The 54,564-nt window shown below is 69.3% G+C and carries 62 protein-coding genes and 2 pseudogenes (2 of these 64 cut by a window edge); 37 read left to right on the forward strand and 27 right to left on the reverse strand.

Annotation, left to right across the window (positions count from 1 at the left end):
- From LFM09_RS16270 to LFM09_RS16285, 4 genes and pseudogenes are all read left to right on the forward strand, one after another.
- Positions 1-954, forward strand: partial view of a phosphocholine-specific phospholipase C gene (locus LFM09_RS16270; RefSeq protein WP_414097282.1) — the 3' portion only. 993 nt of this gene lie to the left of the window's left edge; 954 of the gene's 1,947 nt are visible here — the last part of the coding sequence; its start codon lies off the left edge, out of view; the stop codon is at positions 952-954.
- Between the two features lie 10 nt (positions 955-964).
- Positions 965-2,161, forward strand: coding sequence for a hypothetical protein (locus tag LFM09_RS16275; RefSeq protein WP_414097283.1), 1,197 nt, complete (start codon positions 965-967; stop codon positions 2,159-2,161).
- Positions 2,162-2,191: 30 nt separating this feature from the next.
- Positions 2,192-2,536: pseudogene (locus tag LFM09_RS16280) on the forward strand (primosome assembly protein PriA); the annotation flags it as partial.
- A gap of 228 nt (positions 2,537-2,764) precedes the next feature.
- A complete protein-coding gene (locus LFM09_RS16285) occupies positions 2,765-4,783 on the forward strand; it encodes a primosomal protein N' (RefSeq protein WP_414097530.1) in 2,019 nt (672 codons plus the stop codon).
- A gap of 7 nt (positions 4,784-4,790) precedes the next feature.
- Here LFM09_RS16285 and LFM09_RS16290 read toward each other — a convergent pair whose 3' ends face one another.
- A complete protein-coding gene (locus LFM09_RS16290) occupies positions 4,791-5,255 on the reverse strand; it encodes a hypothetical protein (protein ID WP_414097284.1) in 465 nt (154 codons plus the stop codon).
- A gap of 65 nt (positions 5,256-5,320) precedes the next feature.
- On the opposite strand from LFM09_RS16290, the gene ggt reads away from it, so the two are divergent.
- Entirely contained in the window at positions 5,321-7,090 is a 1,770-nt protein-coding gene (gene ggt / locus LFM09_RS16295) for a gamma-glutamyltransferase (protein WP_414097285.1), read from the forward strand.
- Between the two features lies 1 nt (position 7,091).
- Here ggt and LFM09_RS16300 read toward each other — a convergent pair whose 3' ends face one another.
- The 4 genes from LFM09_RS16300 to LFM09_RS16315 all read right to left on the reverse strand — a co-directional run bounded on the left by LFM09_RS16300 (position 7,092) and on the right by LFM09_RS16315 (position 10,261).
- Complete coding sequence (locus LFM09_RS16300) at positions 7,092-7,973, reverse strand: toll/interleukin-1 receptor domain-containing protein (protein WP_414097286.1); 882 nt, start codon at positions 7,971-7,973, stop codon at positions 7,092-7,094.
- Positions 7,974-8,019: 46 nt separating this feature from the next.
- Positions 8,020-8,475: a DinB family protein gene (locus LFM09_RS16305; RefSeq protein ID WP_414097287.1), complete on the reverse strand. Its 456-nt coding sequence runs from the start codon at positions 8,473-8,475 to the stop codon at positions 8,020-8,022.
- 74 nt (positions 8,476-8,549) lie between these two features.
- Positions 8,550-9,668 (reverse strand): hypothetical protein, encoded by a 1,119-nt coding sequence (locus LFM09_RS16310; RefSeq protein ID WP_414097288.1) that lies wholly within the window; start codon positions 9,666-9,668, stop codon positions 8,550-8,552.
- Positions 9,668-10,261, reverse strand: coding sequence for an RNA polymerase sigma factor (locus LFM09_RS16315; protein ID WP_414097531.1), 594 nt, complete (start codon positions 10,259-10,261; stop codon positions 9,668-9,670). Before LFM09_RS16315 ends, LFM09_RS16310 begins: the two co-directional genes overlap by 1 nt.
- A gap of 129 nt (positions 10,262-10,390) precedes the next feature.
- On the opposite strand from LFM09_RS16315, the gene LFM09_RS16320 reads away from it, so the two are divergent.
- From LFM09_RS16320 to LFM09_RS16370, 11 genes are all read left to right on the forward strand, one after another.
- Positions 10,391-10,540 carry a hypothetical protein gene (locus LFM09_RS16320; RefSeq protein WP_414097289.1) on the forward strand — a complete coding sequence of 50 codons (150 nt, stop codon included), beginning with the start codon at positions 10,391-10,393 and terminating at the stop codon, positions 10,538-10,540.
- Positions 10,541-10,586: 46 nt separating this feature from the next.
- Complete coding sequence (gene def, locus LFM09_RS16325) at positions 10,587-11,135, forward strand: peptide deformylase (protein ID WP_414097290.1); 549 nt, start codon at positions 10,587-10,589, stop codon at positions 11,133-11,135.
- A gap of 2 nt (positions 11,136-11,137) precedes the next feature.
- Positions 11,138-12,064 (forward strand): methionyl-tRNA formyltransferase, encoded by a 927-nt coding sequence (gene fmt / locus LFM09_RS16330; protein WP_414097291.1) that lies wholly within the window; start codon positions 11,138-11,140, stop codon positions 12,062-12,064.
- 94 nt (positions 12,065-12,158) lie between these two features.
- Positions 12,159-13,931 carry an RsmB/NOP family class I SAM-dependent RNA methyltransferase gene (locus tag LFM09_RS16335; protein WP_414097292.1) on the forward strand — a complete coding sequence of 591 codons (1,773 nt, stop codon included), beginning with the start codon at positions 12,159-12,161 and terminating at the stop codon, positions 13,929-13,931.
- A gap of 123 nt (positions 13,932-14,054) precedes the next feature.
- A complete protein-coding gene (locus tag LFM09_RS16340; RefSeq protein ID WP_414097293.1) occupies positions 14,055-14,552 on the forward strand; it encodes a flavoprotein in 498 nt (165 codons plus the stop codon).
- A 26-nt stretch (positions 14,553-14,578) separates the two neighbouring features.
- Complete coding sequence (rpe, locus tag LFM09_RS16345) at positions 14,579-15,238, forward strand: ribulose-phosphate 3-epimerase (RefSeq protein WP_414097294.1); 660 nt, start codon at positions 14,579-14,581, stop codon at positions 15,236-15,238.
- A gap of 14 nt (positions 15,239-15,252) precedes the next feature.
- Positions 15,253-16,236, forward strand: a complete 984-nt coding sequence (gene ribD, locus LFM09_RS16350; protein ID WP_414097532.1) for a bifunctional diaminohydroxyphosphoribosylaminopyrimidine deaminase/5-amino-6-(5-phosphoribosylamino)uracil reductase RibD — start codon at positions 15,253-15,255, stop codon at positions 16,234-16,236.
- An 8-nt stretch (positions 16,237-16,244) separates the two neighbouring features.
- Positions 16,245-16,865, forward strand: coding sequence for a riboflavin synthase (locus LFM09_RS16355; RefSeq protein WP_414097295.1), 621 nt, complete (start codon positions 16,245-16,247; stop codon positions 16,863-16,865).
- Complete coding sequence (locus LFM09_RS16360; RefSeq protein WP_414097296.1) at positions 16,862-18,124, forward strand: bifunctional 3,4-dihydroxy-2-butanone-4-phosphate synthase/GTP cyclohydrolase II; 1,263 nt, start codon at positions 16,862-16,864, stop codon at positions 18,122-18,124. Before LFM09_RS16355 ends, LFM09_RS16360 begins: the two co-directional genes overlap by 4 nt.
- Positions 18,121-18,618: a 6,7-dimethyl-8-ribityllumazine synthase gene (gene ribH, locus LFM09_RS16365; protein ID WP_414097297.1), complete on the forward strand. Its 498-nt coding sequence runs from the start codon at positions 18,121-18,123 to the stop codon at positions 18,616-18,618. The genes LFM09_RS16360 and ribH overlap by 4 nt, the downstream gene beginning before the upstream one ends.
- Positions 18,618-19,061 (forward strand): PH domain-containing protein, encoded by a 444-nt coding sequence (locus LFM09_RS16370; protein WP_414097298.1) that lies wholly within the window; start codon positions 18,618-18,620, stop codon positions 19,059-19,061. The genes ribH and LFM09_RS16370 overlap by 1 nt, the downstream gene beginning before the upstream one ends.
- Before the next feature lie 12 nt (positions 19,062-19,073).
- Here the strand turns inward: LFM09_RS16370 and LFM09_RS16375 are convergent, their stop codons facing one another.
- The 3 genes from LFM09_RS16375 to LFM09_RS16385 form a co-directional block, all read right to left on the reverse strand.
- The gene (locus tag LFM09_RS16375) at positions 19,074-19,499 is read right to left on the reverse strand and encodes a DUF1761 domain-containing protein (RefSeq protein WP_414097299.1); all 426 of its coding nucleotides are present in this window, start codon (positions 19,497-19,499) and stop codon (positions 19,074-19,076) included.
- 98 nt (positions 19,500-19,597) lie between these two features.
- The gene (locus LFM09_RS16380) at positions 19,598-20,023 is read right to left on the reverse strand and encodes a DUF1761 domain-containing protein (RefSeq protein ID WP_414097300.1); all 426 of its coding nucleotides are present in this window, start codon (positions 20,021-20,023) and stop codon (positions 19,598-19,600) included.
- Between the two features lie 272 nt (positions 20,024-20,295).
- Positions 20,296-23,115 (reverse strand): aconitate hydratase, encoded by a 2,820-nt coding sequence (locus tag LFM09_RS16385; RefSeq protein ID WP_414097301.1) that lies wholly within the window; start codon positions 23,113-23,115, stop codon positions 20,296-20,298.
- Positions 23,116-23,297: 182 nt separating this feature from the next.
- On the opposite strand from LFM09_RS16385, the gene LFM09_RS16390 reads away from it, so the two are divergent.
- Entirely contained in the window at positions 23,298-23,843 is a 546-nt protein-coding gene (locus LFM09_RS16390; protein WP_414097302.1) for an EF-hand domain-containing protein, read from the forward strand.
- Here the strand turns inward: LFM09_RS16390 and LFM09_RS16395 are convergent.
- A complete protein-coding gene (locus LFM09_RS16395; protein ID WP_414097303.1) occupies positions 23,840-25,174 on the reverse strand; it encodes an aldehyde dehydrogenase family protein in 1,335 nt (444 codons plus the stop codon). The genes LFM09_RS16390 and LFM09_RS16395 overlap by 4 nt on opposite strands.
- A 221-nt stretch (positions 25,175-25,395) precedes the next feature.
- Here LFM09_RS16395 and LFM09_RS16400 point away from each other — a divergent pair, with 221 nt between their 5' ends.
- From LFM09_RS16400 to LFM09_RS16415, 4 genes are read left to right on the forward strand one after another with little or no spacing between them, the layout of a single operon-like run.
- Entirely contained in the window at positions 25,396-26,523 is a 1,128-nt protein-coding gene (locus LFM09_RS16400; protein ID WP_414097304.1) for an ABC transporter substrate-binding protein, read from the forward strand.
- Positions 26,523-27,776, forward strand: a complete 1,254-nt coding sequence (locus LFM09_RS16405) for an ABC transporter substrate-binding protein (protein ID WP_414097305.1) — start codon at positions 26,523-26,525, stop codon at positions 27,774-27,776. The genes LFM09_RS16400 and LFM09_RS16405 overlap by 1 nt, the downstream gene beginning before the upstream one ends.
- Positions 27,773-28,579 carry a carbohydrate ABC transporter permease gene (locus LFM09_RS16410; RefSeq protein ID WP_414097306.1) on the forward strand — a complete coding sequence of 269 codons (807 nt, stop codon included), beginning with the start codon at positions 27,773-27,775 and terminating at the stop codon, positions 28,577-28,579. The genes LFM09_RS16405 and LFM09_RS16410 overlap by 4 nt, the downstream gene beginning before the upstream one ends.
- Positions 28,576-29,310, forward strand: a complete 735-nt coding sequence (locus LFM09_RS16415) for a carbohydrate ABC transporter permease (RefSeq protein WP_414097307.1) — start codon at positions 28,576-28,578, stop codon at positions 29,308-29,310. Before LFM09_RS16410 ends, LFM09_RS16415 begins: the two co-directional genes overlap by 4 nt.
- Here LFM09_RS16415 and LFM09_RS16420 read toward each other — a convergent pair.
- Positions 29,275-30,120, reverse strand: coding sequence for an AraC family transcriptional regulator (locus LFM09_RS16420; protein ID WP_414097308.1), 846 nt, complete (start codon positions 30,118-30,120; stop codon positions 29,275-29,277). The two genes, LFM09_RS16415 and LFM09_RS16420, sit on opposite strands and share 36 nt — an antisense overlap.
- Before the next feature lie 94 nt (positions 30,121-30,214).
- Here LFM09_RS16420 and LFM09_RS16425 point away from each other — a divergent pair, with 94 nt between their 5' ends.
- The gene (locus LFM09_RS16425; protein WP_414097309.1) at positions 30,215-30,877 is read left to right on the forward strand and encodes an alpha/beta fold hydrolase; all 663 of its coding nucleotides are present in this window, start codon (positions 30,215-30,217) and stop codon (positions 30,875-30,877) included.
- Positions 30,878-30,929: 52 nt separating this feature from the next.
- On the opposite strand, the gene LFM09_RS16430 is transcribed toward LFM09_RS16425, so the two are convergent.
- The 4 genes from LFM09_RS16430 to LFM09_RS16445 form a co-directional block, all read right to left on the reverse strand.
- The gene (locus tag LFM09_RS16430; protein WP_414097310.1) at positions 30,930-31,358 is read right to left on the reverse strand and encodes a hypothetical protein; all 429 of its coding nucleotides are present in this window, start codon (positions 31,356-31,358) and stop codon (positions 30,930-30,932) included.
- 13 nt (positions 31,359-31,371) lie between these two features.
- The gene (locus LFM09_RS16435; protein WP_414097311.1) at positions 31,372-31,557 is read right to left on the reverse strand and encodes a hypothetical protein; all 186 of its coding nucleotides are present in this window, start codon (positions 31,555-31,557) and stop codon (positions 31,372-31,374) included.
- The gene (locus tag LFM09_RS16440) at positions 31,554-32,438 is read right to left on the reverse strand and encodes a hypothetical protein (protein WP_414097312.1); all 885 of its coding nucleotides are present in this window, start codon (positions 32,436-32,438) and stop codon (positions 31,554-31,556) included. Before LFM09_RS16440 ends, LFM09_RS16435 begins: the two co-directional genes overlap by 4 nt.
- 137 nt (positions 32,439-32,575) lie before the next feature.
- On the reverse strand, positions 32,576-32,989 hold the full coding sequence (locus LFM09_RS16445; protein ID WP_414097313.1) for a hypothetical protein: 414 nt from the start codon (positions 32,987-32,989) through the stop codon (positions 32,576-32,578).
- Between LFM09_RS16445 and LFM09_RS16450 the strand changes: the two genes are divergently transcribed.
- From LFM09_RS16450 to LFM09_RS16460, 3 genes are all read left to right on the forward strand, one after another.
- Positions 32,988-33,719, forward strand: a complete 732-nt coding sequence (locus LFM09_RS16450) for an ATP-binding cassette domain-containing protein (RefSeq protein WP_414097314.1) — start codon at positions 32,988-32,990, stop codon at positions 33,717-33,719. The two genes, LFM09_RS16445 and LFM09_RS16450, sit on opposite strands and share 2 nt — an antisense overlap.
- The gene (locus LFM09_RS16455) at positions 33,716-34,348 is read left to right on the forward strand and encodes a hypothetical protein (protein ID WP_414097315.1); all 633 of its coding nucleotides are present in this window, start codon (positions 33,716-33,718) and stop codon (positions 34,346-34,348) included. Before LFM09_RS16450 ends, LFM09_RS16455 begins: the two co-directional genes overlap by 4 nt.
- 181 nt (positions 34,349-34,529) lie before the next feature.
- Entirely contained in the window at positions 34,530-34,949 is a 420-nt protein-coding gene (locus LFM09_RS16460; protein WP_414097316.1) for a tetratricopeptide repeat protein, read from the forward strand.
- Between the two features lie 138 nt (positions 34,950-35,087).
- On the opposite strand, the pseudogene LFM09_RS16465 reads toward LFM09_RS16460, so the two are convergent.
- The 3 genes and pseudogenes from LFM09_RS16465 to LFM09_RS16475 all read right to left on the reverse strand — a co-directional run.
- Positions 35,088-35,231: pseudogene (locus tag LFM09_RS16465) on the reverse strand (FAD-dependent monooxygenase); the annotation flags it as partial.
- Between the two features lie 84 nt (positions 35,232-35,315).
- The gene (locus tag LFM09_RS16470; protein WP_414097317.1) at positions 35,316-36,842 is read right to left on the reverse strand and encodes a flagellar basal body protein FliL; all 1,527 of its coding nucleotides are present in this window, start codon (positions 36,840-36,842) and stop codon (positions 35,316-35,318) included.
- Positions 36,839-37,291, reverse strand: coding sequence for a hypothetical protein (locus tag LFM09_RS16475; protein ID WP_414097318.1), 453 nt, complete (start codon positions 37,289-37,291; stop codon positions 36,839-36,841). Before LFM09_RS16475 ends, LFM09_RS16470 begins: the two co-directional genes overlap by 4 nt.
- Positions 37,292-37,308: 17 nt before the next feature.
- Here LFM09_RS16475 and LFM09_RS16480 point away from each other — a divergent pair, with 17 nt between their 5' ends.
- The 3 genes from LFM09_RS16480 to LFM09_RS16490 all read left to right on the forward strand — a co-directional run bounded on the left by LFM09_RS16480 (position 37,309) and on the right by LFM09_RS16490 (position 41,085).
- The gene (locus LFM09_RS16480; protein WP_414097319.1) at positions 37,309-38,118 is read left to right on the forward strand and encodes an SIR2 family NAD-dependent protein deacylase; all 810 of its coding nucleotides are present in this window, start codon (positions 37,309-37,311) and stop codon (positions 38,116-38,118) included.
- 9 nt (positions 38,119-38,127) lie between these two features.
- A complete protein-coding gene (locus LFM09_RS16485; protein ID WP_414097320.1) occupies positions 38,128-39,642 on the forward strand; it encodes a class I adenylate-forming enzyme family protein in 1,515 nt (504 codons plus the stop codon).
- A 144-nt stretch (positions 39,643-39,786) separates the two neighbouring features.
- Positions 39,787-41,085: an NlpC/P60 family protein gene (locus LFM09_RS16490; protein ID WP_414097321.1), complete on the forward strand. Its 1,299-nt coding sequence runs from the start codon at positions 39,787-39,789 to the stop codon at positions 41,083-41,085.
- A 42-nt stretch (positions 41,086-41,127) separates the two neighbouring features.
- On the opposite strand, the gene LFM09_RS16495 is transcribed toward LFM09_RS16490, so the two are convergent.
- The 3 genes from LFM09_RS16495 to LFM09_RS16505 all read right to left on the reverse strand — a co-directional run bounded on the left by LFM09_RS16495 (position 41,128) and on the right by LFM09_RS16505 (position 42,656).
- A complete protein-coding gene (locus tag LFM09_RS16495; protein WP_414097322.1) occupies positions 41,128-41,550 on the reverse strand; it encodes a PLAT/LH2 domain-containing protein in 423 nt (140 codons plus the stop codon).
- 100 nt (positions 41,551-41,650) lie between these two features.
- On the reverse strand, positions 41,651-42,088 hold the full coding sequence (locus tag LFM09_RS16500; RefSeq protein WP_414097323.1) for a PLAT/LH2 domain-containing protein: 438 nt from the start codon (positions 42,086-42,088) through the stop codon (positions 41,651-41,653).
- Positions 42,089-42,179: 91 nt separating this feature from the next.
- Positions 42,180-42,656: a GNAT family N-acetyltransferase gene (locus LFM09_RS16505; protein WP_414097324.1), complete on the reverse strand. Its 477-nt coding sequence runs from the start codon at positions 42,654-42,656 to the stop codon at positions 42,180-42,182.
- A gap of 51 nt (positions 42,657-42,707) precedes the next feature.
- Between LFM09_RS16505 and LFM09_RS16510 the strand changes: the two genes are divergently transcribed.
- Positions 42,708-43,238, forward strand: a complete 531-nt coding sequence (locus LFM09_RS16510) for a TetR/AcrR family transcriptional regulator (protein ID WP_414097325.1) — start codon at positions 42,708-42,710, stop codon at positions 43,236-43,238.
- On the opposite strand, the gene LFM09_RS16515 is transcribed toward LFM09_RS16510, so the two are convergent.
- The gene (locus LFM09_RS16515; protein ID WP_414097326.1) at positions 43,219-43,638 is read right to left on the reverse strand and encodes a barnase inhibitor; all 420 of its coding nucleotides are present in this window, start codon (positions 43,636-43,638) and stop codon (positions 43,219-43,221) included. The genes LFM09_RS16510 and LFM09_RS16515 overlap by 20 nt on opposite strands.
- 17 nt (positions 43,639-43,655) lie before the next feature.
- On the opposite strand from LFM09_RS16515, the gene LFM09_RS16520 reads away from it, so the two are divergent.
- Entirely contained in the window at positions 43,656-44,297 is a 642-nt protein-coding gene (locus tag LFM09_RS16520) for an epimerase (RefSeq protein WP_414097327.1), read from the forward strand.
- Positions 44,298-44,546: 249 nt separating this feature from the next.
- Here LFM09_RS16520 and LFM09_RS16525 read toward each other — a convergent pair whose 3' ends face one another.
- From LFM09_RS16525 to LFM09_RS16535, 3 genes are read right to left on the reverse strand one after another with little or no spacing between them, the layout of a single operon-like run.
- Entirely contained in the window at positions 44,547-45,104 is a 558-nt protein-coding gene (locus LFM09_RS16525) for a cysteine hydrolase family protein (RefSeq protein ID WP_414097328.1), read from the reverse strand.
- 33 nt (positions 45,105-45,137) lie between these two features.
- Complete coding sequence (locus LFM09_RS16530) at positions 45,138-46,040, reverse strand: GlxA family transcriptional regulator (protein ID WP_414097329.1); 903 nt, start codon at positions 46,038-46,040, stop codon at positions 45,138-45,140.
- Positions 46,037-46,585, reverse strand: a complete 549-nt coding sequence (locus LFM09_RS16535; protein ID WP_414097330.1) for a cysteine hydrolase family protein — start codon at positions 46,583-46,585, stop codon at positions 46,037-46,039. The genes LFM09_RS16530 and LFM09_RS16535 overlap by 4 nt, the downstream gene beginning before the upstream one ends.
- Positions 46,586-46,676: 91 nt before the next feature.
- On the opposite strand from LFM09_RS16535, the gene LFM09_RS16540 reads away from it, so the two are divergent.
- Complete coding sequence (locus LFM09_RS16540) at positions 46,677-47,570, forward strand: hypothetical protein (RefSeq protein ID WP_414097331.1); 894 nt, start codon at positions 46,677-46,679, stop codon at positions 47,568-47,570.
- Here LFM09_RS16540 and LFM09_RS16545 read toward each other — a convergent pair.
- Positions 47,567-47,908: a DUF2203 domain-containing protein gene (locus LFM09_RS16545; RefSeq protein WP_414097533.1), complete on the reverse strand. Its 342-nt coding sequence runs from the start codon at positions 47,906-47,908 to the stop codon at positions 47,567-47,569. The genes LFM09_RS16540 and LFM09_RS16545 overlap by 4 nt on opposite strands.
- A 28-nt stretch (positions 47,909-47,936) precedes the next feature.
- On the opposite strand from LFM09_RS16545, the gene LFM09_RS16550 reads away from it, so the two are divergent.
- Entirely contained in the window at positions 47,937-48,809 is an 873-nt protein-coding gene (locus LFM09_RS16550; RefSeq protein ID WP_414097332.1) for an aldo/keto reductase, read from the forward strand.
- Here LFM09_RS16550 and LFM09_RS16555 read toward each other — a convergent pair.
- Positions 48,796-49,539, reverse strand: a complete 744-nt coding sequence (locus LFM09_RS16555) for an ABC transporter permease (RefSeq protein ID WP_414097333.1) — start codon at positions 49,537-49,539, stop codon at positions 48,796-48,798. The genes LFM09_RS16550 and LFM09_RS16555 overlap by 14 nt on opposite strands.
- Positions 49,536-50,438, reverse strand: coding sequence for an ATP-binding cassette domain-containing protein (locus tag LFM09_RS16560; RefSeq protein WP_414097334.1), 903 nt, complete (start codon positions 50,436-50,438; stop codon positions 49,536-49,538). The genes LFM09_RS16555 and LFM09_RS16560 overlap by 4 nt, the downstream gene beginning before the upstream one ends.
- Positions 50,439-50,515: 77 nt before the next feature.
- On the opposite strand from LFM09_RS16560, the gene LFM09_RS16565 reads away from it, so the two are divergent.
- The 5 genes from LFM09_RS16565 to LFM09_RS16585 all read left to right on the forward strand — a co-directional run.
- Positions 50,516-51,199: a TetR/AcrR family transcriptional regulator gene (locus LFM09_RS16565; RefSeq protein ID WP_414097335.1), complete on the forward strand. Its 684-nt coding sequence runs from the start codon at positions 50,516-50,518 to the stop codon at positions 51,197-51,199.
- Positions 51,196-51,726 (forward strand): molybdenum cofactor guanylyltransferase, encoded by a 531-nt coding sequence (locus LFM09_RS16570; RefSeq protein ID WP_414097336.1) that lies wholly within the window; start codon positions 51,196-51,198, stop codon positions 51,724-51,726. Before LFM09_RS16565 ends, LFM09_RS16570 begins: the two co-directional genes overlap by 4 nt.
- Positions 51,727-51,788: 62 nt before the next feature.
- Positions 51,789-52,838: an AAA family ATPase gene (locus tag LFM09_RS16575; RefSeq protein ID WP_414097337.1), complete on the forward strand. Its 1,050-nt coding sequence runs from the start codon at positions 51,789-51,791 to the stop codon at positions 52,836-52,838.
- A gap of 62 nt (positions 52,839-52,900) precedes the next feature.
- The gene (locus LFM09_RS16580) at positions 52,901-53,782 is read left to right on the forward strand and encodes a DUF58 domain-containing protein (RefSeq protein WP_414097534.1); all 882 of its coding nucleotides are present in this window, start codon (positions 52,901-52,903) and stop codon (positions 53,780-53,782) included.
- A protein-coding gene (locus tag LFM09_RS16585; protein WP_414097338.1) for a VWA domain-containing protein crosses the window boundary here: on the forward strand, positions 53,779-54,564 show its 5' portion. It continues 180 nt past the right edge of the window; the window shows 786 of its 966 coding nt (coding positions 1-786); the start codon lies at positions 53,779-53,781; the stop codon falls past the right edge of the window. The genes LFM09_RS16580 and LFM09_RS16585 overlap by 4 nt, the downstream gene beginning before the upstream one ends.

Raw genomic sequence — 54,564 nt, forward strand, 5'->3', positions numbered from 1 at the left:
GTGCTGGACGCGTTGGCGTCCAATCAGGACGTGTGGGAGTCGACGGTCCTGTTCATCACCTACGACGAGAACGACGGCTTCTACGACCACGTGCCGCCGCCGCGCCCGCCGTTGTCGGTGACCGATGAGTACGTGGGCGACCGGCCGTTGGGGCTCGGTGCGCGCGTGCCGATGACCGTCGTCTCGCCGTGGTCCGTCGGCGGTTACGTGTGTTCGCAGGTGTTCGACCACACGTCGATGACGCAGTTCCTGGAGCGGTGGACCGGGGTGCGGTCGGAAGAGATCTCCGCGTGGCGCCGGACGGTGTCGGGTGACTTGACCTCGGCCTTCGACTTCGACCGGCGGCGGACGTGGCCCGAGGTCGGCGAGCCCGCCCCGGTGCCGCCCGCGACGCCGCGCTGGCGACCTGCCCCGCCTTCTGACCAGAAGATGCCCGAGCAGGAGGCTGGACGGCGGCGTGCGCGCGCTCTGCCGTACCAGCCTGACGCGTCGTTGCGCGGCTCTCGGTTGGATCTCACGAACTCCGGGTCTTCCGCTGTGCACTTCGCGTTGTACCCGTACTCGGGGCAGTTCTCCGTGCCGCAGCACTTCGACGTTGCCTCGTCGGAATCGCTTGAGGTGGCCGGTGACCACGACCTGGTGTTGCTCGGGCCCAACGGATTCCGCCGGGAGTTCGCCGGCTCTGCTTCCGACCGTGCGCGCGTCTCGTCGTCGGCGCGTGGGTACAGCCGTGTGCTGACGCTGACGTTCGAGAACTCCGGTTCCGCACGGCTGACGTTCGTGCTGGGGCGGCGGCGGTACGTCGTGCGTCCGGGGCATCGGCACGTGATCCCGTGGCTGACCGTGATGAACTCCGGCTGGTACGACCTGACCGTGACGGTGGAGGAGGAACCGCGGTTCCGTCGTCGTCTGTGTGGTCACATCGAGAACGGCCAGGAGTCGATCTCCGGCTAACGTTTCTCGCGTGGAGATCACTGGCGACGAGATCCGAAGGTTGCTGACGGACGAGGAGGATCCGCGCGGGGTGCGCTTGGTCGGTGCGCACGTCGTCGGGCAGCTCGACCTGTGCGACCTGGTGGTCAAGCGGCCGTTGGTGCTGCGCGACTGCACCACCGACGAGCCCGTGCTGCTCAACCGCGCGCAGTTCTCGGTCCTGGACCTTCAAGGCCTGGTCGCGCCGTCGGTGCGGGCAGGTGGCCTGACCGTGGACCACGACCTGCGGCTGAGCGGCGCACGGCTGAGCGCCGAGGAGTCGTTGGACGCGATGCACATGCGCATCGGTGGCAGCGTCTACCTGGACGAAGGTTTCCACGCGACCGGGTCCGTGAAGCTGAACGGTTCACGGATCTCCAACGTGCTGATGTGCCAGGGCGCCGAGTTCTCGTCGAGCCTGTACCTGGTGGACGTGGAGGTCGGTGACGCGATCTTCCTGTCCCACGGCTGCCGGATTCTCGGCGGCGAGAAGCACGCGGCGGTGCGGATGCGCGGCGCCCGTGTGGACGGGCAGCTCATCTTCCGCGAGGGCCGGTTCAGCTCGCCGGGCGTCGCGCTCGACCTGCGGCACGTCCGGGTGGGCAAGGACCTGCTCATGCCGTTCGACGGCATCGACGGCCAGGTGCAGCTCGAAGGGCTGGTGTACGAGGGTTTACCGCGTGACGCCACTGTGGACGAATGGCTGTCGTTGCTGGCCACGCGCACTCCCTACTACGCGACGCAGCCGTGGACCCAGCTCGCCGCCGCGCATCTGGCGGCCGGCCACGAGCGTGATGTGCGCCGGATCCGCGTTGCCGCACAGCGTGATCTGCGCCGCCGCGGCCAGCTCTCCCGGTGGGGCCGCATCTGGCACCTCGTCCGCGGCGTGACCGTGGGGCACGGCTACCGCCCAGGGCTGGCCCTCGTGTGGCTCGCGGGAGTGCTTGCGGTGTCGGTCGGCGTGGTCCTGGTGTCGGGCGCCGTGCGTTGCTCAGCGGTCGAGCAGGTCGGTTATGCCTTGAACGTGGCAACACCGCTGGTCAAGGTCGACGCTCGCTGCACTGTCGACGCTTCCTCGGGCGCGGGCCAGTTCGTGCTGGCCTCGACCTGGCTGCTGCAGATCCTGGCCTGGGCCTTCGCCACCCTGTTCGTGGCGGGCTTCACCGGTTTGGTGAGGCGCAACGCGTGACTGTCGGGGGTGTCTGATACACCAGGAGGCATGAAGACTGGAGCCAGACGAGGGGAGCGAGTCCCCGCCGACGTGCTGCCGGTCGCCCGCATCGTGGTGGACGTGCCACTCGCCCACCTGGACCGCCCCTTCGACTACTCCGTACCGTCCGAACTGGACTCGACAGCGGTGCCGGGCTGCCGAGTCCGAGTCCGCTTCGCCGGCCAGCTGGTCGACGGCTACCTGCTCGAACGAGTGGCCACCTCCGAGTACGGCAAAAAGCTCGCGTTCCTGGAAAAGGTCGTCTCCGCCGAACCGGTGCTGTCACCGGAGATCGCCGCCCTGGCCCGCACCATCGCCGACCGCTACGCCGGCGGCATGATCGACGTGCTGCGCCTCGCCATCCCGCCACGCCACGCCCGCGCGGAAGCCGCCCCGTCCGGCGACCGCCCGCCGCTGCCCCAGGTCCCGGCCTGGGTGACGTCGCCTGCGCCTGGGGAGTCGGGTGAGGTACCTGCCGCTGCGCCGGCGGCGTCGCCTGGCGGGCCGGCTGCTTTGTCTGATGGCGGGAGTGCGCCGTCGGACGAGCCCGCCTCGCCCTCCGGATCAGCCGGGCCGGCCGCGGTGTCCGAGGGCGGGAGTGTGCCGTCGGACGGGCCCGGCGCGCCTTCCGGATCAGCCGGGCCGGCGGCGGAGACCGTCGAGGGCGTTCCGGTTGCGCCGGAAGGTCCGCCCGCTACGCCATTGGACGATTCGCACGCCGCGCCATCGGATGGTTCGTCTGGTGCTCCCGCTGAGGAGGTCGCCGACTCCACCTCGTCTGCGGGGCTTCCGGCGGATCCGTCGTCTGCGGGACTTGCCGCCGATCCGTCGTTGTCTGCGGAGCTTGCCGCTGGCACAGCTGCGTCTGCGGCGCTTGCCGCTGACCCGTCGTTGGCTGCGGAGCCTGCTGCCGGTCCAGCTGCGTCTGCGGCGCTTGCCGCTGACCCGTCGTTGGCTGCGGAGCCTGCCGCCGGCCCAGCCGCGTCTGCGGCGCTTCCCGGCGACTCGGCAGCGTCTCCGCGCTCCGGGCTCCCGGCCGTCCCCGCCGACGCCTGGTCCCGCTATCCCCGCGGCCCCAAGTACCTCGAAGCCCTGCGCACCGGCCGCCCCGCCCACGCCGTCTGGCAGGCCCTGCCCTCCGAGGACTGGCCCGCTCGCCTGGCCGAAGCCGCCGCCTCCGTCGCCTCGACCGGCCGGGGCGTCGTCATCGTCGTCCCCGATCATCGTGACCTGGCGCGGGTGGCCGAGGCCTGCGGCAGGCTCATCGAAGGCGTCGTCACCCTCTCCGCCGACCTCGGGCCCTCCGAGCGCTACAAACGCTGGCTCGCGGTCCGTCGCGGCATCGCGCGGGTGGTGATCGGCACGCGCGCCACCGCGTTCGCACCGGTAGAAGATCCCGGACTGCTGGTGGTGTGGGACGACGGTGACGACCTGCACGTCGAGCCTCGCTCGCCGTACCCGAACGTTCGCGACGTGCTCGTGCAGCGCGCGCACATGACCGGCGCCGCGCTGTTGATCGGTGGCTTTGCCCGGACGGCCGAGGCTCAGCTGCTGGTCGAGACCGGGTGGGCGCACGAGATCGTGGCATCGCGCGAGACCCTGCGCGCCATCGCCCCGCGGGTGGTGTCGGTCGGCGACAACGAGTGGCAGGAAGTCAAGGACCCCGCCGCCCGGACCGCGCGGTTGCCGTCCATCGCCTTCGACGCGGCCAGGTTCGCCTTGGCCGACTCGCCGGTGCTGATTCAGGTGCCGCGGCGCGGTTACGTGCCGGCGCTGGCGTGCGGGCAGTGCCGGGGGCCTGCCCGGTGCCGGAGGTGTGCCGGGCCGCTGGCGTTGCCGGGTGGGACCGAGGACGGGGTGCCGAAGCCCGCGTACTGCCGGTGGTGTGCGGCGTCGGAGGCCGCGTTCCGGTGTCCTACGTGCGGGTCCAGGCGGCTGCGGGGGCAGATCATCGGGGCGCGGCGCACCGCGGAGGAGCTCGGCAGGGCGTTTCCCGGGCATCCGGTGCGGACCAGCGGCGCGGACGAGGTACTCACCAAAGTGCCGGGCAAGCCCGCGCTCGTGGTGGCGACGCCGGGAGCCGAGCCCGTGGCCGAGGGCGGGTACGGCGCGGTGTTGTTGCTCGACGGGTGGGCGTTGCTGGGGCGGGCCGACCTGAGGGCTTCCGAGGAGGCGCTTCGCAGGTGGATGACGGCCGCGGGGCTGGTGCGGCCGGGCAACGGGCGGGTGGTCGTCATCGCGGACTCGGGGCTCACGCCGGTGCAGGCGTTGGTGCGGTGGGACCCGGTGTGGCACGCGGCCACGGAGTTGGCGGCGCGGACCGAGCTCGGGTTCCCTCCCGCGGTGCGGATGGCGACCGTCGACGGCACGCCGGACGCGGTGAACGCCCTGCTCGACGAGCTGCGGTTGCCGCCGACGGGTGAGGTGCTCGGGCCGGTGCCGGTGAACGACGACGAGACCAAGGAACGCGCGTTGGTGCGGGTCGCGCGCAGCGAGGGACGGCAGCTGGCCGCCGTGCTCGCCGAGGCGCAGGCCGTGCGGACCGCGAGGAAGGAGCAGGAGCTGGTGCGGATCAAGCTCGATCCGCTCGAGGTGCTGTGACCGCGACTCAGCTCTCGTAGTAGGAGCGCAGGTTCGCGATGTGGTTGCGGATGTCCTCGTCGGTGAGCTTCTCGTATTCGAGGTACTCGCTCATGTAGGTCATCAGGTCGTTGCGCTCCGGGTGGTCCTCACCGGCGATGACGTGCGCCGTCGTGCCCGCGATGCCCGCCGGGAACAGCAGGAAGCCGTCCAGGCCCGCCATCGTGTCGAACGAGGCGTTCTTGGCCTCCCACAACGTCCAGACGTCGTCCTCGCGCCCGCACTCGGCCAGCAGCAGCGCGGCGAGGATCATCGCCTCGCTGACGCCCCAGCCCTCGCGGTGTGCGGCGGTCTCCCCGGCCAGCAGGTGGCGCAGCAGGTCGGCGTCCTCGTCACGGCGGTCGCGCAGGAGGAGGTGCAGCGCCTCCTCGCGGTCCGCCTCGTCGAGCGGGGTGTTCGCGAAATCCGTTCGCAACCGGGCAAGATCGATCACCCTGCGCACCTTAGGCGTTCATCCGGGGGTGTTGCGAACCGGTCGGACGGGGTAGATAGATGCGCATGTTGCGAACGGTTGCCGCCCTATCGCTGTCCGTCGTGCTGGCCGCTCCCGCCTCCGCGGGCGCGGCAGAACCACCACCGCGCGTGGCTGAACAGGTCGGCTGGGGCGGTGCCGTCTCCAGCGTCGACCCCGACGCGTCCCAGATCGGCATCGACGTGCTGCGCCGCGGTGGCAACGCCGTCGACGCCGCCGTCGCCACGGCCGCCGCGCTCGGCGTGACCGACCCGTTCTCCGCCGGCATCGGTGGCGGCGGGTTCTTCGTCCACTACGACGCCCGCACCCGTCGTGTGTCCACTCTGGACGGACGGGAGACCGCGCCGCGGTCCGCGACCGAGCAGCTCTTCGTCGAGAACGGCAAGCCGCTGCCGTTCGCCGAGGCGATGACCAGCGGCCTGTCGGTCGGTGTCCCCGGCACGCCCAAGACGTGGCAGCTGGCGTTGCGCAAGTGGGGCACGCTCAACCTGCGCGAGGCCATGGCGCCCGCGGAATCGTTGGCACGGCGTGGTTTCGTCGTCGACCGGACGTTCAACTCGCAGATCGCGAACAACGCGGCCCGCTTCGCCGACTTCACCTCCACGCGCGACCTCTACCTGCCCGGCGGCCAGCCGCCCGCGGTCGGCAGCACGTTCCGCAACCCGCAACTCGCCGACACCTACCGCGAGCTCGCCCGCACCGAGCTGGCGTCGCTGTACGGCGGCGCGGTGGGCCGCGACCTGGTGAAGACCGTGCAGAAGCCGCCGGTCGTGCCCGGCTCGACCCGCAACGTCCGCGCGGGCGCCATGGAGATCTCCGACCTGGCCCGCTACCAGGTCGAACGCCGCGACCCCACGCACACCCGCTACCGCGGCCTCGACGTCTACGGCATGGCCGCGCCGTCTTCCGGTGGCACGACCGTCGGTGAGGCGCTGAACATCCTGGAGTCGACCGACCTGTCGAAGGTCAGCGACGTCGAGTACCTGCACCGCTTCATCGAGTCGACCAAGCTGTCGTTCGCGGACCGGCTGCGCTGGGTGGGCGACCCGGCCTTCTCCCGCGTGCCGACCGAGGGCCTGCTGTCGCAGAAGTTCGCCGACTCCCGCGCGTGCCTGATCAAGCCCAACTCCGTGCTGCCCGCCCCGCAGCCCGCCGCCGACCCCCGCAACCCGCAGCCGTGCGCCGCGACCGCCGGACTCTCGGCGCAGCGCGAGGACGCCGAACGCACCACGCACCTCACCGTCGCCGACCGCTGGGGCAACGTCGTCGCCTACACGCTGACCATTGAGGCGGAGGGCGGCAGCGGCATCGTCGTGCCGGGCCGCGGTTTCCTGCTCAACAACGAGCTCACCGACTTCGAGTTCGTCGCCCCCACCGCCGGCGTCCCGCACCCGAACCTGCCCGGCCCCGGCAAGCGCCCGCGTTCGTCGATGGCACCCACGATCGTCCTCGACCACGGCAAGCCCGTGCTCGCGGTCGGCTCGCCGGGTGGCTCGACCATCATCACCACGGTCACCCAGATCCTGACCGCGCGCCTGGACCGCAACATGTCCCTGCTCCAGGCCGTCGCGGCTCCGCGCGCCTCCCAGCGCAACGCGGCCGTCACCCCGGCCGAGGCGGAGTTCATCGCCGCGGGCACCACCGCCGGGCTGAAGGCCATCGGCCACCAGTTCAGCCAGAACGCGGAGATCGGCGCCGCCACCGCCGTCGAACGCGCCTCGGACGGCCGCTGGCGCGCGGTGGCCGAGCCGAAGCGGCGCGGGGGAGGTGCGGCCCGAGTGGTGAAGGTGGGCTGACCTACTCGGGCAGCAACGCGATCAAGCGCCGGGCGACGTCTGCAGGTGACGCGTCCGGCGCGACGTTGATCGTGATGTCCCACCGCGGGTCGATCCAGTCCCGCGCTGCAGGCAGATCTCCGAAGACGACGGCGACACGGGTCATCCCGTGTCGCCGTTCGCGTTCGTGCTCCTGGCCGGCGTTGTCCCATTCGCGGCGAACCCAGGTCGGTTTGCCGGGGTCGTCGCTCGGCTCCAAGTAGCCGGGGCGCATGAGCGCCACCAGGAACGCCGCCTGGCGAACGGCGTCGCGAAGGATGTCCTCCAGCAGTTTCTCGATCTCCGCGACGACGTCCTGGGGAATGTCCCGGCGGTCCCACCAGCACGACGCGGGGCTCCGGGTGAGGTGATCCGTCAGTTCCGGCAGCCAGTCCGGGTCGTCGTCGAAGTCCCTCCACCGGTAGCTGACGAAGAACCGGCGTCCCTTCCGCACGGCTGTCGCGTAGTCCTCGATGGTTCTGATGCCGTCGGCGGTGAGAACACGATGACGCTGGAAGTACCGGGGAAGCAGGCGGTAGGGACTCTTTCCCTCGCGCAGGCCGGTTGTCGCGACGGCTTCCGGTGGGAGCGTGCTCCGGCGGCTCTGGAACTCCAGCGCGAACAGCGTGCTGAAGGCGTTGTTCAACGGCAGGTGGACGTCGGGGCCCTGCTCGGCCAGTCCGATCCACGGACCGAAGCTGACGACTTCCGGGTGCACGCCCACTTCGCGTGCGACGTCGGCCGGCACGACGTCGGTGAGCCGGAACCGGGCGATGAGGCTGGGTGGCTGGACGTACTTGCCGTACATCGGCGACCGCCGTCGGCCTTGGTCGTGGTCGCCTTCCAGCGGGTGATGGCGTCCCACCGCACGAACTTGATCCAGTGGACCGGCGTGTCCACGGACGCCGTCGTCACCTGCTGGTGCGGCCGTCGATGCGTTCACGGATCAGGTCGGCGTGCCCGTTGTGCTGGGCGTACTCCTCGATCATGTGGATGTGGACCCAACGCACCGACATCTCGCCCCACCGCGCGTGGACGAAGGTGTCGTCGAGGGTTCGCGTGGCGCCGGCCGTGCGGGCCTCGGCGATCTCCGCGACCAGGGTGGCGTACTCGGCCTCGGCGCGGGCCGGGTCCAGGTGCTCGAAGGCGCCGTCCTGGTCGTCCGAGCTGCCGTAGCGGGGTGTGAGGTCCTGGCCCGCCACCCGCACGCGGAACCACATGCGTTCCACGTCGGTCAGGTGGCGGATCAGGCCCAGCAGGGTGAGGTTCGACGGCGGTGTGGTGGCCAGAGCCAGCTGTTCGGCGGTGAGGCCCGCGCACTTGCGCAGGAACGTGGCTCGATGGCGGTCGAGCCACTTCTCCAGCATCACGCGCTCGTCGCCGAGGGAACGGTTCGTCTGGCCGTTCCACTTCCGGTGCGGTCCAGGTCATCCGGCCATGATCAGCCCAGCGGCCCCCGGTAGACGACTTGGTTTCCGGCATCGCGGGCCGTGACCTGGATGGTTCTGGGGTCGGTCAGTCCGTCGACCTGGGGGAGTGTGGCCACGAAGAAGCCGTCGGTGACGTCCGCGGTCACCGGCGAGGCGGAGGCCGTGGTCAGTTCCACGGTCCTCGCGGCCTGACTGGTGCGTCCGGCCAGGAGGAAACCGTTGCTGCCGAAGGATCCGCCGACGATCAACGGCTTGTTCTCCGCGGCGGGGAGGCCGGGATGCGGCTGCAGGGCGTCGGGGCGCGTGGTGAAGGTGCAGGTGGCCCATTCGCGGCGGTCGCGGTGTGCCAGCAGGACACCCTCGTGGCGGTCGACGCCGGTCCACAGCAACGGTTCCCAGCCCCGCAGTTCGTCGGTGCTCCTGCCTTGCGCGTAGGCGTTGTCCGCGCACCTGGCGATGATGTTGGCGGGGGTCCACGGGTCGCTGTTGCCGCTTTCGAAGCTGTCGGAGATGACGGCGGGCGGCAGGCTGGCGCCGGACGGGACGGGCACGGTGCGGTCGTCGAAGACCATCTCGGTGATGTTGAGGGACGACGGCGTGTGGATCACGAAGAAGTCCGGTGTCACCACCGCCTCGGTGGCGCCGCGGCTGGCAGCGGAGGAGACCTCGCGAGCACGGGCGGTGAGGGCACCGAGTGGTGGCACGCCCGCGATGAAGCGGGTCGAGCGGTAGGCGATCGAGCCCGCTTCCAGCTGCACGGGCTGGGCGCCTGGAGCCACGACGCCGGCGGTGGAGCCGGACAGTTCGCAGAAGCTGCCGTTCTCACTGATCAGGACCCTGTACAGGCCGAAGGTCACCATCTCGGTGGACTTCCACGTCTCGTCCTTCATGGCGGCGCGGCAGCGGTTCACGTCCTGCTCGGACGGCACGGTCACGCGGCCTCGGCCGGGTTCGGGGGAGTTGTCGGTGACCGACTGCGTGATGGCGACGCCGCCCGCGATGAGCAGCGCTACTCCGGCGGCCACGGCCAGCGGGATGTGGTTGCGGCTGGGGACCTCGGTGAAGTCCGGGCGCATGCGTTCCTTGATGTCCGCCGGAAGTTCGCGGCGAGGTGGCAGGCCGATGGTCATCACTGCACCTCCAGGGTGTCGTCGGAGAGTTGTTTGCGCAGGCGGGTGCGGGCGCGCGAGAGGCGGGAACGGACGCTGACCTCCGCCACGCCGAGGGCTTCGGCGGCCTCCGCTGTGCTCAGTTCGCCCAGCAGGACGAGTTCGACGGCTGCGCGCTCGGCGCGCGGGAGGCGTTCGACGGCCTGCAGCACCCGGCTCAGGCGGCTCTCGTGGTCCAGGGAGGACACGACCTCGTCGGCGTGGTCGCGTTGCACGTCGTTGCGCGGGACGCGGTGCAGCAGGCGGGTGAACCTCGCCTTGCGGCGGAACTCGGAGCGGGCCAGGTTGCCCGCGACGGTGAACAGCCACGGCAGCGCGCTGTCCCGCACGAGGGTCATCTCGTAGCGGCGGCGCCAGGCCGTCATGAACGTCGCCGACGTCAGGTCCTCCGCGGTCGACCACGACGCGGTCAAGCGGTAGGCGTGGTTCCACACCGCCTCGGCGTAGCGGTCGTAGAGCTCGCCGAACGCGTGCTCGTCACCCCGTGCCCACAGTTCGGCGTCCGACGGGGCGTCGTCGGGCACGGCGGCCGCCCCCTCCCAGCTCGGTCGCATCAGCCTCATGACCTGGAGGTGTCCACCTTCTGGCCGAGTGTTGCACGTGATCTTCCTACCTCGGGCTGATGCTGTCTCGATACTGCGAGCCGATGTGGGCTGACCTGCGCGAACGGCACAGTTTGTGTCATGACGACGACGACCGTTCACCACGCCTCAGCCGCCCACTTCAACTTTCACGCGCTGTTCCGCCCGGTGCTGACGGCGCTGCGCTTCACCGGCCACTTCGTCGTGGCGCTGGTGGGCGTGATCTTCCTCGGCAGCGCGTCCGAGCACTGACCGCGCTCCTCGTAGACTGGCCTCCAGTCCACCCGAGGAGCATTGCGTGACCGTCCAACCCATCCGCCTGTTCGGCGACCCGGTGCTGCGCACCGCCGCTGTCGAGGTCACCGACTTCGACAAGGAACTGCGCACCCTGGTCAAGGACCTGTGGGACTCGATGCAGAACGCCGGCGGAGCGGGACTCGCCGCGCCTCAGCTCGGTGTTGGGCTGCGCGTGTTCACCTACCACTGCGACGGATTCGCCGGGCACCTCGTGAACCCGACGTGGGACGTCGTCGGTGAGGAGATGCAGGACGGCCCCGAGGGCTGCCTGTCCATCCCGGGCATGTCCTGGGACTGCAAGCGCCACCTGCACGTCGTGGCGAAGGGCTGGAACATGCACGGTGAGCCCGTCGAGGTCGAGGGCACCGAGACGCTGGCCCGCTGCATCCAGCACGAGACGGACCACCTCGACGGCGTGCTCTTCCTCGACCGCCTCGACGCCGAGACCCGCAAGCAGGCCATGCGGGAAATCCGGCAGGCCGAGTGGTTCGACGGTACGGTGCCCACCTTGAAGCAGAGCCCTCACCCACTCTTCGGCAGGTCCAGCTGACCATGCGACTCGTGTTCGCCGGTACGCCCGAGGTCGCACTGCCCTCGCTGCGCGCCTTCATCGACTCCCCGCGCCACGACGTTGTCGCCGTGGTCACCCGCCCCGACGCTCCTTCCGGCCGTGGTCGTCGTCTCGAACGCTCACCGGTCGGAGCGCTGGCCGACTCAGCCGGGATCGAGGTGCTGACGCCGGCGAAGGCCGGCGATCCCGAGTTTCTAGAGCGGTTGCGCGCCTTGGAGCCCGACCTGTGCCCGGTCGTCGCCTACGGTGCCCTGCTGCCGCAGCGGGCCTTGGACATCCCGCGGTTCGGCTGGGTCAACCTCCACTTCTCCGTGCTGCCCGCCTGGCGCGGCGCCGCGCCGGTGCAGGCCGCTGTGCGCAACGGCGACGACATCACGGGCGCCTCGACGTTCCGGATCGTTCGCGAGCTCGACGCCGGTCCGGTGTTCGGCGTGGTCACCGAGAAGGTGCGCGAGCGCGACACCTCCGGCGACCTTCTGACCCGGCTGTCCGAGTCCGGTGCTCAGCTGCTGCTGTCCACTGTGGACGGCATTGAGGACGGCACGCTGCGCGCCGTCGAGCAGCCTGCTGACGACGTCACGTACGCCGCGAAGATCACGGTCGAGGACGCGCGCCTCGATTTCTCGACGCCTGCCGTGGCCGTTGACCGCCTGGCGCGTGCGGTGACGCCGGAGCCCGGTGCGTGGGCCGAGTTCCGGGGTGAGCGGCTCAAGCTCGGGCCCGTGACGCCCGTGGACGACGTGACGCTGCCCGCCGGCGAGATCTTGGTGGAACGCAAGCGTGTGCTCGTGGGCACGGCGACCACCGCCGTGGCCCTCGGTGAGGTCCAGGCGCAGGGCAAGAAGCGCATGGCCGCCACCGACTGGGCCCGCGGCGTGCGCATCGAGGCCGGGGAGCGCATCGCATGACCGGCTGCTGTACGCGGCCGGCCGCACCTGCCCGAACGCGGGCAGACACGAACTTGGCGCGCGTTGGCCGCGCCGCAGCAGGAGAGTGCATCGCATGACCGGCTACTCCCGAGGAGCCTCCAAGCCGTCCCGCCCGCGCAGGCCGCACCCGCCGCGCCGCCGCACCGGGCCCACCCGCCCACCTGTGGAGGACCCGGCCCGCCTCGCCGCGCTGGAGACGCTGCGCGCGGTCCGGCAACGCGACGCGTACGCGAACCTGGTGCTCCCGCAGCTGCTGCGCGAACGCCGCATCACCGGCCGTGACGCCGCGCTCGCGACCGAGCTCGCCTACGGCGCCGCGCGAGCACAGGGGTTGCTCGACGCCGTCATCGAGGCGTGCTCGGACCGACCGCTGTCCGAAGTGGACGGTTCAGCGCTGGACGCGTTGCGCCTCGGCACGTACCAGCTGCTGCGCACCCGCATCCCGTCGCACGCGGCGGTCGCCTCGACCGTCGACCTGGTGCGGGCCGAGCTCGGCTCCGGGATCGCGGGCTTCGTCAACGCCGTCCTGCGCCGCGTCGCGGAACAGGACGAGGCCGCGTGGGTCGACGAGCTCGCACCGGACCCGGACACCGACCCGGTCGGCAACCTCGCCTTCACCCACGCCCACCCGCGCTGGATCGCGCAGGCGTTCGCGGAGGCCCTCGGCAGCCGCGAGGAACCGCTGAAGCGCGCCCTGGAGGCCGACGACGCACGCCCGGCCGTGCACCTGGTGGCACGCCCCGGCGAGGTGAGCGCCGACGAGCTCGCCGCCATCACTGGTGGTGAGGTGGCGCCGTACTCGCCTTACGGCGTGCACCTGGAGGCCGGGGCGGGCGACCCGGGCGATCTCGAGCCCGTCCGGGAACGCCTCGCCAACGTCCAGGACGAGGGCAGCCAGCTCTGCGCGCTGGCCCTGACGCGTGCGCCGCTTCTGCGCGACGCCCGTGACGGGGGCAGCGGCAGTGGTGACGCCCATGGCACCGGTGACCAGGGCCGTGGCGACCTGGCCGAGAGCGCCGTGGCCGACGATGGCACGGTCGCCGACGGACTGGACGCTGACGGCCAGGTCACCGATGGCGTGGGCAATGGCGACGTGGCTGGTGGCGACGTGGCCGGAGGCGACGCAACAAGCGGCGCTGGTGCGGACGTCCATGGCGTGGACGCGGGTGGCCTGGGCGACGTGGCCGTTGGCGACGCGGCCGGTGGTGTCGTGGCCAGCGGTGGCAGGGACACCGATGACCGTGGCACCGACCAGGGCGCCAGTGACCAGGGCACCGACGACCGCTGGCTCGACCTCTGCGCGGGGCCCGGCGGCAAGGCCGCGCTGCTTGCCGCGCTGGTCGGCCTCGACGGCGGCGAGCTGATCGCCGTCGAGAAGGCGCCTCACCGCGCCGAGCTCGTGCGCAAGATCACCTCTGGCCTGCCGGTCACCGTGCACGTGGCCGACGGGCGCGAGACCGACTTCGTCGAAGGGGCGTTCGACCGAGTGCTGGTCGACGCGCCCTGCACCGGTCTCGGTGCCTTGCGCAGGCGCCCTGAGGCGCGGTGGAGGCGCCAGCCCGCTGACGTCGGCACGCTCACGAAGTTGCAGCGGGAGCTGCTCACCGAGGCGTTGCGACTGGTGCGTCCTGGCGGCGTCGTGGGTTATGTCGTGTGCTCACCTCATCTCTCGGAGACCGTCGGGATCGTGACGGACGTCGCGCGGCGGACTGGGGCCGAAGTGCTGGACACGCGGGAGTTCTTCCCGGGAGTTCCGGACCTCGGGGAAGGGCCGCACGTTCAGCTCTGGCCCCATCTGCACGGCACCGATGCGATGTTCTGCGCGGTGCTGCGACGGCCGGTTTGAGCGCTCGGAAATGACGCTAGCGGCGGGGTCTGACAGTTCTGGCCCCGTCCGCTCTTCTTGGGGTGGAACGGCATCGCGGTCACCGGTTCGGGTGAACCAAAGCCGAGACCTAAGATCGTCCACATGACACGTGGGCTGCTCGGACTGGTGGCAAGTGGCTGCGGCGGCGTCGAAACCTGGTTCCGCACGGAGCTGGCGGAGCCGGCCAGGGACAGGGGCTGGCGGCTCGCCATCACGCTGACACCGACCGTGGTCCCGTGGTTCGAGGAGGCGGGCGAGCTGGACAAGCTCCAGGCCCTCACCGACCTGGAGATCCGGTGGCACCCGCGGCTGCCCAGCCAGCCCAAGCCGTACCCGACGCCGGACGCCTTCATCTTCGCCCCGGCCAGCGCGAACTCCGTGGCGAAGCTGGCCCTGGGCATCGGCGACAACCAGGCGCTGACCGCGTTGAACGAGGCCATCGGCGTCGAGAGCTGCAAGGTCGTCGTCATGCCCCAGGCCAACGCGGACAAGCGCCGCCATCCGATGTGGGACACGCACATCACCACCCTCACCGGAGCGGGTGTCGTGGTGGTCACTGACGAGGCTCCCGGCAGGCTGCTCGACCTGCTCGACACCTAGACTTCACCCTTGTGGTCCACACGCCGATGATCGCCCCCAGCATCCTGTCCGCCGACTTCGCGCGCCTCGCCGACGAGCTCGCCGCGGTGCCCACGTCGGACTGGATCCACGTCGACGTCATGGACAACCACTTCGTGCCGAACCTGACGCTCGGCCTGCCGGTGGTGAAGTCGCTGCTCAAGGTGACCGACATCCCGATCGACTGCCACCTGATGATCGAGGACCCGGACCGCTGGGCGATCGAGTACGCGGAGGCCGGCGCGTACAACGTGACCGTGCACGTCGAGGCGGCCGGTGACCCGGTCAAGCTCGCCCAGAACCTCAAGGCGGCGGGGGCGAAGGCGGGGCTGAGCATCAAGCCCGGCACGCCGCTGGAGCCGTACGTCGAGGTCCTCAAGCACTACGACACACTGCTCGTGATGTCGGTCGAGCCGGGCTTCGGCGGGCAGAAGTTCATGGCGGACGTGCTGGACAAGGTCAAGAAGGCGCGCCACCTCGTCGACACCGGGCACCTCAAGCTGCTCGTCGAGATCGACGGCGGTATCAACGCCGACACCATCGAACAGGCCGCGCAGGCCGGCGTGGACTGCTTCGTCGCGGGGTCCGCGGTGTACGACGCGGCCGACCCCGGCAAGGCCGTCGAGGCACTGCGGGCTCAGGCCGCCCAGGCAGCCGGCAAGCCGTGACGCCCGAGGACGCGATGGTGCTCGCCATCGCGGAGAGCGAACGGGTGCGGGGCATCACCAGCCCCAACCCGCCGGTCGGGTGCGTCATTCTGGACGAAAGCGGCAAAGCGGTCGGGTTCGGCGGCACGCAACAGGCCGGTGGACCGCACGCCGAGGTGATGGCGCTCAAGGAAGCGGGCGTCAAAGCCCAGGGCGGCACCGCCGTGGTCACTCTTGAGCCGTGTTCGCACTACGGCCGTACGCCGCCGTGCACCGAAGCGCTCGTGGAAGCCGGCATCAAGCACGTCATCCATGCCGTCACCGACCCGAACCCGCGGGCCGCGGGCGGTGCGAAAAGACTCGAAGACGCCGGCATCTCGGTCGAGAGCGGCCTTCTGGAACACGAAGTCAGCAACGGACCCCTCAGGGCGTGGCTGCACTTCGCCAAAACGGGCCGCCCGCACGTCACGTGGAAGTACGCTGCCTCCTTGGACGGCCGCATCGCCGCGCAGGACGGCACCAGCCAGTGGATCAGCTCGGAGACCAGCCGCAAAGAGGTCCACGACATGCGCGCGAAGCTGGACGCCATCATCGTCGGCACGGGGACGGTCAAGAAGGACGACCCGGCGCTGACGGCTCGCGACGCCGATGGAATGCCGTTGCCCCGCCAGCCGTTGCCGGTGGTCGTGGGCATGAGCGACCTGCCGGATGGAGCCAAACTCCAGCACACCGCGCTACACCTGCGCACGCACGACCCGGACGTGGTCCTGGCCGAGCTCGCGAGCCGGGGCGTGGTGGACGTGCTGCTGGAAGGCGGTCCAACTGTGGCCGGAGCGTTCCTCAGAGCGGGCAGGATCGACCGCGTGCTCGCCTACATCGCGCCGGCACTGATCGGGAACGGCCTCGCGGCTGTGCTGGACGCGGGCGTGTCAACCATCACGGACGCTGTCCGGTTGACCGTGGAAGACGTCACCATGAGCGGACCGGACTTGCGGATCAGCGCGGTTCCGCAAATTTAGGAGGAGCGGTGTTCACCGGGATCGTCGAGGAACTCGGCCACGTGGTCGCGACGCAGGACCTGCCCGACGCGGCACGGATCCGCATCGCCGGGCCCATCGTGACCAGCGACGCCAAGCACGGCGACTCCATCGCGGTGAACGGCGTCTGCCTCACCGTCGTGGAGGTCGAGAACGGCACCTTCACCGCCGACGTGATGCGCGAGACGCTGGAGCGCAGCAGCCTCGCGAAGATCGCCGAGGGCGACAAGGTCAACCTGGAGCGCGCGGCCGCCGTCGGCCAGCGCCTCGGTGGCCACATCGTGCAGGGTCACGTCGACGGCACGGGCATGATTCTCGCGCGGGAGAAGGCCGAGCACTGGGAGATCGTCCACATCGGACTGCCGCCCCGGCTCGCCCGCTACGTCGTGGAGAAGGGCTCGATCACGGTCGACGGCGTGTCGCTGACGGTCGTGAACGTCTCGGAGGACCAGTTCTCCGTGAGCCTGATCCCGACCACGCTGGAGCTCACGACGCTGGGGCACCGCCTGCCGGGCTCCCACGTCAACCTTGAGGTCGACGTGCTCGCGAAGTACGTCGAACGACTGGCCGTCCCGCACCTGCGGGCCATTGCGGGCGAGGAGGCCCAGTGAGCACGGAGTTCGCTGAAATCGAGCGGGCGATCAAGGACATCGCCGCCGGTCGCCCCGTGGTCGTCGTCGACGACGAGGACCGCGAGAACGAGGGCGACCTGATCTTCGCCGCCGAGAAGGCGACGCCCGAGCTGCTCGCGTTCATGGTGCGCTACACGTCGGGCTACATCTGCGTGCCGCTCACCGAGTCCGACTGCGAGCGGCTCGACCTGCCGCCGATGTTCCACACGAACCAGGACGTGCGCGGCACCGCGTACACGGTCACGGTCGACGCGCGTGAGGGCGTCAGCACCGGCATCTCGGCCGCGGACCGCGCCCGCACGATCCGGCTGCTCGCCGACCCGACCTCGAAGGCCAGCGACTTCAACCGTCCCGGTCACGTCGTGCCGTTGCGCGCCAAGGCCGGTGGCGTGCTGCGCCGGCCCGGCCACACCGAGGCGGCCGTCGACCTGGCGCGCCTGGCCGGGTTGTCGCCCGCGGGCGTGCTCTGCGAGATCGTGTCGCAGAAGGACGAGGGCGACATGGCCCGCCGCGACGAGCTGGAAGTGTTCGCCGCGGACCACGACCTCGCGATCATCACCATCGCGGACCTCATCGCGTACCGCCGCCGGGTCGAGACCCAGGTCGAACGCGTCGCCGAAGCCCGCATCCCGACCGCGCACGGCGTGTTCACGGCCGTCGGCTACGACAGCCTGCTGGACGGCATCGAGCACGTCGCGCTGGTGTACGGCGAGATCGGCGACGGCGAGGACGTCCTGGTGCGCGTGCACTCCGAGTGCCTCACCGGCGACGTGCTCGGCTCGTTGCGGTGCGACTGCGGCCCGCAGCTCGACGCGGCGATGGAAGCCGTTGCGGCACAAGGACGTGGCGTCGTGCTGTACATGCGCGGGCACGAGGGCCGCGGCATCGGCCTGATGCACAAGCTGCAGGCCTACCAGCTGCAGGACCAGGGCGCGGACACCGTGGACGCGAACCTCGCGCTGGGCGTGCCCGCCGACGCGCGCGACTACGGCACGGGCGCGCAGATCCTCGTCGACCTGGGCATCAAGTCCATGCGGCTGCTCACGAACAACCCGGCCAAGCGCGTGGGTCTGGAGGCCGGATACGGTCTGCGGGTGCTCGACCGCGTGCCGCTGCCGATCTCCCCGAACCCGGAGAACCTGCGGTACCTGCGCACCAAGCGCGACCGGATGGGTCACGAACTGCACCAGCTGGAGCAGTACGAGACCGTTGTTTCCGCTACGGAGGACCAGGAATGAGTGGCGAGGGCCGTCCAGAGCAGACACCGCTCGACGGCAAGGGCCTGAGCGTCGCGATCGCCGCGACGCGCTGGAACAGCAAGATCACCGACCAGCTCCTCGAGCGCGCCCTGAAGGCCGCCGAGGAAGCGGGTTGCGTCGACACGACCGTGGTGCGCGTGGCGGGAGCGATCGAGCTTCCCGTTGTGGTGCAAGAGCTTGCGCGTCACCACGACGCGGTCGTCGCGCTGGGCGTGGTGATCCGCGGCGGCACCCCGCACTTCGAGTACGTGTGCGACTCGGTGACCGACGGGCTCACGCGCGTCGCGCTGGACGAGTCGACGCCGGTCGGCAACGGCGTGCTGACGTGCAACACCGAGGAACAGGCGCTGGCCCGCGCGGGCTGGCCGGACTCGGTGGAGGACAAGGGTTACGAGGCGACCGTGGCCGCGATCGACACGGCGCTGGTGCTGCGCGGACTGCGTCAGCCCTGGACCGAGCGAGGTTTCGAGTGATGACCGCGGAGTTGAACGCGGTGGTGTTCCGCCCCAAGAAGATCCGTCGCGTCGCGTGGGCGTGCGCGATCGGCCTCGTCGCCGTGTTCACCGTGGTGGGGCTGCTGCTCGGCAACACCCCGACCGGCGTGATCTTCCGGACCTCCGACCAGGTCGCGATGATCGTCCTGGGCGTCCTGCTCGCGGGTGGTGTGCTGCTGCTGACCCGCCCGCGGGTCACCGCGGACGCCTCGGGCGTCGACGTGCGCAACGTCGTGACGTCGCACCACTTCGACTGGAACGACGTCCTGTCGATCAGCTTCCCCGACGGTGCCGCGTGGGCCCGCCTGGAGCTGCCGGAGGACGAGTACATCTCGGTGATGGCCGTGCAGGCCGTCGACCGCGAGTACGCCGTGAAGTCCGTGCGCGCGCTGCGTGAGCTGCACAAGGCTGCCCAGAACTAGATTGGCACAGAACTAACGCCACTGCCCCAGGATCGCGCCCGCGAGCGCGAGTCCGACGATGTGATAGCCCGCGCCGATCGCCGCGAAGGTCTTCGGTGCGGGCTTCGTCATGTCATAGGTGCCGCCCACGAACAACACCGGGAGCGCGACGCCGACGCCCACGACCAGGCCGAGCAGGATGCCTTCCATGATGTTGTCGGTGCCCGACGCGGCGGCGATCATCGCGGTGGCGAGCGTGGCGACGAAGCAGGTGGCCAGCGGGACGGCGTAGATGCCCGCGCCCGCGTTCTCCGGTGGGTTCAGGTCCCAGCCCGCGGACCGCTGCCAGGCCTTGCCGAACGCGAACTCCGCGTACCACAAGGCACCTAACGCGAAGTACGCGATCGTGGCCACGATGACGGCTAACCAGTTCAGGTCGCCGAGCACGCTCAAGCTCATGACATCTCCCGCGGTGATCAGGGTGACTTGGCATCGCGGGGTGCGCGTTCACCGTTACCGGTGGTTCGGGCCCGGACATAACGGTGTCCGATGGATCGCTATTGCCACAGCGCGAGAATGATGCTGGCCAGCAACAAACCCACGAAGTGATAACCGGCGCTGATGGCCACGGTCGTCATCGCGGCGGGTTTGGTCGAGTCGAACATGCCGGTGACCGCGAGGATCGACGCGGACAGGCCGATGCCCACGACGACCGCGAGGACGATGCCCTCGCCGAGCGTGTCGGTGCTCGTGGCGGCGGCGATCATCGCGGTGGCGAGCGTGGCGACGAAGCACGTGGCGAGCGGGACGACGTAGATGCCGGCGCCCGCGCCCTCGGGGGCGTTGCCGTCCCAGCCCATGGCCTTCTGCCAGGCCTTGCCGAAGAGGAACTCGGCGTACCAGAGGCCGCCGAGTCCGAAGTAGACGATGGTGGCGACGATGACGGCGAACCAGTTGAGGTCGCCGAGGACGCTGAAGCTCATGGTTCCTCCAGCTTGATCGAGGTGGAGGGCATCGTAGATCCAACGACGAAGGGCCGCTCGCCGAAAACCGCGCTCGCCCAAGAACGATCTGCTCGGGCTCTTCGCGATCGACCGCAACGCCGACGTGTGGCGTCGGTGGTGCCGGGTCGGGACCTGGGGCACCTGTGGCAGCGCTCGTTCGACCGCGGCTGGGCACCGCAGTGGCGACGTGTGGGGAAATGGTGAAAGGGCCGCTCACCGAAACCGGTGAGCGGCCCTGTCAGACGTACTGACTAGCTGCGGACCATCTTGCGCAGCACGTACTGCATGATGCCGCCGTTGCGGTAGTAGTCGGCCTCACCAGGCGTGTCGATGCGGACGACCGCGTCGAACTCGACCTTCGAGCCGTCGGCCTTCGTGGCGGTCACGTGCACCGTCGACGGCGTGGTGCCGTTGTTCAGCTCGGTGACGCCGGCGAAGTCGAACGTCTCGGTGCCGTCGAGGCCCAGCGACGACGCGTTGTCGCCGGCCGGGAACTGCAGCGGCAGCACGCCCATGCCGATCAGGTTCGAGCGGTGGATGCGCTCGTAGGACTCGGCGATGACGGCGCGGACGCCGAGCAGCGAGGTGCCCTTGGCCGCCCAGTCGCGGGACGAGCCCGAGCCGTACTCCTTGCCCGCCAGCACCACCAGCGGGACACCGGCGGCCGCGTAGGAGACCGAGGCGTCGTAGATGGTGGTCTGCGGGGCGCCCTCGGCGAGGAAGTCGCGGGTGAAGCCGCCCTGCACGTCGTCGAGCAGCAGGTTGCGCAGGCGGATGTTCGCGAACGTGCCGCGGATCATCACCTCGTGGTTGCCGCGGCGGGAGCCGTAGGAGTTGAAGTCCTTGCGCTCCACGCCGTGCTCGGTCAGGTACTTGCCCGCGGGCGAGTCGGCCTTGATCGAACCGGCGGGGGAGATGTGGTCCGTGGTGACGGAGTCGCCCAGGAGCGCGAGCACGCGGGCACCGGTGATGTCGGTGACCGGCGCGGGCTCCATCTCCATGCCCTCGAAGTACGGGGGCTTGCGCACGTAGGTGGACTCGGTGTCCCACTCGAACGTGTTGCCGGTCGGCGTGGGAAGCGACTGCCAGCGCTCGTCACCGGAGAACACGTTGGTGTAGCCCTTGGTGAAGCCCTCCGCGGAGATCGAGGTCGAGATGACCTCGGCGATCTCGGCCGGGGTCGGCCAGATCTCCGAGAGGTACACCGGCTTGCCCTCGGGGTCGTACGCGAGCGGCTCGGTGGTGATGTCCTTGTCCATCGAACCGGCCAGCGCGTACGCCACGACCAGCGGCGGCGACGCGAGGTAGTTCATCTTGATGTCCGGGTTGATCCGGCCCTCGAAGTTGCGGTTGCCGGACAGCACCGAGACGACCGCGAGGTCGCCTTCCTGCACGCCCGCGGAGATCTCCTCCTGCAGCGGGCCCGAGTTGCCGATGCACGTGGTGCAGCCGTAGCCGACCAGGTGGAAGCCGAGCTTCTCCAGGTACGGCATGAGGCCGGCGCGCTCGTAGTAGTCCATGACGACCTTCGAGCCCGGCGCCAGGGTCGTCTTGACCCACGGCTTGCGCTCGAGGCCGCGCTCGACGGCCTTCTTCGCCAAAAGCGCCGCACCCAGCATCACGGACGGGTTCGAGGTGTTGGTGCACGACGTGATCGCGGCGATCGCGACGGCGCCGTGGTCCAGCTCGAACTCGGCACCGTCGAGGGTGACCTTGATCGGGTTCGACACGCGGCCGGTGGCACCCTCGGCAGCGGACTGGAACACCTTCGGCGTGCCCGAGCCGTTGCCGCCCTCGTGGATGGCGGCGGGGTCGCTCGCCGGGAACGACTCGTCGACGGCCTCGTCCACGCCGGTCAGCGCCGGGGACTCGGTGTGCGCGACGTAGGCGCCCAGAGCCTGGCGGAACGCTTCCTTGGCGTTGGTCAGCTCGATGCGGTCCTGCGGGCGCTTCGGGCCGGCGATGGACGGGACGACCGTCGCCAGGTCCAGCTCCAGCGTCTCGGAGAACACCGGCTCGCGGGACGGGTCGTGCCAGAGGCCCTGCTCCTTGGCGTAGGCCTCGACGAGCGCGATCTGCTCCTCGGAACGGCCGGTCAGGCGCAGGTAGTCGATGGTCTCGCCGTCGATCGGGAAGATGCCGACCGTGGAGCCGAACTCCGGCGACATGTTGCCGATCGTCGCGCGGTTCGCCAGCGGCACGGCGCCGACGCCCTCGCCGTAGAACTCGACGAACTTGCCGACGACGCCCTGCTTGCGCAGCATCTCGGTGATCGTGAGCACGAGGTCGGTCGCGGTGGCGCCGGGGGGCAGCTCACCGGAGAGCTTGAAGCCCACCACGCGCGGGATCAGCATGGAGACCGGCTGTCCGAGCATCGCGGCCTCGGCCTCGATGCCGCCGACGCCCCAGCCCAGCACGCCGATGCCGTTGACCATCGTGGTGTGCGAGTCGGTGCCGACCAGGGTGTCCGGGTACGCCTGGCCGTTGCGGACCATGACGACGCGGGCGAGGTGCTCGATGTTGACCTGGTGCACGATGCCGGTGCCGGGCGGGACGACCTTGAACTCGTCGAACGCGGTCTGGCCCCAGCGCAGGAACTGGTAGCGCTCGCGGTTGCGCTGGTACTCGAGGTCGACGTTCTGCTCGAACGCGTCCGGGCGGCCGAAGATGTCGGCGATGACCGAGTGGTCGATCACGAGCTCGGCGGGCGCGAGCGGGTTCACCTTCTCGGCGTCGCCGCCGAGCTGCGTGACGGCCTCACGCATCGTGGCGAGGTCGACGACACACGGCACACCGGTGAAGTCCTGCATGACGACGCGGGCCGGCGTGAACTGGATCTCGGTGTTCGGCTCGGCGGCGGGGTCCCAGTTGGCGAGCGCGCGCACGTGGTCGGCGGTGATGTTCGCGCCGTCCTCGGTCCGCAGCAGGTTCTCCAGCAGGATCTTCAGGCTGAACGGAAGACGCTCTGCGCCCTCCACGGCGCTCAGCCGGAACACCTCGTAGGAGGAGTCGCCGACGTTGAGCGTTCCGCGGGCGCCGAAGCTGTCCTTACTAGTCACGTGCAACTCCATCTGGTGACAGCGCGGTGGTCAGTTCGGGGTACGGGGCAAGTCTTCCTCACCGGGTCGACCGGTGCCCCTCGACCCCAAACAGTACGCGCGTCCTGCTAGCCGCTTCAACCCAGGTTGCCCTAACTCGCGCTTCACCCTGAAGAGCTAACGTTTGGCCCCGTTTGAGGCGCTACTTTCGGGACATGCTGAGCGAACTCCAGAGACAGAACATCGGTGGGATCTTCGACGTTCTCGACACGAACTCCGACGGGGTGATCACCAACTCCGACTTCGCGGTGGTCGCGGCCCGGCTCGCGGCGATCCTCCAGCACCCGCCGACGTCCAGGCACGCCCAGTCGTTGTCCGAGGGCTACCTCGGCTGGTGGGAGCAGATCCGGTCGCACGCGGACGGCGACGAGGACGGCGAGGTCTCCCGCGACGAGTACATCGCCGCCGTCGACCGCGGCCTGCTGGAGGACGCGCGGTACCTCGACGTGATCGGCGACGTGTCCGGCCGCCTGTTCGCGGCCGCCGACAAGAACGAGGACGGCGCGCTCGGGGAGAGCGAGATGCTCGCCATCTACGGTGCGGTCGGGCTCGCTCCGGCGGTCGCCAGCGGTGCCTTCCTGCAGATCGACACCGATGGCGACGGCCGCATCAGCGAGGCCGAGCTGCGCGGGGCGGTGCGCGGCGCGTTCGCGAGCAAGGGGCCGGAGGAACCGGGGTCGAACATGCTCGGCAACGCCTAACGCTGCACCCCGATCCACCGGCGCCGGGTGAACTCGTCGAGGTCCACGTCGTCGGCGTCGGTCGGCCGCGGCCCTGCGTCGTTCACGTGAACGTTCTTGCTGTGCAGCTGCTGCGCGAATGCAAGCCCGCGCATCAGGTCGCCGGTGTGGACCGCGTTCACGAGCGCCTGACAGGAGTTGGTCAGCTCCAGGGCTTCCGCTTCGTCGTCGACCGCGGTCACGGGCGCGACGGGGCCGAACACCTCCTCGATGAACAAAGGCATGTCCGGTGTCACGCCCACAACGACCGTGGGTTCGTAGAAGAGGCCCTCGGACTTCCCGCCGATCACCACCGCGGCACCCATGTCGACCGAACGCTTCACCAGCGAATGGACCCGATCGCGCTGCTGAGCGCTGATCAACGGCCCGAGATCGACACCGGGCTCGGCCGGGTTGCCCGTCACGAGCTGTCCCGCCCGGCGCACCAGCTCCGCCACATACGCGTCGTGCAACGTGCTGTCGACGATGTGCCGCGACGAGCTGATGCAGGTCTGACCCTGGAAGTCGAACGACGACCACGCACCGCGGGTCGCCGCCTTCTCCGCGTCGGCGTCGTCCAGCACCACGAACGCGTTGGAGCCGCCGAGCTCCAGCGACGTGCGGCGCAGGCCGGCGATCGAGGCCATCAGCCGCCCGACCTCGTTCGACCCGGTGAAGTGGATCAACGCCACGTCCGGGTGCTCGGCGAGCGGCTGCCCGGCGTCGGGGCCGAGTCCGGTCACGACGTTGAAGACGCCGGGAGGCACGCCCGCCTCCGCGGCGACTTCGGCGAGCAGTTGCCCGCCCGCGATCGGGGTCAGCTCGGCGGGCTTCAGGACGACCGTGTTGCCGGCGGCGAGGGCGGGAGCGACGGCGCGCATCGCGAGAACCAGTGGGAAGTTCCACGGCGTGATCACGCCGACGACGCCGAGCGGCACGCGTTCGAGCAACGTCAGTTTGCCCGCCTTGGGAGAGGGCTGAACGTCCCCTCGCGACAGTGCGCCGAGGGTCGCGCAGATCTGCAGCCGCGAGATGGCCGCGGTGACCTCGCCGCGCGCCTTTGCCGTCACACCACCGGTTTCGCGGATCAGGACCGACGTGAACTCGTCCACACGGGACTCCAGCAACGAGGCCATCCGGCGCAGCACGGCGGCCCGTTCGGCGGGTAATCGGGCCGCCCAGCAGGGCTGTGCGGAGGACGCGCTCGCCACGGCCAAACGCACGTCGTCGACGGTGCCCAGCGCGTAACTGCCGATCTGAGCGCCGGTCGCTTTTTCGAACACTTCGGCCGTCGCCTCGCGGGCGGATACCACGAAATCTCCACCGATGTAATGACGACCAGTGGACATGCGCATTTCGAATTCCGATCTTGACAGTTCGTCGCGGGCAGGAGTAGGACCTCTTCGGTCCAAACGATAGTCGCTTAGCTGTGGAATGGAACTACTGCATGAGCGGAATACGAGCGGTCCTCCTAATTGTACTTCTCCTCGTTTCCGCGTGCGGTGGGAACACCTCGTCCAGTGATAGGACGACTTTGACGTGGTGGGACTACTTCGGATACTCGCCCGCCTCGGATCAGGCGGTCAAGACGCTGATCGAGAGGTATGAGAAGTCCCATCCCGGCATTCAGATCAAACGCACATCGATCGGATTCGCGGACTTCCACGCGAAGATCGTGCAGGCCGCCGCCTCCGGCACGTTCCCGGACATCGCCGCGGTCGACGCACCGGACGTGCCGCTGCTGGCCGGGCAGCGGTCGATCAGCGACGTCACCTCCAGGTTCGACGCCTGGGACCTGGGCGGGCAGTTCCTCGAACGGGTCCGCGAGGGCGTGAAGCACGACGGCAAGTACTTCGGCGTCCCGCTGCGCAGCAACACGACCGCGCTGCTCTACAACAAGAAGCTCTTCACCGGCACGCCGCCGACGACGTGGGCCGACCTGCGCGCCGCCGCCAAGGCGAGCACCACGGACAAGAGCGCGGGTCTGTGCTTCGCGGCCGCGGCCAACGAGCAGCTCACGTTCAACTTCCTGCCGTTCGTCTGGCAGGCGGGCGGCGACCTGAAGACGGTCGGCGACACCGCCACGACCGAAGCGCTCGGCTTCGTGAACTCACTGGTCAACGACGACAAGAGCGTGCCGAAGCAGGTGCTGCAGTGGGGTCACTCGGACGCGCAGAAGGCGTTCGAGGAAGGCAAGTGCGCCATGATGATCAACGGTCCTTGGGTCATCCCCGGGCTCAAGAAGGCCGGCCTCGACTGGGGTGCCGCGCCGTTGCCCAAGGGGTCCGCGGGGAGCGCGTCACCGCTCGGCGGCGAGGTCTGGGTCGTCGGCGCCAAGACCAAGAACCTCGACGCCTCGTGGGACGTGCTGACCTGGCTCGCCGAGCACAAGGGCAACGCCGCGGAATTCGGGGGCGGCCTCGGCTCGGTGCCGAATCGCACCGACACGCTGAACGACGCGGCGTGGCAATGGGATCCCGCCGTCGCCGCGTTCGCCGGGCAAATGTCCACGGCGAAACCGCGCAGCGTGTACGGGCCGCAGTACCCGCAACTGTCCGAAGCGGTCTGGACGATGGCTCAACAGGTGCTGACCGGGTCGAAGAACCCGCAGGACGCCGCCGCCGATGCCAGGAACCGAATCCAACCATTGCTGGGGAAGTAGTGCGCAAAACTCGAAAGCATTATCGGTTCGTCCTGACAGCGCTCGCCCTGACGTTGATGGCGTCCTGCGCGAGTGGCACGGCGGAAAGTGAGAGTCCCTCCCAAAGAACCATCACGTGGTGGGACTACTTCGGCTACTCGCCGGCGTCGAACCAGGCCGTGGACACCCTGATCGCTCGTTACCAGCAGGAACACCCGCACGTTCAGATCAAACGGACGGCGGTCGAGTTCGGGAAGTTCCACGACAAGCTCGTCGAGGCGGAGAGCAGCGGCACCTTCCCCGACATCGCCGTCGTCGACACGTCCGACGTGCCCTGGCTCGCCAGCCAGAACGCGATCGCGAACCTCACGCCGCAGTTCGACCGCTGGGACAAGGCGAACCAGTTCCTCGAACCCGTGCTGGACAGCGTGACCCACCAGGACAACCTCTTCGGCGTCCCGCTGCGCAGCAACACGACCGCGTTGATCTACAACAAGGACCAGCTCGCCCAGGCGAGCATCGCGACCCCACCCGCGACGTGGCAGGACCTGAGGACGAACGCGAAGGCGCTCACCGAGGACGGCCGCCACGGGCTGTGCTTCGGCGCGGCGGCGAACGAGACCCTGACGTTCAACTTCCTGCCGCTGCTCTGGCAGGCCGGCGGTGACGTCGGCACGATCGCCGAGAAGCCGGGCGTGGACGCGCTCGGGCTGCTCGACGCGTTCTTCAACAAGGACCAGAGCGTTCCCGAGGACGCGCTGACGTGGAGCCACTCGGACGCGCAGAAGGCGTTCGAGCAGGGCAGGTGCGCCATGATGATCAACGGTCCGTGGGTGCTGCCGTCGGTCGCCAAGGCGCCGTTCCAGTGGGGCACCGCACCGCTGCCCGCGGGGGAGAAGGGCGTGTTCTCGACGCTGGGCGGGGAGGCGTGGGTGATCGGTAGCCGCAGCCCCAACTCCGACGTGGCGTGGGACGTGCTGCAGTGGCTCGCGGAGTCCCGCAACAGCGCCAAGGAGCTCGGCGGTGGCCTCGGCGCGATCCCGAACCGCAACGACACGTTGAACGACCCGGTGTGGAAGTGGGGTCCGGGTGTCGGCGCGTACATCAGCGAGATGCTGTCCACGCGCTCGCGCAGCAACTACGGCCCGCAGTACTCCAAGGTGTCCGAGGCCGTCTGGACCATGACGCACCAGGTCGTGAAGGGCGAGAAGAAACCACAGGCCGCGGCGACCGAGGCGGCGGCCAAGATCAGGCCGCTGCTCCCGACCAGTTGAGCAGGTACCTCTTCATCGCACCGGCAGTGCTGTTCCTGTTGGCACTGCTGGTTCATCCGGTCGCGCTGAACGTCGTGATGTCGTTCCAGGACGTCACGGCGGCCACGATGCTGACCGGGTCGGACTGGGTGGGCTTCGAGAACTACCGCGCCGCCTTCGCGGACGAGCTGTTCGTGCGGGCGGCGTGGCACTCGGCGGTGTTCGCGGGCGCGTCGGTGACGGTGCAGGTCGTGCTGGGGCTGGGGCTGGCGTTGTTCTACGCGCAGGTCTTCCCTGGCGCGCAGGTGTTCCGGTCGCTGTTCATGGTGGCTCACGCGATCCCGGTGGTGGTGTCCGCGGAGCTGTTCCGGTGGCTGTTCGCCGAGCCGGGGTGGCTGGTCGACACAGATCTGGTGCTGCCGGCGTTGGTCGGGATCCAGTGCTGGCTCGGGGTTCCGTTCGTGATGGTCTCGCTGCTGGCGGGGCTGACGGCGGTGCCGCGGGTGCTGCACGAGGCCGCGATGCTCGACGGAGCCGGTGCGTGGCAACGGTTCCGGGCGGTCACCTGGCCGTTGTTGCGGCCGACCCTGCTGGCGACCGCGGTGTTGTCGACGATCTTCACGCTGAAGTCGTTCGACCTGGTGTGGATCGCGACGCAGGGCGGGCCGGCGAACGCGTCGGAGATCCTGCCGACGCTGGCCTACCGGCTGGTGTTCTCCAGTTTCCTGTTCGGGAAGGGCGCGGCGATCCTCAACGTCGTCTTCGCCGTGCTGTTCCTGTTGTCCGTGCTGTACCTCCGCGCGCAACGGCGGGAGGTGCTGTGAGGACTGCCGTCGGATTCGTGCTGGTGGCGCTGTACCTGTTGCCGGTCGGCGTGATGGTCGCGTATCCGACGCCGGAAGACTGGTCGTCGCGGATCCTCGGTGACCCACAGGTGTTCCGGTACGTGCTGAACAGCTTCGTCGTGGCGTCCGGGACCTGCGTGCTGACCCTGGTGCTGGCTGTTCCCGCGGCTTACGCGCTGGCGCGGTTGCCGTTGCGGGGCAAGCCGGTGCTCATGCTGTTGATGCTGTCGAGCCTGATGTTCCCGGCGATCATGCTCGCGACGCCGTTGTTCGTGGTGTTCTCGCGGTTGGGGCTCACCGACACGTATCTCGGCCTGATCCTCGCCGACACGACGTTGGCGTTGCCTTACGCGATCGTGCTGCTTCGGCCCGCGTTCGCCGCGGTGCCGCGGGAGTTCGGGGAAGCGGCGGTGATCGACGGTTGTTCGGCGTTCGGGGTGTTCTGGCGGGTGGTCCTGCCGCTGGTGCTGCCGGGTGTGGCCACGGTCGCGGTGCTGGCGTTCCTGTGGGGCTGGGGCGATCTGGTGTTCGCGTTGACCTTGGCCACCGACGACGAGATGCGGCCGGTGACGACCGGGCTGTGGGGGTTCTTCGGGGCGACCACGTCGGATTGGGGCGGGGCGATGGCGTTCGCCACCGTCGCCATGATGCCGCCGTTGGTCGTTTTCCTGATCTCACAACGACTTGTCGGCCCGGTACTCGCCCGGTGACCTGCCGGTGAACCTCTTGAACGCGGCGCTGAACGCGCTTTCGGTGCGGTAGCCGACGGTTGAGGCGATCGAGGCGACGGTGTCCTTGGTGTCCCGGAGCGCGCGAGAGGCTTCCTGCATGCGCAGGCGGAGCAGGTAGTCGAGCGGGGTCATGCCCACGATCTCCTTGAAGTGCAAGAAGAACGTGGAACGCGACATCGCGGCGACGCCGGCCAGTTCGCGGACGGTCCACGGGTGCGCGAGGTTGGCGTGGAGGGCCTGGAGCGCCGGTCCCAGCTGGGGGTGCAGCTCGGCGCTGTGGGTGTGGTCGCGCAGCACCTGCAGCAGCAGGACCTGGCAGAGGCGGTCGAGGATCATCTTGCCGCCGTCGATCTCGGTCCGGATCAGCTCGATGGTGGCCTTCACCTTGCCGGTCCGCGCGTGGACGACTGGTGGGAGCGTTTCGAGGAGCTGCGCGGTCTCCGGGGCGCAGGTGAAGCCCGCGCCGAGCAACGTCGTGTCGTGGCCTTCGCCGATCCTGCCGATGTCGCGGGGAGTGCCGTCGTCGTGCTCGTAGATCGGGCCGGCGAACACCGACGGTGTGTCCGGATCACTGGCGATGCGGTACGGGCGCCGACCGATGATGACGTAGCAGTCGCCCTCTTCGGCGATGAAGCTCTCCTCGCCCACGGTGATGTGCGCGCGGCCCTGGACGACGACCTCGACTCGCAGGTCCAGTCGTCCGACGAAGTGCATCGCCCACCGCCCGCCCGCGTGCAGGGGCGTGGCGACGCCCCAGTTCACGCTCAGCCCCGACAGGACGTGCTCCACGCTCGGACTCTCCCGACTCCGACGGCGGACTCTCGACGATGGTTTCTCCTGATCTTGCCTGGTTGGCGTACGTCGTACCGACTGAGGAGGATCTTTGATCGACCGTGGCAACCTGCTGCTCGTGCACGGCGCCTGGCACGGCTCGTGGTGCTGGGAGCTCGTCGTTCCCGAGCTGCGGTCTCGTGGCTGGACGACCTCCGTCGTGGACCTGCCGAGCACGTCGGGATCGCCGGTTGCGGGTGTGCGCGAGGACGCCGAGGCCGTGCGGGAGGCGTTGCTGGCGTTGGACGGGCCCGTGACGGTGCTGGCGCACTCGTACGCCGGTCTGCCGGTGGGCGAGGTCGCGGCGTCGGTTCCTTCGGTGCAACGGCTGGTGTACCTCGCCGCGCACGTGCTGGAGCCGGGCGAGAGCATCGTGGGGGTGCTGGGCGGTTCCTGGTACGAGCAGGGGACCAAGCTGCTGGACGTGCCGGAGCCCGCGCGGGACCTGCTGTTCGCCGATGTGCCGGACGACCTCGCCGGATGGGCCGTCTCACGGCTGCGGCCGCAGAGTGCGCGGGTGTTCGAGGACGAGGTGACGGCGGCGGCGTGGCAGACGTTGCCCACCACGACGATCGTGTGCGCGGAGGACGTGATCTTCCCGCCGGTGTTCGCTGATCGTCTCCGGGCGGGTGACGTGCGGACGTTGCCGGGGTCGCACTCGCCGTTCCTGTCGCGGCCTGCCGAGCTGGCCGAGGTGATGAGCGCCCTGGGGTAGCCCGGCGGGGGGCTGGAGGAGTCACCGGGCTACCCGCGGGAGGGCGGCGTGGCTACGCGCCGCCGTGGTCTCTGACGACCCTGCGGGCCGAGGCGAAGAGCATGCCGATGTTGACCGACTTCGGGCACACGACGACGGCGACGACGTCTTCGAGGTGGTTGTTGCGGATGAACAGGTGCGTGAGGTTGCTGCTGTTGACCAGGATCTCCTGGAAGTAGTGCTCGGCGCTGGAGATGCCGCGCCGCTCCTTGAAGACGTCCTCGATCATGGTCACCGTGCGGCCCTGGAAGAGGTCCAGCGTCGCGCCGGCGAGCAGGTCGAGCACCTCGGACGGGTGGCTCTCGGTCGTCTCGAACGACAGCAGCATTCCGGTGGCCATGTCGACGACGCCGGCGGCGACACAGGTCGGCACCTCCTGCCGCAGGTACCTGACCATCGCGGCCATTTGGTCGGACATGACCCCGTTGCTCATCTTCGTCATTTCACACTTCTTTTCAGGCGGCGGAGAGAATGGAGTTGGTGCGTTCGATCGCGGCTGTAGACGGCGGTTTGCTGGAATGCGCACCTGTCCGGCCACCTCGCTGGACCTGTGAGCTGTTCTGAGATTGGCGGGTGTCCGTTGTTCCGGTGACCAGTTCGCGCAGGCCGTGCAGCTCGGCGGCCGGCACGGCGTGATTCAAGGCTTTTTCCTCTCGGGTTGTTTGAACAGCTTCGGCAGCAGTTGACGTCTCAATGACCGGGGCAGCGGAACGTCGTCGCCCTGGTCGCCTGCCGCTGGCGGCTGGGGTGGAGGTGGCTGGGGTGGAGGGGGTTGGGGCGGTGGTGCCGGCGGTGGTGCCGGCGGTGGTCGCCGCGGGCGCGGCGGCACCGCGGGGCCGGGCGTGGCGGTGACGGTCGTGCCGGGAACGACCGCCAGCAGGCCGTCCGCGACCATCCGGCAGGCCTCGACCGTGACCGGGTAGACGCTGCGGCCCGCTGCGAAGGCGATGTCGCGCGTGGTGCGCCGCCCGGTGGCGTGCGCGAGGATCTCGGCCCGTACCGGACCGAGATCACGCAGCTCAGAGCCCCGCGTGGGGCCGACGCGGTCGCGGTGGGGTGAGAGCGGGTACTTCAGCGCGAGCAGCGAGGTGATGCGCCGTGAGGTCTCCTGGAGCAGGCGGACCGGGTCGGTCGCGGTGCTCATCGCGACGGGCACGTCCAGCGGCTGCGGGGTGAACGCGCAGTCGTCGATGTCGCCCGCGACGATGGTGAACGCGGCGTCGTGCGTGGCCATCATGGCGACGACGTGCAGTTCGGTCTCGCCGATGGCGCCGCGGGTGCCGGTGGTGAGCGCGGTGGTCCACTCGGATTCGCTGATCCGTCCCGTGCGCAACAACAGCGCGTCCGGTCCCGGTGAGCCCGCGCTTTCCGCGCAGATGATCCCGCCATTGCGCAGATGAATTCTGCCGCCGGGATTTCCGAGGATGTGCAACGTGCCGGTGGCGCGGGCCGCATCTCGTCCGGTCAGCGCACCGGCGAGCAGATCGAAGGAGAATTGCGCACCGCTTTTCAGGGTGGTCACCACATTCCGTCAACTGAGCTTGAGGCAACTCATCCTTGTTGCTCGGGTGACGGTTTGTCGCCACCTTTCACTCGATCGTGTGAAAAGTGAAGGAGCTATATTCATCGGGCATGCATTTGGTGTGACGCAGAGTTTTGTCAGGCGAACATGAGAATAATTCCGAAGGTGGTCAGCATCAGCAGTTTCGCGCATTCGAGCACGATGTAGGCCAGGTGCGCGCGGGACCGGGGAGGCGTCCCTCCGTCGATGATGAGCTGAGCTCTGGCTTCGAGCCTCGGCCGCAGCAGCAGAACCTGCGCCGCCAGCGTCACGGCCAGCGCGATGAACAGCAGCGCCGCGGCCAACGGACGCGGGGCGAGAGCGAGGGTGAGCGCGGTGGCCGTCGCGAGCACGATCTCGGCGACGTTCAGGGCGCGGAACACCAGCCGGCCGATGCCGAGACCCAGCGGCAGCGTGATGCCGGGGGCGCGGAACTTCAGCGGTGCCTCGATCGAGATCGCCAGGACCATGCCGAGCCAGATGCACGCCAACGCGAGCGGAAGAGGTGTCATGGATGGTTATCTTGGCGTGGTGCTCCTCGATCAGGTTTCCAAGCGGTACGGGCGCGGGCCCTGGGTGCTGCGCGACCTCACGCTGGAGGTCACCGGCCTGACCGTGCTGACCGGTGCGAACGGCACCGGCAAGTCCACGCTGCTCAAGATCGCCGCCGGGGTGCTGCGACCTTCTTCCGGGCGCGTGGTCCGGCCCGCGTCGGTCGGTTATGTGCCGGAACGGTTTCCCTCGGACGTGAAGATGTCCGCTTCGTCGTACCTGGCGCACATGGGGCGGATTCGCGGTGCGGCGGCGGGTGACGTGCTGGAGCGGCTGGGGTTCGTCGGGTCCATGACGGTGCCGATGTCGGAGCTGTCGAAGGGGAACGCGCAGAAGGTCGCGCTGGCGCAGGCTTTTCTGGCTTCCGACGTGCTGGTGCTCGACGAGCCGTGGACCGGGCTCGACCCGGCTGCGGCGGCTGAGCTGGTGACGTTGCTGGAGGGGCGGACGGCGCTGGTGTCCGATCACGAGGGACACCTGGCCTCGGCGACTCGCGTGGATCTCGCCGGCGGGCACGTGACGATCGAGCTCAGCCGGGTCGTGGGGCTGGACGCGTTGGAGGCGTTGGAAGGCGTGCGTTCCGTGCTGGCGCGGGGGTCGTCGGCGCGGGTGGTGGTGGCGCCGGACCGCAGCGACCACGTGCTGGCCGAGGCGTTGCGGCTCGGGTGTTCGGTGCGGAGCGTGCGATGATCTCCCTGGTGCGGTACCTCGCGGCCGATGTCCTTCGGGGGCAACGGTATTTGGCGCCTTTGCTGGTGTTCCTCGGTGTGCTGGGGATGCTGTTCGCGTACGACCCAGGGCCGCAGCTGGCGGCGTTCTCCGGGTCGTCGGCGTTGATCTACCCGATCGGCGCGTGGCTGGCAGTTGTCGTGGCGACGTCGGAGGACGTGGTGCGGCGCGAGGTGACCGTCGTGTCGGCCGGCGCGTGGTCGCGGGTGCTGACGGCGGTCGCCCTGACCGCGGTGCTGTTCGGGCTGGCGTTCGCCGTGGTGGCGACGGTGTGGCCGGTGGTCGCGAGCCCGCGCCCGTACACGGTTCTGCAGTTCCTGGCAGGGCTCGGGGTGCACTCCGTGTCGGTGTTGCTCGGTGTCGGCGTCGGGCTGATGTTCGCGCGGCCGGTGCTCGACTCGATCGGCCGGACGGTGCTGGTGGTGTTCACCGTCGTGGTGATGACCTATCCGCTCGGGCGGTACACGCCGTTCGGGTGGGTGCTGGACGCGTTGGGGGACAACCAGGTCACGTTGCCCGTGCTGTGGGCCGGCGTGATCGGTTTCGCGCTGGTGGCGGGCGCGGTGGTGGTCGGGGCGCGGCGGGTCTGATGCGGGCCAACGTGCTCGGACCGCTCCGGGTCGTGGTCGGCGGTGTTCCCGTCGAGGTGCGCGGCAAGCGGCTGCGGTGGTTGCTGCTGCGGCTGGCGATGGAGCCGGGGCGGGTGGTCGCGGCCGAGCGGCTGATCGCGGATCTGTGGTCTCTTGAGCGCCGGTTGTCGGTGCGGCGGCGTTGCAGTCGTTGGTGTCGCGGTTGCGGCGGACGGTCGGGGCTTCCGTCGTTTCGTCGCATGCGCTGGGGTATCGGCTGGAGGCTTCCACCGACGTCGAGGAGTTCTCGCGGACGGCGGCCCGGCAGTTCCGGGCGGCCGTCCACTCCGGACTCGGGCTCGCGCTCACCAGGCTCGGGCAGCTGGAGAAAGCGGGCGAGGAGCACGAGAAGGCGCTCGACACCGTCAAGGAGAGCGCGGACGGGCCCGCGCGAGCCACGGTGCTGGAGCTGTACGCGGACTGGCTGCTCGTCCAGGGCGACCCGACAAGCGCCGGGAACGCCGTGGACGAGGCGGAGCGGCTACGCGGCGGCCCCAGCAGCGACCCGGCGGTGGTGCAGTTGCGTGACCGGGTTCGCGCCGAAGTAGGCGTCGATCGCTGAACGGCCGATGGCAGCGGCGTAGCCGTCCGGGCGGACCAGCACCGAGCCGTCGGGCAGCTCCAGCGTCACGAAGTCGGGGCCGCGCAACAGGTCGAAGATCCGGCCCCCGGCGGTGACCCCGTCGGGCACGCGGTCGCCGGGCTGCAGGCCCTTGCCGCGGGAGCCGGCGAACGGCGCGGGCGCGGCGTCGACGATGCGGAACGGCACGCCGTGGCGCGAGAGGTCGAGGGCCAGGGTGAGGCCGGTCGGGCCGGCACCGATGATCAGAACCTGAGTGTCCATGGCCGCAACACTCGGCCCGTGAACTGCCACGGCCCTGTCACCGCGCTGTTGCGGGTGACAGGGCCGTGGCTGAACTTCGGAAACTTACTTCTTCATGAGCTCGATCAGCGCGTCGACGTCCTTCGGCTCGAAGCCGCGGAACAGCGTGAGCGCCAGCTCGTAGTAGGAGCGGACCGGGCTGACGTACCACTTGCCGTCGACCTCGGTGGACACGACGCCGACACCGGTCTTCATGATCGACGAGGCCACGCGGCCGATGACCTCGACGGCCTCCGCCGGGATCTTGCCGCCGCCCTGCTGCTGCATGAGCTGGGTGATCTCGTCCGCGCACAGCTTCTGCGACCCCTGGCCGGGGGCCTCGACCGAGTAGCAGTCACCCTCGCGGGCGATCGTGACGTTCTCGCCCTCCACCGTCACCGACAGCTTCTTGACCGTGACCTGCTTGCCACCGGTCACGTCCTTGACGTCGGTCTCCAGCGCGTTCAGCTTGGCCTCGGCCGGCTTCTGCGAGCCGATCTCCTCCAGCAGCAACGGGCCGAGGTCGTGCAGCACACCGGCCTCGTCCGGCGGCAGCGTCGCGATGGCCTTCTGGAAGTCGCCCTCCAGGACGGCGTTGACGAGCTGCTTGGCGGCGGCGTCCGCCGATGCCGCACCGGCCGGCGCGAAGCCCTGCGCGGGCCACTTCTTCTTGTCCTCCTCCAGAATCGCGTTGGCGATCGTGTAGAAGGCGCTCGGGTACCACTTGTCGCCGACCTTGATCGACGCGATGCCGATCGGCTTGCCGCGCTTCTGGACCTCGGCGGAGATGTCGTAGGTCTTGGTCTCCGACTTGGTCAGGCTGACCTTGTCGCCGATGGCGTCCATCAGCTTGTCGGTCAGCGGGACCTTGGAGATGTCCGAGGTGATCGTGATCTTGCCCTCGGTCAGCTTGTTGATCGTGAGGTGGTCGTTGATCTTCTCCGCGGCCGCCTCGTCGAACTTGATGTTCTCGCTCTTGAACTCGACGCCCGACATCTTGTTCGGGTCGGCGTCGGGCTTCAGGATCTCGAGACGCTTCATCTCCTTCGTCATCGACTCCATGTAGTCCTTCGACAGCGCCGCCTCCGCGGGCGCCAGCGAGGCCATGATGCCGACGACGTCACCGCTGCCGAGCTGTTCGATGAGGTTCTTCGCCGCGACGGCAGGGGTGTCCTGACCCGCGTTCGCCGCCGGGTCGGACCGCTTGATGAGGAAGAACGTCGCCGCGCCGCCGACGAGGAGCAGCACGGCGACGACGGCCGTGATGACCAGGCCGGTGCGCTTCTTCTTCGGCGGCTCGCCGCCCATCGGGGCGTAGCCGAACGGCTGCTGCTCGAAGCCCTGCTGCTGTCCGTAACCCTGCTGGGGGAAGCCCTGCGGCCCGGTCTGGGGGTAGCCCTGCTGCTGGCCGTAACCCTGCTGGCCGTAACCCTGCTGGGGGAAGCCCTGCGGGCCGGTCTGCGGCTGACCCTGCGGGTAGCCACCCTGCTGCGGGTAGCCACCTTGCTGGGGGTAGCCACCTTGCTGGGGCTGCTGCCCGTACGGGTTGTTCTGCGGCTGCCACTGTCCGCCGCCGCCACCTGGGTAGCTCACGGGTTCCCTCCTGGAGTTCTCACTGCGCTGCGCCTGGTCGACGTGAGCACCGTGATCGCCCCCACGATCGTCAGCACTGCACCTGCGAGGGTCACGGCCGGTCCGGCGATGCTGATTCCGACCAATGCGCCCTTGCCGTCCCCTTGGACCACGGCTAGTAGGCCTACGGTTCCCCCGATCGTGCCAAAGAGAAGGCCGACGCACGCGGCAAACCGACGAAAACGGACCACGAACAGAGCCACCGCGATCATCGCGAGGGGCGTGAGACCCACCCAGACCGACGTGACGACGGTGCCCGCCACCCCGTCCAACCCGGCGAGATCACGCAGCGAAAGCACCTCGTAACTGTCCCTCGTGGTCGATCCGGATTTCAGCCAGGGAAGGAAAGTCCCGGTGATGGAAGTGATCAAGCCCACTGCCGCGATCGCGGCTCCCACTGCGCTGCGCACCGGACTAGTGTGAACCGATGGCCTCTCAGGCGTGCGCTGAGGCACGGACACTGATCGCGTCCGCGCACCGGATCACGGTGCTGACGGGGGCCGGTGTCTCCACGGATTCGGGCATTCCCGACTTCCGCGGCGCGGACGGTCTGTGGACGCGTGACGCCGACGCGGGCCGCTTGGCTTCGTTGGACGCCTACGTCTCCGATCCCGAGGTGCGCAGACTCTCGTGGCGGACGCGGCTCGACAGTCCTGTGTGGACGGCCAGGCCGAATCCGGCGCACAAGGCGTTGGTGGAGCTGGAACGGTCCGGGCGGTTGCGCACCGTGGTCACGCAGAACATCGACGGCCTGCACCAGAAAGCTGGTTCGGATCCGCATCGCGTGCTGGAGCTGCACGGCACGTTGCACGCGACGGTGTGCCTGAGCTGTGGTGCCACGGGCCAGATGCGCGACGCGTTGAAGCGCGTCGCCGAGGGTGAACCGGAGCCGGACTGCTTGCGGTGCGGCGGAATCCTCAAGTCGGCCACGATCTCGTTCGGGCAGGAGCTCGACGGTGAGGTGCTGCGGCGGGCGCGGCTCGCCGTGCTGGACTGCGACGTGCTGCTGGTGGCCGGTACATCGCTCTCGGTGCAGCCCGCGTCCGGCCTCGTGCCGCTGGCCGCCAAGACCGGGGCGCAGGTCATCATCTGCAACGCCGAACCGACTCCGTACGACTCGCTCGCGGCCGTTGTCCTGCACGAACCTGTCGGCGAGGTGCTTCCCGATCTCAGTTCGGTTCCTCCATCCGGGGGAGGCCGATTCTCGTCCTGGGGAGATCCGAGCACCTGGTCGTAGGGTCGGACCATGCGCGTACCGCTGATCACCACGGACTTCCTGGACCGGGCGTCGTTCGCGTTCGGCGCGACGACCGCGACCATCGACGAGCCCGACCAGCCCGCCAAACCGGTCGAGACGACGACGTATGCGGAGATGGCTGTTCGCGTGCGCGCGTGGCAGGCCGGGCTCGACGCGTTGGGCATCGGCGAGGGCGAGCGGATCGCCGTCGTCAGCCACAACTCGGCGCGGCTGCTGGAACTGCTGCACGCGGTCCCCGGCAGCGGGCGGATCTGCGTGCCGGTGAACTTCCGCCTGCGACCCGACGAGGTGAAGTACATCGTCGAGCACAGCGGGGCCTCGGCGTTGTTCGTCGATCCGGAGCTGGAGCTCGACGACGTGGTGGCGCGGCACCGGTTCACGTTGGGCGAGGAGTCGGAGTCGCTGCTTCGGTTCGATGTGGAGCCACGGCCGTGGAGCGAGCCCTCGGAGGACGCGACCGCGACCATCAACTACACGTCCGGAACGACGGCGCGGCCCAAGGGCGTGCAACTCACGCATCGCAACATCTGGCTGAACGCGGTTACGTTCGCCATGCACACCCGTGCGTGGGAAGGCGACGTGTACATGCACGTCCTGCCGATGTTCCACTGCAACGGCTGGGGCATGCCGTTCGGTCTCGCGGGTCTCGGCGTGCCGCAGGTGGTGCTGCGCAAGGTCGACGGCGCCGAGATCCTGCGTCGTGTGCGCGACCACGGCGTCACGCTGATGTGCGGCGCACCGGCTGTGTGGAACGCCGTGCTCGACGCCGCTGCATCGTGGGACGGTGAGATCCCCGGCCGTGACCGCGTACGGATCGTGTGTGCGGGCGCGCCGCCGCCGTCGCGCACGATCCAGCGCGTGACCGAGGAGCTCGGCTGGGAGTTCCTGCAGATCTACGGCCTGACCGAGACGGCGCCGCTGCTCACGTTCAACCGCGCCCAGCCAGGACCTGTGGGTGAGGAGAAGGCGAAGAAGCAGTCACGGGCTGGTGCGCCGGCGTTGGGCGCGCAGCTGCGGATCTCGGACAACGGCGAGGTGATGGCGCGCTCGAACGTGGTCATGGAGGGCTATTGGGAGAACCCGGAGTCCACCGCGGACGCGATCGAGGACGGCTGGTTCCACACCGGTGACGGCGGTTTCTTCGACGACGAGGGCTACCTGACGATCTCGGACCGCAAGAAGGACGTCATCATCACCGGCGGCGAGAACGTGTCGTCGATCGAGGTCGAGGACTGCCTGTTCTCGCACCCGGCCGTCGCCGAGGTCGCGGTCATCGGTGTGCCCCACGAGAAGTGGGGTGAAACGATCAAGGCATTGGTCGTGCGCTCGGGTGACGTCACCGAGGCCGAGTTGATCAAGCACTGCAAGGAGCGGCTCGCCGGGTACAAGGCGCCGACGTCCGTGGAGTTCCGCGACTCGATCCCGCGCACGGCGACCGGCAAGATCCAGAAGTTCAAGCTCCGCGAGCCGTACTGGGCGGGCCGGGACCGAGGCGTCAACTAGGCCACTGGGGCGACACGCCGGACTCCGATCGTCCCAAAAGGACCACCGCCCGTGTTCCACTGTGACACGTGTGGTTGACGGTGCGTTAGTTCCAGATGCGCCGGATGGGTCTGATTGGTCTAATGCGGTCGGAGGTGATGTCCGGTGTTGACACGACTCTCCGCCGTGTTGGTGTTGTTCACGGCCGTCCTCACGGGGACGGCCAATGCTGTGCCGCCACCTCCGCCGAACCCCAGTGACGCGGAGATCTCGGCGTCGCGGGCCGAGGCCGACGCGAAGGCGTCCCGCGTGGGCGAGCTGACCGGCCGGCTGACGCAGGCCGAGTCGCGCCTGCAGGAGCTGATGGACGACGTCTCCTACAAGCGCGAGCTCGCGAACAAGGCCCGCGTCGACCTGGAGACGGCGATCTCGGAGGCCGAGTCCGCCCGCCGTGAGGCTGCCGCCGCGCGCGTTGAGGCCGATGCGGCATCTCGTGCCGTGGAGGAGAGTCGGCGCGCACTGGATGAGTTCGCCGCCGCTTCCTATGCGCAGGGCAGCACCATCGGTTCGTTCTCCGCCTACATCGGCGCGAAGTCGCCCGAGGACCTGCTGGCCCGCGCCCAGATGCTGGAGGCGGTGTCGGCGTCGAGCCTGAACCGGCTCGACCAGGTGACCCGCGACCAGGGCACCGCCGCGAACCTCGACGCCGCCGCTCGTGCGGCCGTGCAGAAGGCCGAGTCGAAGCAGGCCGCCGCCGACGAGGCGAAGAAGGTCGCGGACTCCGCGCAGCAGGTGGCCGTGCAGGCCCACACCGCGCAGGCATCGGCGACGGCAGAGCTTCAGTCCGATAAGGACGCTGTCGAACGTGAGCTGGCATCGGCGCGTGGTGAGGTCAACGGCCTTGAGGCGCAACGACGTCAGTACGACCAGTGGGTCGAGGCGAAGAAGCGCGAGGATGAGGAGAACGCACGCCGTGCGGCGGCCGCAGCAGCAGCCTCCGCTCCTGCTCCCCAGGCACCTCGTCGTCCGGTCGCCGCACCTTCGGGCAGCCGCGTGCAGACCGTCATCAACCGTGCTTTGTCCCAACGTGGCGTGATTTACGCGTGGGGTGGCGGCAACTACAACGGCCCGACGTACGGCGTGCGCGATGGCGGCGTGGCCGACTCGTACGGCGACTACCGCAAGATCGGCTTCGACTGCTCGGGCCTGATGATGTACGCGTTCGCTGGTGTGGGCGTGTATTTGCCGCACTACAGCGGTTATCAGTACAACTCCGGCCGCAAGGTGCCGCTGTCGCAGATGGCGCCGGGGGACATGATCTTCTGGGGTCCGGGCGGTGGCACGCACGTGGCGCTGTACCTGGGCGGCGGCATGATGGTCGAGGCGCCGCATTCCGGTGCTGTGGTGCGGATTTCGCCCGTGCGGTACGGCGGCATCATGCCGTTCGTGACGCGCCTGCTGTGAACCCCGGTGACCCGCCCGACGGACGGGCCACCGGGAGACCTGTCAGGCAGCCTGCAGGCGGAGCGGGAACGTCTTCCGGTACGGCCGGATCAGCCAGTTGTTGTACGGGTGGACGGACACGCCGTCCGGGCCGCGCACGATGACCTGTTCGATGCACCAGGGGTCACCGTGGTCGTCGAACGCGAGGTCGACCGACCGGATCGGGCCGAGGTCCTGCATGGTGAAGTTGAACGAGTCGGTGCTGCCGCGCTCGAACTCCTCGGCCGGGTGGTCGAGGACGAACCACGGGCTGGTGATGTCGCCGTGCAGACGCGCCTCGACTCGGGCGTCGGTGCCCGCGTCCGCGACGTCGCAGGTCACGACCAGGACGTTGTACTGCGCCGGCACGGCCTGGGCAGGCGTCGCCACGGTGGTGGCGAGTGCCGCGGCCGCGATGCCGACGATCGCACGAGCTGCGAGCTTCATGCTCGGGTCCCCTCTGCGTTGCGGAATCGATGAAAACCGCAGTTCAGGGCATGCCTGAACCCGGTGACCCGCCGCAGGGACGGGTCACCGGGAGAGCGGCTCAGGCCCTGTTGAGGCGCAGCGGGCTCGTCTTCGGGAACTTCTGGCGGAGCCAGTTGTGGAACGGGTGGATCGTCACCGCGCCGTTCGGGTGGCGGACGGTGACCTCCTCGAGGCACCAGTGCGGGCTGTCGTCGTTGTTGGCGAAGTAGATGTCGATCGAGGTGACGGTGCCGAGGTCGGTGAACGTCTTGTCGTAGACGTCCGTGCGGCCGCGCTCGCGGTCGTCGCCGGGGTTGTCGAGGTTGACCCAGCCGGTCGAGGCGAGGGTGCCGTTGAAGCGCGCCTCGACGGTGGAGTCGGTGCCCGCGTCCTCGACGTTGCAGGTCCGGACCTCGATGTGGTAGTTGCCGGGCGCGGCCTGCGCGCTGCCCATCCCCATCGTGGCGGCGAGTGCGGCGGCCGTGAGGCCGACGATCGCACGAGCAGTCACCTTCATGGTGTGTTCCCCTCTTGTGGTGTTGCGGTACTGGGGATGAAGGTGTCAGCCGGTGATTGCACGACTATGTGCTGATGTTGAAATCAGCAGGTCAGAGTGCGCGTTCCCAGCGCTGGCCGGTCACGTCGTGGCCGAAGCTGTGTTGCGGCGTCTTCTCCGTCAGCTCGAATCCGTGCGCCTCATAGATCTTGCGGGCTGACGTGAGGCCTTCGACTGTCCACAATGCAATGCGCACATATCCGGCATCACGCGCGAACTGGACGCATTTCTCGACGAGCCGGTTGCCCGCGCCGTGTCCGCGCGCGTTCGGGTGCACGAGCAGCACACGCAGCTTCGCGGTCGTGTCGGTTTCCTTCGTGCAGAAGATGCACCCGACGCGTTCGCCGTCGAGCTCGGCGATCCAGGCGGCTTCTTTCGCGTCGTCGTGGTCCGCCGCGAAGTCGCCGACGATCTTGGCCACGAGCGCCTCGAACGAGGTGTCCCAGTCGTGCTCGGCGGCGTAGAGCTCGCCGTGCGCCTGCACCACCCAGCCCAGGTCGCCGGGTTTGCCGAGGGGTCGGATCAGCATTTGAGTTCCTCCCACTGACACGAGTGTTTCAGTAATGCGACAATAACTCTCATGCCGTCCGCGCGGGAAACCGAACTTCTCGAAGCCGCCTACCGGTACGTGCTCACCCACGGCCTGGCGGACGTGTCGCTGCGCCCGCTGGCGGCGGCCATCGGATCGAGCACGCGGGTGTTGCTCTACCTGTTCGACAGCAAGGAAGGCCTGGTCAGGGCGTTGCTGGCACGCGCACGTGCGGACGAGCTGGCGCTGCTGTCCGACATCGGCACGGGTCCGGGCGTCGTCGAACGGTTGTGGGCGTGGCTGTCCGCGCCGGCGCATCGGCCGTTGCTCACGTTGTGGCTGGAGGCCTACGCCCGCTCTCTCGTGGAACCAGACGGGCCGTGGGCAGGCTTCGCGCGCGCGACCGTCGACGACTGGTTGGAAGTCCTCAAGGCCGCGCAGCCTTCAGACGTGCGCGACACGGCTGAAGGGCTGGCGTGGCGCACGCGGGAGCTTGCGTTGCTGCGGGGTGCCTTGCTCGACCTGCTCGCGACGGGCGAGGTCGAGCGCACCACCGCGGCTCTCAGCGCAGTTCGAGAATGACGTTGTCCGCGGACTCCGAACCGCCGGGTCCGTGGATCTGGATGATCTCGACGATCTCGTCGAACAGCGTCGGGCCCTCCGCGCGCCGCGCGCTGTCGATCCTGGCCTGGACGTGCTCGCGGTTGGTCGGGTGGCAGGTGACGAGCATCCGTTCCAGCCGCTTGAGCGTCGCCTCGTACCCGAGCGCCTCGCGGGACCGGTCGGAGTTGAGCCACCGGAAGATCCAGCCGCGCTCGGGGGTGCCGAAACCGCCGCGGAGGATGTCGTTGAACGCGTCCAGGCTCTCCTTCCAGACGTGGTCGTCGAGCAGCTTGCTGAACTCGCGCGCGAAGCCGCCGAAGTCGGAGAAGAGGTCGCCGTCCACGACCAGCACGGGCAAGTCGCACTTTCTTCCGTTCACTCCACTAGTTTGGCGGGGTGAAGGTAGTGATTTTCGGTGCGTCCGGAATGGTCGGTCAGGGTGCGCTGCGGGAGTGCCTGCTCGACCCCGACGTCGGCTCCGTCGTGACGGTGGGACGGTCGCCGCTTCCGGCTGCCGACCCCAAGCTGCGGCACGTCGTGCACGCCGATTTCGGTGACCTGTCGCCGATCGCGGCCGAGTTGTCCGACGCCGACGCCTGCTTCTACTGCATGGGCGTGACGTCGGCGGGTCTGACCGAGGCCGAGTACACGCCCGTGACACACGACTACGCGCTTGAGGCGGCGCGTGTTGTCGGTGGCACGTTTGTGTACGTGTCGGGCGAAGGTGCGGACGCCGAGAGCAAGACGATGTGGGCGCGGGTGAAGGGGCGCACGGAGAACGAGGTGCTGGGGTTGGACCGGCCGGCGTTCGTGGTGCGGCCGGGGTTCATCCAGCCGCGGCACGGCATCACGTCGCGGACCCGGATCTACCGCTACATCTACTCGTGGTCTTCGTGGCTGTTGCCGTTGTTGCGGAAGGTGGCGCCCAAGTTCGTCACCAGCACCGACCAGCTCGGGCGGGCGATGGTCGCGCTGGCGAAGGGTGCTCAGGCGGCGCGGGTTCTGCGCAGCGACGAGATCAACCGGCTGGCGTCGTGACGCTCGGCTGACCGAGGAGCGCACGCTGCGGCGCGCCTGCATCGGTTGCGGTCCCGCGGCGTTGATCGCCGACTCGCTGAGCGCTGGGGGCGAGGAGGACGCGGAACGCGCACCTGCACGTGTGGCGGCGAGGAGTGCGCCGCCACACCCGGGCTGTCGAGGCCCAAGCAACGAAGTACGCGGGATGGCCGTCGGATTGCACTGCGCGGTCCTGTGCGGCCAACGATCACGTGACGAGCCGTCACCTGGTCACGCGGGCTTGAACGCGTCCTCGGTCTTGACCACGCCCGCCGCACGGCCCGGCGCGGTGTGGTTCTCCCAGTAGAGGTTCGTGTGCGCGATGACCTTGTCCGGGGTGGGCGCGCCCCACTCCGACAGGTCCTCGGTCGTGTGCGCGTCGCTCACCAGCAGGGCGTCGTAGCCGCGGACGATCGCGCCGTGCAGGGTCGAGCGGATGCACTCGTCGGTCTGCGCGCCGGACACCACGAGGCTGCCGATTCCCTTGCCTGCCAGCACGTCTTCGAGGTCGGTGTCCTCAAAGGAGTCGGCGTAGGTCTTGTGCACCACCGGTTCGCCGTCGGCGAGCTTGAGCTCGGGCACGAACTGCCAGCCGTCGGACTCCTTCGGCATGTGCTCGGGGTTGCTGTGCTGCACCCACACGACGTCGACGCCGGCCGCGCGGGCCTTGTCGACGAGGGTGGCCACGTTGGCAACGACCTCGTCGCGGTTGTGGGCGTGGTTCACGACGCCGTTCTGGACGTCGATCACGAGCAGTGCGGTGTTGGGGCGGTTCGCCAGAGTCGTCACGCGGGTCACACTATGCCTCAGGTCTGACAATTTTCAGCGCGAACGCAGGCGGCGCAGCATTCGTGCGTCCTCGAAGCCGACGTTGCGTGCGGCGGTCTCGACCGTGGCGCCCTGGCCGATGAGGTGTTCGGCTCGTTCCACGCGCAGCGCCTGCTGGTACTTCAGCGGCGTCATGCCCGTCGCCTTGCCGAACAGCCGGGTGACCGTTCGCTCGCTGCACCCGGCGAGCGTGGCCAGTTCGGTGAGTGAGAGGCGGTCGGCGAGGCGTGACTCGATGACGTCCTGAACGCGGTGCACGGTTTCGTTGACGTGCGAACGGTGGCGCAGCAGGACGCTGGCCTGTTGGTCGTCGCCGTTCCTGCGCGCGTAGACGACCATCGTGCGTGCGACGGCGGCCGCGACAGACGGGCCGTTGCGCACGGCAACGAGGTGCAGGGCCAGGTCGATGCCGCTGGCGATGCCGGCGGACGTCACGACCCGATCGTCTTCCACGTAGAGGACGTCGCGCACGACGCGTGCGGCTGGGTAGCGGCGTTCGAGCTCGTCCTGCAGTTCGTGGTGCGTGGTGCAGCGGCGGCCGTCGAGCAGACCTGCGCGACCCAGCGCGTCTGCGCCGGCGCACACGCTCGCGACCGTGCCGCCTTTCGAGTGGTGCGCGCGCAACCACGTCAACGCGCGCGCACTCAACGCACCGGAACCCACGATCTTCGGCGACCGCCACCCCGGCACGAACACGAGGTCGTGCACGTCGAGAGAGGGCAGCTCGGTCGACGCGCCCAGCGGCACGCCCTGATGGCTGAGCACGGACTCCGCGTCGCCCACGTACGACAGCTCGTAGCCGTCCACGAAGTCGTCCGCGCTGGAGAACACCTGCGCCGGCCCCGCGAGGTCGAGCAGGTGCACTCCAGGTACGAGCAGGAAAACGACTCTGGTCACGATCCGGTCAGCGTACTCACGTCCGAGATCCGCGCGAACCGACCGGCGAGCACGTACTCGGTCCGCTCGATGATCTCCTCGACGCCCAGCACCTTCCCGGTCCGCCAGTGCGGCAGCGGCGTCGTCGCGGTCGCGTCCGTCACGAACGTCATGTCGAACCCGAGGTCCGACCCCACCCGCGTGGTCGTCTCGCAGCACTGCTCGGTCCGGATGCCGCTGATCAGCAGCTCCCGCACGCCGTGCTGGGTCAGCGTCTGCTGCAGGTTCGTCGTGGTGAACGCGTTGTGCGACGTCTTGGTCAGGATCTGCTCGTCGTCGAGCGGCTTGAGCCCGTCGATCAGCCGCACGTGCCCGAGCGCGGGGTCGAACACGTTGCCGGAGCCAGGTTCGGCGTGCAGCACCCACACGACGAGGTCGCCGTTGTCGCGCGACATGTCGACCAGCCGGTTCACCTTGCCCGCGATGTCCGGGTTGGACACCTCCGCCCAGTTGGGGCGCTGGCGGAACGACTCCTGCACGTCGATGACGATCAATGCTCGCTTCATGCCACCAAGCCTCGCCGGAACCAGAACGGGGAAACAGGCACCACCTGGCCGAGGAACGGACGGATCCGGTCATCATGCGAAGATCATCGGTATGCGAGTGTTCGCGGGCGACCCCGCCGATCCTGACTTAGGCGCCGAGATCACCCTCACCGACGACGTCGCGGAGGACGCGGTCGTGGCACCGTTCGTGCGGGTGATCGGCACGCCGGGTGAACGCGAGATCGTGGTGGGCGAGGCACGCGTCGAGGCGGGCAAGATCGCGCTGGCGGTGCACGCGGCCTGGCGTGAGGACGGCGGCTGGCACCAGACCCCGTGGCGGCACAAGGATCTGAGCGACACCCTCAAGCACCCCGCCCATCCGATCAGCGACGGCGCGCCGACGATCGCGAAGGCCATCACCGAGGGGTCCCGCAACACCGTCGCCCAGCTCAGGGACCTGCGCTACGAGATGGAACGCCGGGTCGCCGACCTGCTCGCCCAGCGCCGCAGCACCGCGCTCAGGACGGTGCTGGCTCAGCTGGTGGAGTTGTCGATGGCGTTCAGCAGGGCGCGGGACCTCGCGCGTGAGGCGATTCGTGAACGCCGGGGCACCCCGGCAGCGTTGCGGCACTGCGAGGCGATGGACGTGGAGCTGGCCGAGGAGATCACCCGGCTGCAGTCGTTGCTGGGCAGCGTCTCCACGTTCGCCGTCGCGCAGGAAGGTGAGGCGCAGCAACGGTTCAACATGCTCGCCGCCGCGGCCGCCGCCGGACTCGGTCTGCCCGCGCTGATCCTGTCGCTGTACGGCGCGGACGACTACCTGCCGTTCACGTGGGACAAGGCCTGGCGAGCGCTGGTGCCCATAGCGGTGACCCTGAGCCTCGCCGCCGGGATCATCCTGCACCGCATGCCCGGCCGCACCACCGCCAAGCAGCACGTCATGGCGTTCGGCCTCGTCGCCGGGCTGATCGGCATGCTGCTGGTCGCCGGACTCCTGGCGCCCTAGAGCGGACGACGGCCGGCGAACCCCAGATCGGCCCGGTGGTACCAGGCCAGCTCGCGGTCACCCTCCAGCCAGCACAACAGCACCGGCACCCCGTCCATCTCCGACGGGAAGTCGACGAGCAACGGCGCGAAGCCCTTCAGCTCGGCACCGGTCTGCTGGACGGCCTCCATCAGCTCGTCCAACCGCGCCTGCGCGCCCTTGAACTCCGGCAGCCCACCCAGGGAAGACGAGCCCACGGCCAGTTCGGCGGCGTCGGCGCGCAGGCGCACGATCTCGTCCAGCACGGGCAACAACCGCGCCAGTTCGGCCTGCGCTTCAGCGAGCGTGAACAGTCCCACGAGTGCCAAGGCTGGCACAGTGGACGGAATGACGTGGCGACTGGGTGACCTCACCGTGAACCGGATCGGGTTCGGCGCGATGCGACTGCCGCAGGTGGGGGCCGCGCTCGCCCCGAAAGCCAAGCCGCGCAACCGCGAGCAGGCGATCGAGGTCCTCCGGGAAGCCGTGAGGCTGGGCGTCAACCACATCGACACGGCCGCGTTCTACTTCTCCGCCACCAGGTCCGCGAACGAACTGATCAACAGCGCGCTCTCGCCCTACCCGGACGACCTGGTGATCGTCACCAAGGTCGGGCCGAGCCGGTCACCGCAGGGGGAGTGGCTGCCGCTCGCCACGCCACCACAGCTGCGAGGTCAGGTCGAGGAGAACCTCCGGCAACTGGGCCGTGATCACCTCGACGTGGTCAACCTGCGCGTCAGCGGGCTCGACGACGTCAGCAGGCACTTCGAGCAGCTCGCGAAGCTCCGCGACGAAGGCCTGATCCGGCACCTCGGGTTGTCGAACGTCAAACCACCGCACCTCGACCAAGCGCAGAAAATCGCCCCCGTGGTGTGCGTGCAGAACTCGTACGGGCTCGGCCACCACCCCGAGCAGGACGACTTCCTCGGCGTCTGCGGCGAGCGCAACGTCGCGTTCGTGCCGTTCTTCGCGCTCGCCGGTGCGAACAAGGAGGCCGGCACGAACGCCGAGGACCACGAGGTCACCGAGATCGCGGTCAAGCACAACGCCTCGCCGGCACAGGTCAGGCTGGCGTGGACGCTGGCCAGAGGGCCGCACGTGCTCGTCATCCCCGGCACCGGCGACCCCGAGCACCTCAGGCAGAACATCGAGGCGGGCGACCTCCGACTGACCCCCGAGGACCTCACCCGCCTCGACGCGCTGCACCTCAACGGCGGCTGATCCGGCTGAACAACCAGGTCGCCCAACCGAAAGCGACCACCAGCAACCCACCGGACCACGCCAGCGCGAGCCAGCCCGAGGTCGCGGGCTGACCGTTCAGCAACGCGCGCACGGTCTCGATGACCGGCGTGATCGGCTGGTGCTCGCTGATCACCCGCAGCACCGCGGGCATCGTCGCGACGGGCACGAAAGCGCTGCTCAGGTACGGCAGGAACAGCATGAAGAAGCCCAGCAGGCTCGCGGACTCGACGGTCCGCGCGATCACGCCGAATCCCGCCGCGAGCCACGAGAGCGCCAGCACGTAGATCAGCAGCAGTCCCATCGCGAGCACCCAGCCGCCCACCGAGGCCGACGGCCGGAAGCCCATCAGCAACGCCACCAGCACCACCGCGAACGTCGCCACGGCGTTGCGTGCGACGGAGGCGGTGACGTGGCCGGTCAGCACGGCGAAGCTGCTGATCGGCATCGAGCGGAAGCGGTCGACGACGCCCTTCTTCATGTCGTCGGCCACCGACATCGCGGTGGACGTGGCGCCGTAACCGGTGCACAGCACGACTATGCCGGGCACCACGTAGTCCACATAGGACTCGACGTCGCCGATCGCGCCGCCGAAGACGTACACGAACAGCAACATCATCAGCACCGGCAGCAGGATCGCCATGATCACGAGGTCGAGGTTGCGCCGGCTCAACCGGATGCTGCGGCCGGCCATGGTCAACGAGGCGTTCACGCGGCCACCGCCGTCAGCGAGGTGAAGACGTCGTCCAAGGTCGGGCGGTGCTCGGACACCCGCACCACCCGCGCTGCCCGCAGGTCGTCCAGCACGGAGTGCAGATGCAGGGCGCTGCCGTCGGACGGCAGGCTCAGCGTCACCCCGTCCACGGCGCCGCCGACCACGGCCTGGGCGCGCAACGCGTCCTCGGCCGAACCGAAGGTCAGATCCAGCCGGGTGCCGCCGACCGAGTTCTTCAACGCGTCCGCGGTGCCATCGGCGACCACATCTCCGTTGTGCAGCACCACGATCCGGTCGGCGAGGCGGTCGGCCTCCTCCAGGTACTGGGTCGTGAGGAAGATCGTCACGCCGTCGCGCACCAGGTCGCCGATCGCGTCCCACATCGTCGTGCGGCTCACCGGGTCGAGGCCGGTCGTCGGCTCGTCCAGGAACAGCAGCCGCGGCGTCGACACCAGGCTCATCGCCAGGTCCAGCCGGCGCCGCATGCCGCCGGAGTACGTCTTCACGCGCCGGTCCGCCGCGTCCACCAGGTCGAAGCGCTCCAGCAGTTCCGACGACCGTGCGCGAGCCGCTGACCGGCTGAAACGGCGCAGGCGAGCGATCATGAACAGGTTCTCGCGCCCGGTCTGCTCCTCGTCCACCGCCGCGTACTGCCCGGTCAGGCCGATCACCCCGCGAACCGCAGCCGCCTCGCGCACCACGTCGAACCCGCAGACCTGTGCGGAACCACCATCGGGCCTGGTCAGCGTGCTCAGGATGCGGATCGTGGTCGTCTTGCCCGCACCGTTCGGCCCGAGCAGCGCGAGCACCGAACCCTCCGCCACCTTCAGGTCCAGGCCCTTGAGCACGGTCTGCGAGCCGTATCTCTTCGTCAGGCCCTCTGTCTCGACGATCATGGAACCCCCTTTTATGCGTACCTCATACGCAAAACCTGAATTAGCGTATGGCATACGCATCTGTTTGACTAGGGGGTATGAAAAGGGGGCGCAAGCCGACCATCGACGCCGCCGACATCACGCGGGCCGCCATCGCGGTCGCGGACGCCGAGGGGCTCACTGCCGTGTCGATGGCCCGCGTCGCGCAGGAGCTGGGCAACTCGACGATGGCGCTCTACCGGCACGTGAAGAGCAAGGACGAGCTCCTCGCGCTGATGGCCGACGCCGCGTTCGACGAGCCGCCCGTGCTGCCGGACGGCGAGTGGCGCGCCAAGCTCGAGGTCTGGGCGAAGGCGCTGCTCAGCGGTGTCCGCAGGCGTCCGTGGTTCCTGCAGATCCCGATGAACGGCCCGCCGACCGGCCTCAGGAGCCTCGCCTGGTTCGACTGTGCGCTGGGCGCGCTCGACGACACGCCGCTGGAGGCGGGGGAGAAGGTCGGCGTGGTGATGGGGCTGATGACGTTCGTGCACGGTGAGGCGTGGTTGAGCGTCACGCTGACGCAGGGGTACGAGAACGACCCGGCCCAGTTCAGCCGCCTGTACGGGCAGCGGCTGCGCGAGATCGTCGACCCGCGCCGGATGCCGGCGCTCGCGAAGATCGTCGCGGCCGGCGTCTTCGACATGGACGACCTCTTCGAGGCCGAGGACGTCGCCGCCGAATTCGACTTCGGCCTGCACCTGTTCCTCGAAGGTGTCGCGGCACACATCGGAGGACGGGCATGACGTACGCGGCGATCATCCTCACCGGCGGCAAGGGCGAACGGCTCGGCGGCGTCGACAAGGCCGCACTGTCCTACCGGGACGCGACGTTGCTCGACCACGTCCTGTCCGTTGTGGACGATGCGAGCCAGGTTGTCGTTGTGGGGCCGGAAAAGGATCTCCCGAACGTTCTCTGGGCGCGCGAGGATCCACCCGGTGGTGGTCCGCTCGCCGGTCTGGCCGCGGGGCTCGCGAAGATCACCGAGGACTGGGTCGCGGTGCTCGCCGTCGATCAACCCGGACTCACCAGGGACACGATCGCCAGACTGCGCGGCGCGGGCGCGAACGCCGTGCTCAAGGACGACCGCACGCAGTGGCTGATCGGCATCTGGAAAGCGGCCGAGCTGCGCGAAGCCCTACCTGAAGATCCACGCAACCTGCCGCTGCGCAAGACTCTCCAGCGGCTGCAACCCGTGGAAGTGTCCGCTTTGCCCGGTGAGGCGCAGGACGTCGACACGCCGGACGACCTGGACACCCTTCACGCCGGTTGAACAGCGCGTCAGCAAGACTGAACAACCATCGGTAAAACCCTGTTTCGCATGGAGGCCCGCACGTGACCGAGCCCGCCGCCGAGGCAACGCCGAACGCATCGGCGCCCGTCACCCCGGCTCGTGACGCCCAGCTGCTCGAACGCACCGTGTTCGAGGTGAAGCGGGTCATCGTCGGCCAGGACCGGCTCGTCGAGCGGATGCTCGTGGGTCTGCTGGCCAAGGGCCATCTGCTGCTCGAAGGTGTGCCGGGTGTCGCGAAGACGCTCGCCGTCGAGACGTTCGCCCGCGTCGTGGGCGGCTCGTTCTCCCGCGTGCAGTTCACGCCCGACCTGGTGCCCGCCGACATCCTCGGCACCCGCATCTACCGCCAGTCCAGCGAGGCGTTCGACGTCGAGCTCGGGCCTGTCGTCGCGAACTTCGTGCTCGCCGACGAGATCAACCGCGCGCCCGCCAAGGTGCAGTCGGCGATGCTCGAGGTGATGGCCGAGCGGCACGTGTCCATCGGTGGCAAGACCTTCCCGATGCCCGACCCGTTCCTCGTGCTGGCCACGCAGAACCCGATCGAGAACGAGGGCGTGTACCCGCTGCCCGAGGCGCAGCGCGACCGGTTCCTGTTCAAGATCCAGGTCGAGTACCCGACCGCCGAGGAAGAGCGCGAGATCGTCTACCGCATGGGCGTCGAAGCGCCCACGCCGAGCCAGGTCCTCTCGCCGGAGGAACTGGTGCGCCTGCAGGGCGTGGCGTCGCGCGTCTTCGTCCACCACGCGCTGGTCGACTACGTGGTGCGCCTGGTGATCGCGACCCGCGCACCCGGTGAGCACGGCCTCACCGACGTCGCGGGCTGGGTCGCGTACGGTGCTTCGCCGCGTGCGTCGCTGGGCATCATCGCCGCCGCGCGTGGCCTGGCACTGGTCCGCGGGCGTGACTACGTGCTGCCGCAGGACGTCGTGGACGTGGTGCCGGACGTGCTGCGTCACCGCCTGGTGCTCTCGTACGACGCGCTGGCCGACGGCGTGCCGATCGACCACATCATCACCCGAGTGCTGCAGATCGTGCCGTTGCCGCAGGTGTCGGCCCGTCCGCAGCAGCCGGTTCCGGCTGGTAGGCCGTGAGCCGCGAGAAGACCACCGAAGAGCGCCCTTCGTGGGCGCCGCCCGTGCTGCGAGGCGTCCGGATGGAGGCCGCGCTGCGCATGCTGGAGCTCGACGTCCGGCGCCGCCTCGACGGCCTGCTGCAGGGCAACCACCTCGGCCTCGTGCCGGGGCCGGGCACCGAGCCGGGCGAGGCCAGGACCTACCAGCCGGGCGACGACGTGCGCCGGATGGACTGGGCGGTCACCGCGCGCACGACCGTGCCGCACATCCGCGAGACGGTCGCGGACCGCGAGCTGGAGACGTGGATGGCGATCGACCTGTCGCCGTCGCTCGACTTCGGCACGGCGGTCTGCGAGAAGCGCGACCTGGCCATCGCCGCGACGGCCGCGGTCGCGCACCTGACGCGCGGCGGTGGCAACCGGATCGGCGCCGCTGTCTCGACGGGCGCGGACAACATCCGCGTCCCGGCACGAGGCGGCCTGGCCCACGCGCGGGGCATGATCCGCAAGATCGCCGAGCTGCCGCGTGCGGAAGAGGGCACGCGCGGCGACCTGGCGGCCTTGCTGGAGCAGCTCCGCCGTCCGCCACGGCGACGCGGCCTGATCGTGGTGATCTCCGACTTCCTCGGTGGCATGGAGTGGCAACGGCCGCTGCGCGCGTTGTCCGCGCGGCACGACATCGTCGCCATCGAGATCGTGGACCCGCGTGACGTCGACCTGCCCGAGGTCGGCACCGTCGTGCTGTCCGACCCGGAGACCGGCCGGCAGCGCGAGGTGACCGCGTCCGCGTTGCTGCGCAAGGAGTTCAACGCCGCGGCCGCGGAACACCGGGGAGAGGTCGCGGCCGGGCTGCGGCGCGCGGGCGCCGGGCACCTGGTGCTGCGGACCGACTCGGACTGGATCGCGGACACGGTTCGTTTCGTGGTGGCGCGCAAGCGTCGCTGGTCTGGGGGTGTCGCATGAGCTTCTCCAACTTCGTCGCCCCGTTGTGGTTCCTGCTGCTCATCGGGGTCGCGTTGCTGGCGGCGGGCTACGTGGTGGTGCAACGGGTGCGCCGCAAGAGGGTGCTCCGGTTCACGAACCTCGAACTGCTGGAACGCGTTGCGCCCAAACGGGAACGCTGGTCGCGCCACGTGCCGGCGGCGTTCCTGCTGGCGGCCCTGGCGTTGCTGACCGTGGCGCTGGCCGGGCCGACGTCCGAGCAACGGGTCCCGCGCAACCGGGCCACCGTCATGCTGGTGGTCGACGTGTCGCTGTCGATGAAGGCGACGGACGTGAAGCCTTCACGTCTGGAAGCCGCGCAGGTGGCCGCCAAGTCGTTCGCCGAGGGCCTGACGCCGGGCATCAACCTGGGGCTGATCTCGTTCGCCGGCTCGGCCACCGTGCTGGTCGCGCCGACGACGGACCGTGCGGCCGTGACGCAGTCGATCGACGGGCTGAAGCTGGCCCAGTCGACCGCGACCGGTGACGCGCTGGTGGCCGCGATGGCGTCGATCGACTCGTTCGGCAAGGTCGTCGGCGGCGCCGAGGGCCCGCCGCCCGCCCGCATCGTGCTGATGACGGACGGCAAGGAGACCGTGGGCACCCGCAAGGCTTTCGACGCGGCCGAGGACGCCAAGAAGGCCGGGATCCCGATCTCCACGATCTCGTTCGGCACCGAGGACGGCGTGGTCGACATCGAGGGCCGGCAGCAGTCCGTGCCGGTCGACGACGACTCGATGAAGGAGATCGCGAAGATCTCCGGC

Origin of the sequence: Lentzea alba (genome assembly GCF_047445655.1) — a bacterium.
Taxonomy (GTDB): Bacteria; Actinomycetota; Actinomycetes; order Mycobacteriales; family Pseudonocardiaceae; genus Lentzea; species Lentzea alba_A.

What these genes read in the sequence shown, in the direction of transcription:
- LFM09_RS16335 (WP_414097292.1), top strand. Translation starts at nt 12,159, where the DNA reads ATGACCGGCTACTCCCGAGGAGCCTCCAAGCCGTCCCGCCCGCGCAGG.
- LFM09_RS16445 (WP_414097313.1), bottom strand. Translation starts at nt 32,989, where the DNA reads ATGACACCTCTTCCGCTCGCGTTGGCGTGCATCTGGCTCGGCATGGTC.
- LFM09_RS16500 (WP_414097323.1), bottom strand. Translation starts at nt 42,088, where the DNA reads ATGAAGGTGACTGCTCGTGCGATCGTCGGCCTCACGGCCGCCGCACTC.
- LFM09_RS16385 (WP_414097301.1), bottom strand. Translation starts at nt 23,115, where the DNA reads ATGGAGTTGCACGTGACTAGTAAGGACAGCTTCGGCGCCCGCGGAACG.
- ribD (WP_414097532.1), top strand. Translation starts at nt 15,253, where the DNA reads ATGGTGCTCGCCATCGCGGAGAGCGAACGGGTGCGGGGCATCACCAGC.
- ggt (WP_414097285.1), top strand. Translation starts at nt 5,321, where the DNA reads ATGTTGCGAACGGTTGCCGCCCTATCGCTGTCCGTCGTGCTGGCCGCT.
- LFM09_RS16320 (WP_414097289.1), top strand. Translation starts at nt 10,391, where the DNA reads ATGACGACGACGACCGTTCACCACGCCTCAGCCGCCCACTTCAACTTT.
- LFM09_RS16370 (WP_414097298.1), top strand. Translation starts at nt 18,618, where the DNA reads ATGACCGCGGAGTTGAACGCGGTGGTGTTCCGCCCCAAGAAGATCCGT.
- LFM09_RS16535 (WP_414097330.1), bottom strand. Translation starts at nt 46,585, where the DNA reads ATGAAGCGAGCATTGATCGTCATCGACGTGCAGGAGTCGTTCCGCCAG.
- LFM09_RS16390 (WP_414097302.1), top strand. Translation starts at nt 23,298, where the DNA reads ATGCTGAGCGAACTCCAGAGACAGAACATCGGTGGGATCTTCGACGTT.
- LFM09_RS16550 (WP_414097332.1), top strand. Translation starts at nt 47,937, where the DNA reads ATGACGTGGCGACTGGGTGACCTCACCGTGAACCGGATCGGGTTCGGC.
- LFM09_RS16510 (WP_414097325.1), top strand. Translation starts at nt 42,708, where the DNA reads ATGCCGTCCGCGCGGGAAACCGAACTTCTCGAAGCCGCCTACCGGTAC.
- LFM09_RS16540 (WP_414097331.1), top strand. Translation starts at nt 46,677, where the DNA reads ATGCGAGTGTTCGCGGGCGACCCCGCCGATCCTGACTTAGGCGCCGAG.
- LFM09_RS16485 (WP_414097320.1), top strand. Translation starts at nt 38,128, where the DNA reads ATGCGCGTACCGCTGATCACCACGGACTTCCTGGACCGGGCGTCGTTC.
- LFM09_RS16450 (WP_414097314.1), top strand. Translation starts at nt 32,988, where the DNA reads ATGGATGGTTATCTTGGCGTGGTGCTCCTCGATCAGGTTTCCAAGCGG.
- rpe (WP_414097294.1), top strand. Translation starts at nt 14,579, where the DNA reads ATGATCGCCCCCAGCATCCTGTCCGCCGACTTCGCGCGCCTCGCCGAC.
- LFM09_RS16480 (WP_414097319.1), top strand. Translation starts at nt 37,309, where the DNA reads ATGGCCTCTCAGGCGTGCGCTGAGGCACGGACACTGATCGCGTCCGCG.
- LFM09_RS16565 (WP_414097335.1), top strand. Translation starts at nt 50,516, where the DNA reads ATGAAAAGGGGGCGCAAGCCGACCATCGACGCCGCCGACATCACGCGG.
- LFM09_RS16375 (WP_414097299.1), bottom strand. Translation starts at nt 19,499, where the DNA reads ATGAGCTTGAGCGTGCTCGGCGACCTGAACTGGTTAGCCGTCATCGTG.
- LFM09_RS16455 (WP_414097315.1), top strand. Translation starts at nt 33,716, where the DNA reads ATGATCTCCCTGGTGCGGTACCTCGCGGCCGATGTCCTTCGGGGGCAA.
- LFM09_RS16505 (WP_414097324.1), bottom strand. Translation starts at nt 42,656, where the DNA reads ATGCTGATCCGACCCCTCGGCAAACCCGGCGACCTGGGCTGGGTGGTG.
- LFM09_RS16340 (WP_414097293.1), top strand. Translation starts at nt 14,055, where the DNA reads ATGACACGTGGGCTGCTCGGACTGGTGGCAAGTGGCTGCGGCGGCGTC.
- LFM09_RS16305 (WP_414097287.1), bottom strand. Translation starts at nt 8,475, where the DNA reads ATGCTGGAGAAGTGGCTCGACCGCCATCGAGCCACGTTCCTGCGCAAG.
- LFM09_RS16315 (WP_414097531.1), bottom strand. Translation starts at nt 10,261, where the DNA reads ATGCGACCGAGCTGGGAGGGGGCGGCCGCCGTGCCCGACGACGCCCCG.
- LFM09_RS16310 (WP_414097288.1), bottom strand. Translation starts at nt 9,668, where the DNA reads ATGACCATCGGCCTGCCACCTCGCCGCGAACTTCCGGCGGACATCAAG.
- LFM09_RS16560 (WP_414097334.1), bottom strand. Translation starts at nt 50,438, where the DNA reads ATGATCGTCGAGACAGAGGGCCTGACGAAGAGATACGGCTCGCAGACC.
- LFM09_RS16380 (WP_414097300.1), bottom strand. Translation starts at nt 20,023, where the DNA reads ATGAGCTTCAGCGTCCTCGGCGACCTCAACTGGTTCGCCGTCATCGTC.
- LFM09_RS16430 (WP_414097310.1), bottom strand. Translation starts at nt 31,358, where the DNA reads ATGACGAAGATGAGCAACGGGGTCATGTCCGACCAAATGGCCGCGATG.
- ribH (WP_414097297.1), top strand. Translation starts at nt 18,121, where the DNA reads ATGAGTGGCGAGGGCCGTCCAGAGCAGACACCGCTCGACGGCAAGGGC.
- LFM09_RS16570 (WP_414097336.1), top strand. Translation starts at nt 51,196, where the DNA reads ATGACGTACGCGGCGATCATCCTCACCGGCGGCAAGGGCGAACGGCTC.
- LFM09_RS16580 (WP_414097534.1), top strand. Translation starts at nt 52,901, where the DNA reads ATGGAGGCCGCGCTGCGCATGCTGGAGCTCGACGTCCGGCGCCGCCTC.
- fmt (WP_414097291.1), top strand. Translation starts at nt 11,138, where the DNA reads ATGCGACTCGTGTTCGCCGGTACGCCCGAGGTCGCACTGCCCTCGCTG.
- LFM09_RS16495 (WP_414097322.1), bottom strand. Translation starts at nt 41,550, where the DNA reads ATGAAGCTCGCAGCTCGTGCGATCGTCGGCATCGCGGCCGCGGCACTC.